Below are 48,278 nucleotides of genomic sequence, written 5' to 3'. Positions count from 1 at the left end.
AGCTCCACAGAGAGCGGAAAAACCAACAAGCAAGCGCACCTCAAAACAGTCAAGGCTAATCGTAACTGAAAGCTTGCAAATCACTTATTAGGGCGAAGGTCTAGGCTCGACGCTCCTCGACCCTCGCTGGGTGCTATAGGATTCGCCTTTAGGTTAGGTTTACAGGCTGCTAAGACTATAAGCCTCTAACCAAGGCCGCACTAATGGTCGTTGCAGAGGCTTGCCTCCTGAGCACTTCTTAAAGCTCCACAGAGAGCGGAAAAACCAACAAGCAAGCGCACCTCAAAACAGTCAAGGCTAATCGTAACTGAAAGCTTGCAAATCACTTATTAGGGCGAAGGTCTAGGCTCGACGCTCCTCGACCCTCGCCGGGTGCTATAGGATTCGACTTTAGGTTAAGTTTACAGGCTGCTAAGACTAAAAAGCCTCTAACCAAACTTTAAGTTGACTAGAGGCATTAGGATCCCTTCAAACTTATGAGGAGGCAATAAAATTCAGGCAGAAAATGTAAATACGTTAAACATCAGATATTGCACACAAAAAGTGCATTGCAGGTTAAATTAAAAAATTTTTTTTAAATTATTTATTTTTTTTAATTTTTCTCTGGATCAGTTTAAACCGTTGATTTGGGCGGTTAAGCGATCAGAGATTTGCAGGCCAGCTGCGTCATCTTTTGCTGAGTTAATACGAAGGCCTGATGCTAAGCGCTGATAATTAGTATTCAGACTATTGGTTGCGTTCGTTAACTTTCTCTGCGCATTAATGGAGCTGACGTTGGTGTTTACATATAAAGCCATGGTAATCCTCTCTCTTATTTCTTGTTTTGCCACAAGCAAGTAAGCATGTAAGTACCAGCTAAAAAGCTGTATTCTTTCTTTTATAAACTTATGGTAAGCAATATATGAGCCACTTTACGATAAAAATAGTTTTTATCTTGTAAAGGTGATGCTTAAAGAGGTTTGCATGCTATCTGACATAGAATAAAGGCTAAATTGGCAACTTGCTTTAGTATTTAACTATGTCAGATATATGCCTTGTTTTTAACAGGAAGAGCCAAGCTATTTATGCAACTGCGCAGGAAAGCAGGAAGTTTGCTTACAGGATTAAAGCTTACATGCCATCAAAGGTTCACACACTTTTTGCTTAAACTCTGATACAGCCTCTATCACACGCTTGTGGTATTCTATTTTTGTGATCTTGTTTTTGGAATTATAGTCAACATAATTTTGATTGGTAATACTGTTTGAATAATCTTGATCACTATTATATACAATGTAGTTTTTCAAGCTTACATCATTAAGAGACCATTCGCTTGCAAACTGTTCAATAGCTGTGTCCAACTGATTATTTACCCGACCTTCAATTTCTGCTGAAGCACTCTTGCCCACAAAATGCTTAGGATTTTGTTTGAGATCATCTATTAATGACATAATGATTTGAATGGCTTGATTATTAGTACCACCAAACTCACTGACCATTTGTCCCAAACTTCTAAACATATCATCACTCATAGAGACAAACTCTTGAGAATGGTCATTAGGAATTTGGGACTGAATTAAATCAATAATGTAAGATAAATTTACTTCTATCTTTCTTAAAGATACTAATTCGTAATCAATCTCAAGCTCAAGTTCCTCTTGCTCACCTTCAAGAGATGCAATTTGCTTGATACGTTCAATAATATTGGAATACGGCCCAAGATAGCTCTTAAACTCATCAATAGTAATATCAAAGTCTGTACCTAATTGTTCGGCATTAAACTCATCATAGACCTGAATCACATCCAAAGCCCTATCTAATTTTTGGTATGCTTTGGCAATAGTCTTTAACTCCTCAATATCATTGGAGTTTACAAAAGAAGACATATTATCAGGGTCTTTAATTAATGATTTAAAAGTAGCAATAGCATCATTGAGCTTTTGAGAAGACTCTTCATATGTAGGAGCACTAACATCACTAAGACCGCCCTTTGAATACAAACACAAGGCCTCATCGATCTTTTCGGCATAAAGATCTGGCGACTGCATGGTAACAATATGACCGTAGCTCTTTTCTCTATTAAAAATACGGTTAGTACGAGAAAAAGCCTGAATTAAATGCTGAGGCTTCATAGGAGCTCTATCAATAAAGATAGTTGATAAGCACGGAGCATCAAATCCAGTAAGTAATCTATCGACAACAATGACCAAATCTAACTGCTCACTGCGCTCTTTATATGCGCTATATTTGCGCGCGAGACGATTATTAAGATCCCTATTGTAAGCATCTATATTGGCCAATGAATAGTTGGTGTTAAACATACTATTGTAATCAGCAATAGATTCTTGCATAGCCTCTTGATTAGCTAAGGCACCATCCTCATTTTCACCAACAGTATAGGTAATGGCAAACCTTGGAAAGTCAGGAGCTAACTTTTTAACCTGCTCACTAATACGGCCATCATTGATAAACTTCTTAATCAGCTTATAGTAATCTTGAGCATCCTGAATGGATTCTACTGTAAGCAAAGCACAAAAATACTCTCCAGGATTTGCTCTTAAATTAAAGAGCGAGATGCTCTGGTTAAGTATGCTCTCAATGACATTGTTTTTGTGCTTAATATCGCTATAAAGACTCTTATTACACTTTTTGCTATAAGCCTTAGCTACCACCTGCTCTAGGGCGCTAGTTGGCATGTTTTGCATGCTGTCTTCATCAACAACGTTTAAACCTATAGCAATTTCTTCTAGAGTGTCACGTATTACGCCTTTGCCATGAATCATAAATCCAAGTACTGAATTATCTTTCATGGCATCTTTAATGGTATAGCAATGCAAGCAGCTATTGTCAGTATTGTCCTTTCCACAAAACAATTCGGCAGTAGTCTGTGCTAAATTACCCTTTTGAGCTCGCTTGTTCTCTTGAAAAATAGGAGTACCTGTAAAACCATACCATAAGGTATGTTTAAATAAGCTTTCCAGATCCTTTTTAGTCTCTGGAGTTACTGTTCTATGGCACTCATCAACAACAAAAGCGACACGCTTATTAGAGATTAACTCATAATCATCCTGGCTAAGACGATAACAATAGTTGCCTGTACTGTTTAAACCACTATCCAAATCATCCTCTGGCATTAGTTCTTGAATGCTTGGGTCTTTGGTACAACCAGCAAATGATCTGATAACAGCTTGTAGCTTTTGAATACTGGTAATAATTACCTTCTTATCATGACTTTTGAGCTTTTTAAGCAGTTCACCAGTATTTTTCGTACCATCAACAACAATATCCGCACTTTTTGAGTAAGAATCAAAGGCAATTGAGGTTTGCTGATTTAGGTCTTTTCTATCAACTAAGAAAATGGTTTTGTCTATGTTAGGCAAATCATCCAGCACTTTTGTCACCACAAAGGAGGTAATAGTTTTACCAGAACCAGTGGTATGCCAAACATATCCAGAGCGGCCCTCTTGTGAAGCTTTTTCTATAGCTTCGATGGCATGAATTTGATAAGCACGCAGAATGATATAAGTGTTACTGTTTTGGTCCAGCAGACTATATTTGCTAATAAGCTGATGAGCCATCTGAGAGTTAAGAGCTTCTTTGGCAAAGTCAAAAATATTCTCTACAGGATTATTGTCCTTATCTAACCAACGAGTTAAGAACTTGTCATTCATTCTTGGACAATTGCCATCAATATTGGCAGCAAAATATCTGGTATTAGAGCCATTAGAAACTACAAACATCTGTACAAATTTAAAGAGACCTTTAAATTTACCCTCTGTAGCGTATTTAATAATTTGACGATAGGCATCTAAAAAAGGTTTGTTTGCCTGCTTTAACTCGATATGTATTAACGGTAAGCCATTAATAAGCAAGCTTACATCAAAGCGACGCAAGCGATCGTAGATATTAAGCTCATCCTTATCTACGCTAAATTGATTGATTACTTCATAGCTTACGTTCTTACTTAAATCACGTGAGTCAATTACTGTTAAGAACACTTCACCTAAAGACAAATCATCACAATTAATCTTTATGCTGAACTCACCATGCTCACCTAACAGCTTATTTGCAGCCTGACAAGTAGAGTTAACATTATCCAAAATGAAAGACTTAACCTGAGCAAACTCATTATCAGATAAAGGCTTATTATTAAGCTTTTTACCATTAAGCTGATTAAGCTTATCTCTCAAGTTAGCCCAGAGCTGTTCTTCATTCTTAATATCATCTCTATAAGTCCAATTACACTCTGAACTACAAAGAATTTTTATGAGTTGCTTCTCAATTAGTAACTCATTAGTAAAAGTTTGGCTTTGATTCATAATCAGCTCCTTGAGATAAGACCGTAGCTTGATCTGGAAGGAAATATAATTGGCCTAAAACCTTTTAATAGGCAAGACCATTGGCTTTCGCCACTATCTTTGCAACTTGATTAGGTTAATCTTGATATGCTGTCATCACAGGTACTTACCATTGATATTAAGCATAGAATGTTTTTCTGTTTGTTTGGCTGTAAAAAAATCTCCTAAGAGCCAAAGCTATAAATAACTTATCCTCTTAGGAGATTTTAACAGAAATACTATAAAATTGTTACTATTGATTTTTAAGAATTTTAGAACTCTGCTGGGTTTAATAGCACCACACGGCCAGAGCGCTCTGAGAGAGCTTGTTGTAAGATTTCTTGGTTAATCTCGGGACGCTTAAAGAATTCTTCTTGCTCTTTAGTAAATTGAAATGGCAAGTTTTTATCCAAGGTCTCAAACTCTTCTTCATTCATAGAAAGAGGTTGGTGTACTTCAATATAGAGATTGCCATCAGCATCTTCTGCGGTCTTAATTGGCTCATTAATAAATTGAACTCTAGTACCTACAGGGACAGTGTTATAAAGATACTCAATATCCTCATTACGTAGGCGCACGCAGCCATGGCTTACACGTAAGCCAATACCAAAGTCAGCATTGGTACCATGAATAGCGTAAAGACGGCCAATATAAATAGCAAAAAGACCCATTGGATTATCAGGGCCTGCTGGCCATACCTTTGGCAAGAACTCACCACGAGCACGATACTCTTCGTGCATCTTAGCAGTAGGAGTCCAAGTTGGGTTAGCACGTTTACGCTCTACCTTAGTAGTCCAATTAAGAGGAGTATCAGTACCTAATTGGCCAATACCGATAGGCAAGATATCTACTTGATCATCATGGTAATAATAAAGGCGCATCTCAGGGCTATTTACAATAATGCCCTCATGCTTAGTATTAGGCAGCAAGGCCTTTTGAGGAATAATTAAATTAGTACCATTAACAGGCACAATTGGATCAACGCCTGGGTTTGCCTCAATAAGATTGGATAGGCCTAATTGATATTTAGCAGCAACAAACTCTAAAGTTGTAGTGCCATCTCTTTCAATAGAGTAAGTTGTATCATCACCTACCACTACAGTAGTGCTATCGTAAGGATAGGTTGCAGCCTGAGCGGTTGACTGGTAGGCGCTAGCAGTTAAAGCAAGAGCAGCACAAGAAAGAGCTAAAGTTCTAGTTGCCTTTTCAGACAAAATGGGACTAAGAGCATTAAACATGAAACCATCCTACCAATAAATACAGCAGACAAAATAATTCGCTAATAAAAACAGTCTTACCTAAAATATAACAAAATTTAGCATCAAGACCTGATTGTTACAAGCATTTATTACTAAGCTTGCGCACCAGATAAGAGCAACTAGAATATTATGCACCAATATTGGGAACTATCTATTTATCTATCAATAGTTACTAAAGTTGCAATTTATCAGCTTTATTTAGCATCATGATACTAAGATGCTAACTATTATGGCCACTATGATAGCTATTATTAACAGGTATTCCCCCTATCAAAGGGCTTTATAAGTTAAATAAAGTTACGCCTTTTTGCTAAATTTTCTTTACCTTTTGCGACTAATTAGTGCGCTTTTTGTATTGCCATCTTAAATCTTAATAATAAACGTGGCAAAATAGAGCACTTGTATAGTACTAAGGTTTAAATTGAAGCCTAAGCTTAGTTGTCTATACTAAGGCACTTATTAACTTAAGAGCTAACATTCTTTTAGTCTAGACAAGTCAGCTTAGCGCAACCTTAGAGTTAGGTGGAATTTATTGTTCTACCGTGATGATTAATTTTGATTACTTTGGGAGCAAGTTTTTATGGCAACCACTAATGTTGCATACAACCCACAAGAGCTCGAGTCTGAGGTACAAAAGTACTGGGATGAGCACAAAACATTCCAAGTTAAAGCCGATCCAAACAAAGAGAAGTTTTACTGTCTCGTAATGTGGCCATACCCATCAGGTCGACTTCATATGGGCCACGTACGTAACTACACCATTGGTGATGTGATTGCCCGTTACCAAAGACTTAATGGCAAGAACGTAATTAACCCAATGGGTTGGGACGCTTTCGGTCTACCTGCTGAGAATGCTGCTATTCAGCACAACACCCACCCTGCTAAGTGGACTTATGCCAACATTGATTACATGAAGCATCAATTAGAGGCATTAGGTCTTTCTTACGACTGGGCACGTGAAATTCCATCTTGTGCTCCAGAGTACTACAAGTGGGAACAAAAGTTCTTTACTGAGCTTTACAAGAAGGGCTTAGCTTATAAGAAAGTTTCCAACGTTAACTGGTGTCCACACGACAAGACCGTACTTGCTAACGAGCAGGTAGAAGATGGCTGCTGCTGGCGTTGCGGTACTGCTGTTGAGTTACGTGAAATTCCACAGTGGTACTTAAAGATTACCGCCTACGCTCAAGAGTTATTAGACGATATTGAGAAGCTTGAGGGCTGGCCAGAGCGTGTACGCACCATGCAGCGCAACTGGATTGGTCGTTCTGAGGGTTTATCCATCACCTTTAAGATCGAAAACTCTGATGAGACTGTTGAGGTTTACACCACTCGTCCAGATACCTTCATGGGTGTTACCTACATGGCAGTTTCTGCCAACCACCCTGTAGCCAAGCGTGCTGCTGCTAATAACAGCGAGCTTGCTGCTTTCTGCCAAGAGTGCTTAACTCACAAGTTTGCAGAGGCAGATATTGCTACTATGGAAAAGAAGGGCATGCCAACTGGCATTAATGCCATTCACCCACTTACTGGTGATTTAGTACCAATTGTAGTAGCTAACTTCGTAATTATGGATTACGGTACTGGTGCTGTTATGGCCGTACCAGCTCACGACGAGCGTGATCACGAGTTTGCTACCAAGTACAACTTACCAATTAAGCAGGTTATTGCTCCATTAGATGGCTCTGAGATTGATGTAGTTAAAGAGGCCTACGTAGAGCACGGTAAGACTGTAAACTCTGGTGAGTTTGATGGTCTTGAGTTTAAGGATGCCTGGGAAGCTATTGCTAAGAAGCTTGAGGGCATGGGCATTGCCAAGCGCACTGTAAACTTCCGTTTACGTGATTGGTGTATTTCTCGTCAACGTTACTGGGGTGCTCCAATCCCAATGTTAACTGTTGAGGAGACTGGTGAGTTAGTTCCTGAGCTTGAGGAAAACTTACCTGTTGTGTTACCAGAGAACGTAAAGATTGATGGTGTAAACAACCCTCTAACTACTGATCCAAGCTGGTACAACACCACCTACCAAGGCAAGGCAGCACGTCGTGAGACTGATACCTTCGATACCTTTATGGAGTCTTCTTGGTACTATGCTCGTTACTGCTCTGCACACTGCACCACTGGCATGGTAGATGATGAGGTTAACTACTGGTTACCTGTAGACCAATACATTGGTGGTATTGAGCACGCTGTAATGCACTTACTCTACTCACGTTTCTTCCACAAGTTGATGCGTGATGCTGGCTTAGTTAAGGGCGATGAGCCATTTAAGCGCTTATTATGCCAAGGCATGGTGCTAGCTGATGCCTTCTACTATGTTAAGGATGGTACTAAGGTTTGGGTAAGCCCATTAAAGGCTAAGGTTACCCGCGATGAGAAGGGCAATATTGTTGATGCCGTAGATGATGAGGGTAATAAGCTTACCCATGCTGGCATGATCAAGATGTCTAAGTCTAAGAACAATGGTATCGACCCTGAGGATATGGTTAAGCTCTATGGTGCTGACACTGTACGCTTATTCATGATGTTTGCCTCCCCAGCTGAATTAACCTTAGAGTGGAGACAGTCTGGTGTTGAGGGTGCCAAGCGCTTTATCTTAAAGCTTTGGAACCAAGTTCACGACTTAGTAGCCTCTGGCCCATTTGTCGCTTTAGACAAGAGCAAGCTTGATGCTAAGGGCCGCAAGTTACGTCACGACTTACACGTAACCATTGAGAAGGTAACCGATGATATTGGCCGTCGTCAGACCTTCAATACTGCTATTGCAGCTATCATGGAGTTATTAAACGAAGTTGCCAAGTATGATGGTAATGATGAAACTGCACGTGCTTTACGCTACGAAATTTACAATACTGTAGTAGTAATGCTCTATCCAATCATTCCTCATATGTGCTTCAAGCTCTATGAAATGTTAGGCAATACCGATGAGTTAGATGAGACCGCAACTTGGCCAGTTGCCGATCCAGAGGCTTTAAAGGCTGAGGATTTACTCATCGTAGTTCAAGTTAACGGTAAGGTTCGTGCCAAGATTACTGTTGATGCTAACCTTAGCGATGACGAAATCAAGGCTGCTGCTTTAGCTGATGAGGCTGTAGTTAAGAACCTCGACGGCAAGGAGCCTAAGAAGGTTATCTACGTTAAGGGCCGCTTAGTAAGCATTGTAGTTTAATGCTTTAGCTCTAGCTTTAAGCTACTAAAAAACGCTCGTTTGTTTTACCTTTAATTAGGTATTACGAACGGGCGTTTTTAATTTTGGTTGCTTTGTTTTAAAATACTGTAGTTTGCACCACTGCTAAGAGCAAAAGCTGCATATTATCAAGGAGCGGTAATGTCTATTTTCAATAAACTCAAGCCTAATAAAAGCTTAAAGCGTCAGTTTTTAAGTGCTGGCATCTTATGCTCAGCCCTAATTCTTAGTGCTTGTGGTTTTCACTTACCTAACCAAGCCAAGCTTGATAAGACTATTCCTGAAATTAACGTCATTGGCGACTACCATAGTGATTTTTATAAAATGGTAGTTACCCGTCTTAAGGCCAATGGTGTTACTGTTAATGCCCAAAGTTCTGATTTTTACCCTAAGGTCAATCAAGAGATCACCACTTTAATGATCCCTGAGCCTACTATTACTGACAATGTAGTTTCAGTAAACTCTCGAGCTCAAAGTATTGAAAGTGCCATTGTAGTATCAGTAGCAGCCACTTTATCTGTTCCTAACCACCGCCCTATTGTGATGCGCAACTCTACTACTCGCTCGGTGTTAAATAAACCTGGCCACTCATTAGCCTCCGATGTAGAAAAAGAGTTTGTTGTTAAAGAAACTCAAGGACAATTAGCTGATGCCTTAGTGTTACGTTTAGGCTATTTAGGACGCTCCTCAGACCCTGATGCCGTAGCTCCACAACCTGGTGAATTGGTGTTAACCGATGAGGAGAACATTCAATTAACCAATCAAAGAGCTGGTATGACCTTATTAGAGGCGCTACAAGCCCAAGATAGCTATGAAAGTGCCACTGCCCCAAGCGTTACCCTTGATGAGCTTAATAATGGTACTCAGATCTTAGATAAAGAATACCAGTTGCCAAAAGTTAAAGTTGAGCGCCTGCATAAGGCCCCAAATATTAGATATTAGTAATCTAATTTTTGTTTTTGGTTTTTAGGCCTCCTTCATTAAGGAGGCTTCAATTATTATAAACACCAATCATGGCTGCTTAAGATCATGGTTGCTTTAGAGCAGCAGGGCAGCGTTGCTTGATTAGCGTTTTTATTTCTCCTTTATTTTTTAAGTGATAGGTTATTTTTATGGCTCCTTCTAACAATAATGCCGCCACTAGCGATGTATACATTATTTGTTCTGATGATCCTATGCTTAAACTGGAGCGTTCTAGCGCTTTAATTAATCAGGCACGCAATCAACTCCCTACGGCTGAGTTTTTACTTTATACCTTTAGTGAATTACAAGGTAATGGTGGCAGCCCTAATCTTAAAGATATTGAAGGCCAGATGAGCGATCCTGGCTTATTTGGCGGCGATCGTATTATTAAAGTTATTTTAAAAGACTTTGATGAGTTGGCTATTGAGCTGTTTAAACTAATTGCTTGTAGCTATCGCCCTGGACTATTTATTATTGTTGAAATGCCACGCATTGCAAACACTTATGGCAAAGTTGAAGCTAAAAGCAATGCTGACCTTAAAATGTTCTCCAGCTTCTTACCAGGCTCAGATGGTGAAGCTGCCTTATTAGCTCAAGAGAGTAAAACCACTAAAAAGGGCACCAAAAGCAAGGCTAAAACAGTTAAAAAGCCCAAAAGAGCCACAGGCTTAGAGGCCAGACGTAAAGAGTCTTTTAGTTATTTAAAGGGTATTGGAGCTCATATTGAGTTTATCTACACTCCAGAGGGTAGATATTTACAAGAGTGGATCTTAACGCAAGCACGCTCTTTTGGGCTAAGCGTAACTCCCGAGGCCTTGGACTTTATTATTTCCTCTTGTGATAACAACTTACTAGTGATGTACCAATCTTTGCAAATGATGCAATTGGTGCGCTCTGGCAATAATGCTCCTTTAACCTTAGAGGATGTCGAGAACTACTTTACCCAAGATGCCCGTTATACAGGTTTTGAAATTTCTGAAGCCATCTTAATGGCTAACCATAATAAAGCCTTAAATATCATTAATTCATTTTGCTCAGGGCAAAATCAAGGCTTATCACAAGCTATTGGCTTTTTAATTAGCCGTCTCGATGAAAGCCTTAATATTGTTTATAAAGGCAAACAAGCTAAGATAGCATCAGCCCCTATCAACGAGCGTACTGCCTTCTTTATGCAAAATAAGATTAAAGTTAGATCGGCTCAAGAGGCTCACTTAAAGGCTATTCGTGATATGCCTGAGCATATGTTGGTGTATTTAACCAAGAACTTAGCTCAAGCTAGCCGTGCCTACTCTCATTATGATAATGATCAAGCCCTACTAGCCTTGCAGCGTATGGCTTGTGTTAAGTATCCTCTTAGTTATGGATTAACCGATATTAGCGAAGATTATTGCTAAATTTTGACAAAGGTAATTAAAGTGAAGAAAGTAGCTTATTTTGGTGGCTCTTTTAGCCCTGTACATCTTGGACATTTAAAAACAGCTAACTTTCTAGTAGACAAACTATCTTTAGATGAACTCTACTTTATGCCTAATGCCACCCCACCGCATAAAGATAGGGTAAGTTTACCTTTTGCAACTCGCTGCCAATTATTAGAGCAAGCTATCAAGGATTTTGGCCAAGAGCGTTTTAAGGTCTCATATTTTGAGCAGGACGATAGTATCACTCATTATACTTATGAGACTTTAAGCATACTCCATGAACAGCACCAAGGTGATGAGCTCTTTTTTATTATGGGCATGGATTCTTTAATTCACCTTAATACCTGGAAAAACTGGGATCACTTAATTGATAAAGCTAATTTAGTGGTATTAGCTCGCCCTAACTATGACCTTAAGGATTTACCTCAAGATATTTACCTCCATGTCTTAAGCGTACAACAAAGTTACCCTCACCAGCGCCCTTATAACTTTTACTTAGAAAACAATCCTGTTGTTGATATTAGTTCCACTGCCTTGCGCCAAGCTCTAGCTACAAGCACTAAAAGCCCACAAGATGAACAGTTTTTAAAGACCCATCTTACCTTGGGTACCCTAGCACTTATCCAGGAGCACAAGCTTTTTACTAAAGCTTAAAGTCATTAATTATGGCCAATGGCTTCAATCCTTGATTAAACTTACTCTGTGCTATCATATAGCAAGTTTTTTTATTGGAGCATAACTATGGAGACTACATTGAACAGCACCACTGAGTCAGCAGCTTTAAATGACAACATTAACCTGAGCGCCAATGATTTTGATAAACAGCTCCTTAATTTTGTTAAAGATTTCTGCACCCCATATGAGAGAATGCGTGAGAGCTTAGGTCATGTTCGTGTAGCAGCTACTGTTGAAAAAGCCACCCAAGGTAAAGACCTACCTTTATGGCCAGTAGATACTAACTATGTCAGCATGGATGGTATCTTATCTTTATATAATCTTATGTATGGCCAGGCTAACAGAGCACAGGGTCAAGCTCCTGTTAATGAAGATGACCTGCTAATGGAGATGATTTTTAACCCATCTATCCTTTGTGGTTGCTTTGCTTGGGAAAAGGTTCGTAATATTGTTCATGTTAACAATAAGCAATTAGATAGCTCACTTTTAGACTGCTCTTGTGCTAGCTTAGCTAAATTACCTCAATGGGCTATTTGCTTTAACACTGTTGAGCAAAACCTTTTATGGAATGAGCGCCCTGTTGCTGGTGTAATTTTCTATCGCTACTTCCTATCTAAGCAGCCATCAGCTATTACAGGTACCCCATTTAACACCAATAATGGCCTTGATGGTGAGCCAGATGCTACCATTAACAATTTATCTACTATTGTTATTTACCACAATGGTGAGATGGATATTGGCCCTTATATTGAGCTTAATGCACCAGGCTCTATAAATAGCTATTTAGATAATATGGCCAATCGTCTTCAAGCTAGCTCTGATGTCATTGAGATGAGCGCAGATCACTCTAATGAAGAACTACAAAAGATGGCTATGGACTCTACCCAGCGCTCACGTGAAATCTTTACTCTCCTAGCTTACTTGTTTAAAAACCTTGATCAGCTTAAAAATGCCAAAGGCGATAAAGTAAGCTTTGCTCCTAACCCAGAGCCAGTTAAAACCAAGAATGGCTATCGCTTATTTGGTGGTGATAACAGCCGCTCTTACTATCTTGATTAGCTTCAAGCTCAAAGCCTAACTACCTTATTAGGCCCTACTATTAGCCTCCTGCCTAAAAAATAGGCAGGAGTCTTAATAAGATAATGAAACACGCCACCAGCTTAAGAGCTGTATTTAAAGCTTAAGTTTCACTAACTTAAGCTTTTTAAGCAGCATATATTATTGTGGCTGTAAGATAATCCACGTAAACAAGATAAGGCCCCATTTCTTAACTGTTTGTTGTGTGATTACTCTTTAATTTAGCTAACGTTCCAACCAAAGTCTTTTTATTAGAGCAAAATTATTGGAGACTAAATTGAGCGGCATCCAAAAGTCATCAGCTTTAAATAATGAACCTACCCTGAGCGCAAGTGATTTTGATAAACAACTTTTTAAGTTTGTTAAAGACTATTGCTCTCCTTTTGAAAAGATGCGTCAAGGCTTAGCTGATGTGCGTATAGCTGCTACTGTTGAAAAAGATACTAAAGGTAAAGACATACCTTTATGGCCTTTCGATAGCTGCTATGTTCACATGCAATACTTAATGCATTTATATCAGCTCACTTATATAGACTCTAAATTGCCACAAGATCAATATCAGTTAAAATATGAACCCTCAATAATAGATTTGATTGACAAACCAACTATCCTAGGTGGTTGCTTTGCTTGGGATAAGGTTCGTAATATTATTCATGTTAACAATAAGCAATTTGACAACTCACTTTTAGACTGTCCTTGTGCTAGCTTAGCCAAACTACCGCAATGGGCAATATGCTTTAATACTTTAAAGAACGACATATTCTGGAATGATCGCCCTGTTGCTGGTGTAATTTTTTTTCATACTTTTTCCCCAACGCACCCAACAGAAATCTTAGGCCTCCCTTTTATCGAAGATAATGGTCTTGAGGGGGATCCATTAGCTACTTTCAACAAGTTAAACTCTCTTGTGATTTACCATGATGGTAATATTGATCTTGGTTCTCATATTGATCTTTGCGATTATAGTTTAGTAAAGAACTCTTTAGAAAATAATAGCAAAGGTATCCAAGAGTTAGCTCAATTAGCTCAATTGAATCAACAGCAACTTAGTGAAGATCCTATACATATGGCCAATGGCTATATTAAAGAGTCCTATGCCATCTTTAATCTCTTAGTATATTTTTTAGAAAACCTTGATAAGCTCAAAGATGAAAAAGGTGAAAAGGTAAGCTTTGCCCCTAATCCAGAGCCTGTTAAAACCAAGAAGGGTTATCGCCTATTTGGTAGTGATAGAATTAGCTCTTACTATCTTGACTAGTAGTTTGTCCCTCTTAAGGGCTACTAAAAACTTGTAACTTAGAGACTTTGCTCCTGTAAAAAGGAGCTTAAAACTTTCGACAACTTTCTCTAGTGAAAGTTTCCAAAAGTTCGTTTACACCTATGAGCTACCCTAGGAATAACATTATCCTTATTAATTTTTGATTGTGCTGTCAACGAACTGTCAAAAACTCTCACTAACCTAAAGCTTAAAGCCTAACTGCCTTTTTTAGTACTCAACTTGAAGAGGCTCTACTTTCATAATCAATGCGAGAAAATTTAATGAAAAAGGGTCACAATCCTCTAATTATCTTACTAGCTATAATAATAGCTGTTTTATACTATTGCGTGCTATTTTTTGTAAGATTATTTTCTCGGAGAAAAATTGAAGAGGATGAATCGAGCATTAGCCAAAACTCAGAAGCTTTAAATGATGAACCTACACTAAGTGCAAGTGATTTTGATAAACAGCTCATTAATTTTGTTAAAGACTATTGCTATCCTTTTGAAGGAATGAGCCAGGAGCTTACTGATCTTCGTATAGGTGCTTCTTTTGCAGCTAATATTAACAAGGTCAATAAAAGTAAAGACTTACCTTTATGGCCATTAGATACTTGCTATGTTAGCCTAAATACTGTATCAGCTTTATTCCAATTCATACCCACAGACTCATATCAATATAATGATCAAACAGAAAGACTAAATCATACTCTTATACCAGCTATCCTAAGTGGTATTTTTGCTTGGGACAAGGTACGCAACATTGTTCATGTTAACAATAAGCAATTAGACAGATCTCTTTTAGATTGCCCTTGTACTAGCTTTGCTAAACTACCTCAATGGGCTATATGCTTTAACACCGTTGAGCAAAACCTATTATGGTACAATCGTCCAGTTGCGGGTGTAATTTTTTATCGCAATTTCATGGCTTGTGATGACAACACCGACACTCCATCTAACCATATTAATGGTCTTGATGGAGAGCCAGAAGCTACTCTTAACCATTTATCTACTATTATTATTTCCCATGATGGGCAGATTGACTTAGGCCCTTATATTGATCTTAACTCATCAGGCACAGTAAATAGCTATTTAGATGATATTGTTAATAGTATTCAATCTAAGTCTAATGTATATATTAAGAGCAAAAAGTACTCTAACGCTGAGCTAAAAAATATGGCTTTAGAATCGGCTAAGCGTGCTCATGAAATCTTTGTTCTCTTAGCATATTTTCTTGAAAATCTTGATAAGCTTAAAAACGAAAAGGGTAAAAAGGTTCGCATTGCCCCTAATCCAAAGCTTATTGAAACCAATCAAGGCTATCGCTTATTTGGTAATAATAGCATTCGTTCTTACTATCTTGATTAACCTAAAGCTTAAAGCCTAAATACCTTAGGCCCTACCATTAGCCTCCTGCCTAAAATAGCCAAAGGAGGCTTGGTAGGATAAAGAAACACATACCCAGCTTAAGAGCTGTATTTCAAGCTTAAGTTTCATTAACTTAAGCTTTTTAAGCGGTTTTAAGTTTTTGGTTATTGTAAGATAGTCCATGTAAACAAGATAAGGCCACGTTTCTTAACAGTTTGTTGCGTGGTTACTCTTCACTTTAGCTAAGGTACCGACCAAAGTATTTTATTTGAGCGTAATTATTGGAGATTAAATTGAGCGGCATCCAAAAGTCATCAGCTTTAAATAATGAACCTACCATGAACGCAAGTGATTTTGATAAACAACTTCTTCGCTTTGTTAAAGATTTCTGCGCACCTTATGATGAGATGCGCAAAGGCTTAGAGAAAGCTCGTGTATCCGTTGTAGATAAAAACAATCATTATGGTAAAGATTTGCCAGCATGGCCATTAGATACTGTCTATGTTAGTGTGGATGGCTTCATGAATTTATATTCTATTTTGTATGACATACCCAACATGACTGATGATCTTGATCAATTAGTTGAGGATGAAGTAATAGAAAAAGCAGCTGATGTAATCATTACTACAACAATACTATGTGGTTGTCTTTCTTGGGATAAGGTTCGTAATATTGTTCATATTAACAATAAACAATTAGACGACTCACTTTTAGACTGTCCTTGTGCTAGCTTAGCTAAATTACCTCAGTGGGCTATTTGCTTTAACACTGTTGAGCAAAACCTTTTATGGAATGAGCGCCCTGTTGCTGGTGTTATTTTCTATCGTTCTTTTATTTCTAACGATCTAAAAGAAGCGCTCCAAGTCTCATCAAATACAGCTAATAATGTTTTAGATGGTGAACCAGAAGCAACTATTAACAATTTATCTACTCTTATTATTTACAATGATGGTGAGATCATTATTGGACCTTATATTGAGCTTTGCAGTTCAGGTTCAATAAATAGCTATTTCAATAATATGTCTAATCCTCTGTTAAATAACTATGATGAAATAGCTAAGGCCGCTGACCAGTTCTCACGTAAAATCTTTAAACTCTTGGCCTACTTTTTAGAAAATCTTGATAATCTTAAAAATGCCAAAGGTGAAAAGGTAAGCTTTGCCCCTAATCCAGAGCCTTTTAAAACCAAGAAGGGTTATCGCCTATTTGGTAGCGATAGAATTAGCTCTTACTATCTTGATTAGCCTCAAGTGTAAAGCCTAAATACCTTAGGCTCTACCATTAGCCTCCTGCCTAAAATAGCCAAAGGAGGCTTGGTAGGATAAAGAAACACATACCCAGCTTAAGAGCTTTATTGAAAGCTTAAGTTTCACTGACTTAAGCTTTTACGCAGCGTATATGATTGTGGCGGTAAGATAATCCACGTAAACAAGATAAGGCCCCCGTTTCTTAACTGTTTGTTGCATGGTTAATCTTTACTTTAGCTAATGTACCGACCAAAGTATTTTTATTAGAGCAAAATTATTGGAGACTAAATTGAGCAGCATCCAAAAGTCATCAACTTTAAATAATGAACCTACCCTAAGCGCAAGTGAGTTTGATAAAAAACTTCTTAAGTTTGTTAAAGACTTTTGCTCTCCTTTTGAGGATATGCGCAAATGTTTAGCAGATGTTCGTATAGCTGCTACTGTTGAAAAAGAAACTAAAGGTCAAGACTTACCTTTATGGCCTTTAGATACCTGCTATGTTACCCAACAATGTGTAATTGATTTATATAATAACGCTTCTGTAGGCGCTAAGTTGGCAGGAGATCCATCTCTGTTAAATGATGAATCCCTACTATTAGACATGCTTATTGAACCAACTATCTTAGGTGGTTGCTTTGCTTGGGATAAGGTTCGTAATATTGTTCATGTTAACAATAAGCAATTAGACAACTCACTTTTAGACTGCTCGTGTGCTAGCCTCGCTAAATTACCACAATGGGCTATATGCTTTAATACTATTGAGAACAACATATTCTTGGATGATCGCCCTGTTGCTGGTGTAATTTTCTATCGTAATTTTAACCATAAACACCCATTAGAATTATTGGGCTTCACACCTTCTGAAAATAATGCTCTTGATGGTGAAACAGCAGCTCCTTTCAACCTTTTAAACTCTATTTTGATTTTCCATGATGGTAAGATTGTTCTTGGCCCTCATCTTGCGCTTAGCAATTCCTGTTCAGTAAAGATCTCTTTAGAAAATAATGGCAAAGATATCAAAGATTTCGCTGAGGTAATGGAATTGAGTAAAGTGCTAACTAATGAAGATATTATACATATGGGCAATAGCTATGCTAAAGAAGCATATAGCATCTTTACTCTTTTGGCATACTTGCTTAAAAACCTTGATAAGCTCAAAAATGAAAAAGGCGAAAAGGTAAGCTTTGCCCCTAATCCAGAGCCTATTAAAACCAAGCAGGGTTATCGCCTATTTGGTAGCGATAGAATTAGCTCTTACTATATTGATTAGCCTCAAGCTTAAAGCCTAAATACCTTAGGCCATACCATTAGACTCCTGCCTAAAATACAGGCAGGAGACTTAGTAGGATAAAGAAACACATACCCAGCTTAAGAGCTGTATTTAAAGCTTAAGTTTACTTTACTCGTGAGTTGTTCTGTATGACTTATAACTCAGACTTACCTGAACAAGAAAAATCTGAAAATATTATTAGCATTGGTGCACTCATTGAGGATGAAAATGAGTTTGATGACCGTTACCAAATAGATTCCAAGAACCACTTACAAGTTAAGATGACTAAAGCACAACAAGAGTGCTTACGCTTAGCTAAAGAATCTGGTCTTAAAACTCCATTTGGTGAAGGCGAGGTAGTTATTGAAGAACCAGTTCATAAAACTAACTGGTTTGACATGGTATTAATGCGTAATAGAGCCATTCTTGAACAACAGTTTGAGGATGAGGTCTATGGCACTAATTTAAGAAATATTGCTCAAAATCTCTATAGTGAAGAAAACCAATTCTTAGGCCCTAACCTAGGCGCAGTACTTGGAGAGCGTGACAATAAAGATTATGAAGCTGTTTATAAAAGCGAAATCGGCTCTGATAATTACCATAAAGAAGATATGGGCCGAGCTGCCTTTAGTGGTGACAGCTTTATTTACCAATATAAAAATAACTCAAGCAAGGCTCAACAAGAAAGCCAAGGCCCTAAGCTTAGCCAAGGCCTAGAGGAGAGCCACAACTCTCAATTAGGCACCACCAATCAAGAGAGTATAGGCAATACCTCCCCTTCCAATAGCAAAGCTAGCTCTAGCCAAGCTACTAATAGCTTTCAAGATCAGGGCGCTCAAGAGAGTAGTATTTCTGCCTTAAATCAGGCTAATACCCCTCAAGATGAGGTTCATAATGTTTTACCTGTTACTAGCCCTGATTTAAATAAGAGTGTTGCCACTGAATCTTATTTATCTAACTCTGTTAGTCGAGCTTTGGACGACCCTTATAATTTAGATAGTACAAAGGCTAATCAGGTAGATACTAACGACTACAGTACTTATCACAATAATTTTGCTAATGAGGATGCTAAAAGAACTTTTAATGAGCATGAAAACTACCAGTTTGCTCTAGATGAGGTTACTAAAGAAACTCAGAGCTTACAAAGTTCTCTTAATAGCGAGTCTCAAGCCCATAATAAGAAAGAGCCAGCTTTAGATACTAATTTTTTAGCGCAGCAGTATGCTATCTGTCAAAACCTACATATGCTCGCTCAAAGACGTGCTTTTTCTCGCTGCTTAATTCCAGATAAACACAGTTTTGTATTAGATAAAAACTCTATGCCTCTTATGCCTATTGAGCTTGAGGAGGCTAATATATTGCTTGAGGCTAAACTTGCCCGTCAGATTGAGCCTGATCTAATTATGCTTAATTTGGCTATAGGCGATATCTTGCCTAATATCGATAGAGTGCATAGTATTTTAGAGCATTGTTTTTTACTACCAGAGCGCCCGCACCAGCTATGGCTTTCTGTGGAGATAGAAAACTACATAGTTTTTAAATACTGGTTAGATAACCAACTTGTCTATCACGAATTAATTGATATTCCTGATGAGTTGCTCGATTATGCTGATCTGGCTTTAAAGCAATTTTATCGCGCCCCAAGCTTAGATCCTAACTTACCAAAAGGAATACTTGCAGGCATAGAGCAAGGATTGCGCACTAGCCAAATCACCGCACCTAATACCTGCGCTAACTTAAGCTCCATAGCTGCTCCTTTTGCTAATGAGTGCCTAGACTCTAGCTTAGATAAAGCTTTTAAATTAAGTAAGATGGGCTCTCATACTCCTGAGGTGAACTTAACATTGCAATATGGAGAGAGCCATAAGATAGAGCAAGAGCATAAAGGGCAAGAGAGTAGCGATAGCTTTACTCAAGATAATGTCTATATTTTACCTACTCCTAATAGCAATATGGATTATTGCAGCTCAGTTAGCAATAGCTTAAGCTTGATGGATGATTACCCACAAGATCCAAGTATCAGCTTTGCTATCACCTATAATGACGAAGAGCAGGATGAAGAACCAAATAATAGCTGTTATATAGATGAATATGAAAGCTTTGCTTTTACCATAGCTCAAAAGATTACCCGTTTACGCAAGGTTCTCCCTATTACTTATGTGGAAGTAGGAGCCCTTCAATTCGACTTTACTAAACTTTTACGCTAGCTAAGGCTCCGCTCAGCACAGCGTTTTGCAGTGCAGCTGCGCAAAGTGCGCCGCACTGTAAGGCGCAACTATTTGCCTGCCAAGCATGCCGTAGCAGGAACTATGGAGCGCTAGCGCTCGCACTATGTGCTAAAAGTGTTAAAGTTTAAGCTCAAAGGCTTTGTTTTTCTTGCAGAGGACAGATTATGTTGAAGCACGATTCTCAATTTGTTACCAGTTTAGTTGAGCACTGTAATGATCAGCTTGATCTAATCAACGAATATGATAGCTACGCCGAGGACTTTGTATCCCTCTTTGAGCAACATAGAAAGTTAACTACTAATCTTGCTCCACTTATGGAAAATCAGGCTTTACCACAGTCTGATAAGCCACAAGAGAGTCAAAGCACTGATAAAAAGGTCTTAGATGCTGACGGTAATGAGCTGACAGGGGCTGCACTAGAGGCTAATTTGGTTATCAATGCTATTTTGCAGCAGTACCAAAATAAAACCGCTAAAAAGCCAAAGAAGGCCTCAAAAAACACCTCTGCTAAAGCTAATCAGCCTTTACCAAAGCTTAGCAATGTGCAAAGCATTTATGCCGATGCCTTTAAGTTTGTTCGTCAATTTACCAAACTTGATGATATGGAGCTGTTTAGCGAGATGTTAAGCCCTGAAAGTGTGTCCCATGATGTACTTTTAGAAAATCTTATTGCTATGTCTCAGGTGCAAAGCATTGCTTTAAACCGACAAATTGTTCATGTATGCAAGAACACCAATCAGTATTGCGACTTAAATTGCTTACTTAATACTTGTGATGTTTTGGACAATTTACCAACATGGTCATTAGTTCTAGACCTTAGCAATTGCCCTGAATGTGCCCCTATTGAAGGCTTAGTAATTTCCCGTATTACCTATTTAAAGGCTAACAAGGTTGACTCTCCATTTACCAGCTCTCACAATGATGAGGATATCTTCTTAGAGGAGTTGGGTCTAAGCCTCAATATTAGAGGCAAGTGGTTTACCCTGGGCCTAGCAGCTACTTTAGATAATGATAGAACCATTAGTGACCTTGTGCGTGAGCTTAGCTATTATGCCGCAGATCAATTAGAGCAAATGGAAGTTCCACCACTTTCAGAGCGCGAGCAATTAGATGAGCCTAATTGGGATGAGGCCGAGCAAATTATCGATCCTAAATTTAATAACGATGACTTTGCCAAGGCCCTCTATCATGCCTTTAAGTATGTAACCTACACCATTACTCATTTAGAGCTCATTAAGGATGAACAAGAGCACAATGCTATTTTAAGCAATGAAAAAGACTCTGTTATCAAATCCAAGGGCAGTGATGCAATCTCAGCTTTTGCCGAGCGCTTAAACCAAGACCAATTTAAGCACTACTTTATCTAAAGAAGCTCCAGCCCCTTATACCATCCCACCCTATTAAATACATAAGGCCATGCTAAATATCTTTAGCATGGCCTCTACTAACTACTATTATTGAAGATTAACAAGCATTAATTACTTGTTTTCACTAAACAAACATTTGCTGCAACAAGCCTTTCTTAACCTGCTTCATTGCCTCAACCTGCCTCTTTACCGCCTCAATCTTCTCATCAAAAGCGCTCAAGAACTCCGCAATCTTGCGTTGCTCCTCCAAACAAGGAAATATCACAGGAAGAGCATAAAAATCTTGCTTTTTTAAGCTCATTCTATCTGACCTTGCACCATAATTAGCTACTGATTGCATATATGGAACCCATGCATCACTATTAAAATAGTGCTCTAGAAATTCAATACTATCTTTATGAGAGCTTTTTACTCTAAACACAGTATATAAAGGAGAAACAACGCCTGTTTTTACTTTTGATAACTTAATTGGACCAGCCTTAGCCAACGACGAAATTCTAGGGTTATAAATAAAATCATACTTTTCAACAATAGTATAACCATTGATATTTTTTTCATTAGTTATAGCTCTATCGAAATAATCTTGTTGCAAAACAATTCCTTGTTCTGCGGATACGGTTAGTGGCTCCAAAATATCACCAGCTGTATTTTTTAAATTAACACTTTTGGCAATATTATTTAACTCTTTGCACTCCCACTCTGGAAAGTCTTGACCACTATCGTCCTTAAAGCGAAGTTCTTGAGAAAAGATCTTTTGCATAAAGCCTTTCTTAAGGCTATTTAAAGCCTCAAGCTTCTTTTCTAGCACCTCAACCTTTTCATCAACAGTGCTTAAAAACTCAGCAATCTTGTGCTGCTCATCAAGGCATGGAATGATAACTTCGCAAGTATTAAATGAGCCTAATCGTAATGATTTAACAGTAGACCCTACAGCATACCTTATAAAATGACTATTTTTAGTTAGTAAATACTGATAAACATATTCAACAGCAATTGAATTGTGAAAATCATATAACGCATAGCATCTTTGATGTAATGCAAATTTACCAAAATAATATTTTGGCAAAAATGAACTTCCTTCACCTGCATATATGATCGCTTCCTTATCTAAAAAATAAGAATCAGCAAATTTAACAGACTCGATTCCTCTATCAAAGAATCTATAACAGCCTTTATCACTACCATCTTCAGCATTAATATTTCCATTTTTAATACTGCAAAGTTTAGTAATAAAGTTGCGACTATATTCAGGAAAGTCTTGACCGTTCTCGTCTTTAAAGCGGAGTTTTGGGGTAGGCATTAGAAGCCTCCTTGTGGATTGAGACCAAGCTCTTGGTAAAAAGAGGCAAGCTTTTGGTCAAGGGCTTGTTCGTCAGTTTGAGCTTGGGCTAGGGCTGCAAAGGCAGCATTGAGGTCGATTTGTTCCTCTGCGTCAATATTGTTCACATAGCGAGAGATATTGAGGTTGTAGTCGTTCTTTACAATTTCCTCATAGGAAGCTAAATAAGCATACTTATCGACATTAGTGCGCTCTTGATAAGCCTTAAAGATCTTGTCAATGTGCTCAGGTAAAAGGTGGTTCTTAGCACGATCTTTGTGGAAGTCTTGTGAGGCATCAATAAATAGCACATCTTTTGAGGTGTGTTTTTTCTTTAAAACAATGATACAAGTTGGAATACCAGTGTTATAGAAGATGCCAGCAGGCAAGCCTATCACTGCGTAGATATTGCCATCATCTAATAAGGCCTTTCTGATTTTACCTTCTGAGGCCCCTCTAAAAAGCACACCATGAGGTAAAACAATGGCCATAGTACCTTCATCTTTGAGATGGTATAAACCGTGAAGTAAGAAAGCATAATCAGCTTTACTCTGCGGAGGCAACTCGCCATATTTTGAAAAGCGAGGATCATCAAGTAAAGTTTTATCAGCACTATATTTTTGAGAATATGGTGGATTCATTACACAAGCATCAAATTTAGTGTTACCCTCATTTGGCCAATCTTCAGCTAAAGTATCTGCTTGGTTTAAATGCTGATGTCTACCTAAGACCTTATGCAGCATCATATTCATACGAGCTAAGTTGTAGGTTTGGTTTTTGAGCTCTTGGCCATAGTAGTCGATAGATTGTTTACAACTTGGGTCGTCAATATTGTTAATAAAGTTCTTAATTTGCAACAATAAAGAGCCAGAGCCACAGCATGGATCATAAACACTAAATCTAGGAGTTGTTTCTTTGCCAAAAGTAACAAACCGAGCCATTAATTGCGATACTGCCTGAGGAGTATAGAACTCTCCAGCTTTTTTACCAGACTCTGAGGCAAATTGTGCAATTAAGTACTCATAGCTATCGCCTAAAGCATCATCAGGATAAAGGCTAAAATCAATATTAGCTATACTATTAATTACTCCTGACAATAAGGCATTACGATCTGATGGCTCTTTACCTAAATCATTAGAGTTAACATCAAAATCAGCAAATAAACCTGCATAAGTATTTCCAGCAGAAGCCTCAATATCTTTAAAAGCTTCTTTCAAAAGCTCCAGTTTAAACTCTTTAGCGTTAACTTTTTTATAGATTGCGCCAAAAGTAAGCTCTGGTTTAATGGCACAACCTAACTTACCCAAGAGATGTTTGGTTAAATCACTACAGATATTTTGGTCAGCCATAGCTTGCTCATAGCAATGTTGGGCTTCATTAAGATCAATATGGCCATCAACATAGTCATCATTTACTAACGAATAAGCCTCGCAAATTAGCTTATCACTAAGAGCCTTATAGAAAATTAAACCTAAAAGATAGTCCTTGTACTTATCAGCAGACATGATTTTACGCATTTCATCAGCTGCACCCCATAAGGCACTCTTTAAGTCGTTAATAGTATGTTGCATAAATGTTCCAGAAAAAATATTGTTAAAACAGGATTTATTTCTTAAATGGCGGCTTGAACTGCACCATAGCAGCCATAGCCGCCATAGAAATATAGAAATATAGCTAAAGGATTAAGACTAAGAGCTATTAGTCAAAAAGCTGCTGCATTAAGGCTTGTTTTAGGTTCTTCACTAAGTCGATTTGCTTATTATTAAGCTCAATCTTTCGAGTGATTGTGCCTAAAGTTGCAACTATCTGCTGCTGCTCTTCCAAACAAGGAATATTAAGCATAGTTGAGCGTATAGCACTTGAACTTACTACTCTAAACGAGTTGCCATACGACTTTGACAACTGTTTGGTAAACTCTTGAGAGTTAAGGTAATAAGCTAAAAAGCCTTGAGCAAACTCTTGTTTTGGACGAAAGACTGAACAATACGTCTTATTGTATTGACCATCTTGAGACTCGATAACAGTAGCAAGTTTACTATCACGAGTGTAATTAGAGAATACGACATCGCCCACTTGGACATTAGCCTTATCCGAGGCTTTTACTACGGGCTCAAAGCACTCAAGAAATTGCTTTTGCTGCCAATCAATATTTGAGTTAACACTACAGCGTAATTCTTGAGAAAAAAGCTTTTGCTCTATACTGCTGGCAACTAATTTTAGCTGAGCTGCAATATTTTCTAAGTTGCGCAGCTTAGTGCTAACAGTATCTAATAAAGCAGCGATTTTTTCCTGCTCAGCTAGACAAGGCTTATCAATCACAGTAGAAGCAATTGCTTTTTTGCGTATGAAATAGCCATGACCAAAATCTTGATCAGGAGAATTAAGTTGCTGCTGATATTTGTCGGAGTTTAGGTAATAGCCCAAATATCCAGGAGCAAACTCTTGTTTAGTATGACACGCAATAGTGTTTTTACCAGCAACAAGCTCGCAACTTTCATCTAAGAGCTTCACCTCTACAGCTTTAGCTCTCTGATTTAGTGGCACAAAAGAGGCAAAAACAATATCACCATTGTTTAGACCACTATTATCATCACTTAAAAAAGTGTCAGTAGCATTGTCCTGATCATCCTGGGATATAAAGGCTACTTCCTGAGAGCTAGAGAGTATATCTTTGCACTTTAAACAGGCTACTGATGACTTAAGCTTTTTACAAGCTACCTGAGCTTCAACATTCTTATGAGGCAAAAATTCAAAACATGATGTAAAAGGTAGCTGCAACCACTTAGGAAAGTCATGACCTAAGTCATCCTTAAAGCGAAGTGTCTTACTCATTAGCGCCCCCCCTTTAAGCTGAGCTCTAACTTATTTAAATAGAAATCTAATTTTTTATCGATTTCTTTATCTTCAATTTGAGCCTGAGCTAAAGAAGAAAGAGCTGAACTTAAATCAACTTGTATTGCTGACTCAGTAGCATCAACATAGTTGCTTATATTAAGCCTGTAGTCGTTAGCTACAATTTCCTCATAAGAGGCTAAATAAGCAAACTGCTCAACATTGGCGCGCTCTTGATAGGCCTTAAAAATCTTGTCAAGGTGCTCAGGCATAAGCTCAATCGTAGCTCTCTTTTTTTGAAACTCTTGAGAGGCATCAATGAACAGCACATCTTTTGAGGTGTGGTTCTTCTTTAAGACGATGATACAAGTTGGAATTCTTGTATGATATAAGATACCTGCTGGTAAACCTATCACTGCGTAAATATTGCCCTCATCTAATAAGGCCTTTCTGATTTTACCTTCTGAGGCACCTCTAAAAAGCACACCAGGAGGTAACATAATGGCCATTGTTCCATCATCTTTAAGATGGTATAAACCGTGAAGTAAGAAAGCGTAGTCGGCTTTGCTATATGGAGGCAAAACGCCATATTTTGAAAAGCGAGGATCATCAAGTAAAGTTTTGTCAGCACTATATTGTTGAGAATATGGTGGATTCACTACACAAGCATCAAATTTAGTTTGACCTTCATTTGGCCAGTCTTGAGCTAAAGTATTACCATTATTAAGATGCCAACATGTATTAGAAACATTATTAAGCATCATATTCATACGAGCTAAGTTGTAGGTTTGGTTTTTGAGCTCTTGGCCATAGTACTCGATGGATTGTTTACAACTTGCGTCGTTACTATTGTTAATAAAGTTCTTAATTTGCAACAATAAAGAGCCAGAACCACAGCATGGATCATAAACACTAAATCCATAAAGTGTTTCTTTACCTAAAGTAACAAAACGAGCCATTAATTGCGATACTGCTTTAGGAGTATAGGACTCTCCTGCTGCTTTTCCAGACACAGAGGCATATTGAGCAATTAAGTACTCATAGCTATCGCCTAAAGCGTCATCAGGATAAAGGCTAAAATCAATATTAGCTAGACTATTAATAAATCCTGACAACAAAGCATTACGATCTGCTGGTTCTTTTCCTAATTTATTAGAGTTAACATCAAAATCAGCAAATAAACCAGCATAAGTATTTCCAGCAGAAGCCTCAATATCTTTAAAAGCTTCTCTCAAAAGCTCAAGTTTTAACTCTTTAGCTTGAACTTTTTTATAGATTGCGCCAAAAGTAAGTTCAGGCTTAATTGCACAACCTAACTTATCCAAAAGCTTTTGGGTTAAATCGCCACAAATAGCTTCATCAGCCATAGCTTGCTCATAGAAATTTTGAGCCTCATTAAGATCAATATGCTGGCCAGCAACATAGTCATGATTGACTAAAGAATAAGCCTCGCGAATAACATTATCGCTAACAGCCTTATAGAAAATTAGTCCAAGAATGTAATCTTGACTATCATCAAAAGGTAAGTAACGAAGAGAATCTTTAACTAATTGAGAAAAGATAGTCTTTAAATTTTCATTAGAGTACTGCATATGCGTCCCTGAAAATAAAAAATTGGTTTGATGCACTACAACCTGATATCAAAAGCAAATAAAGATTAATAATAGGTTGTAGCCTTATTCGGCTGGTCTTGTGGAATTTTTCCATAAGACCATACCTTTACATGTCAGACTCTCCTAGTCCCAATATTCTGGGATATCTGTAATTTCAAGTTTTAAAAGATCGTTTTTCAATTGATTAATGCGATCAAGAATGTTTTGTTGCTGCGCAAACAAATCTTCTTCTCGTTTAATTGCTTTAGGACTTAATGCAGGTACTGGTAACTCTTCAATTCTTTTTACAGGAATGCTCTTAAACCCAATTTCTGGAGTGCCATTAATAAAATAATCTTGGCAAAACTTAGAGCGTAAATATCTCAGCAAAGCAATAGGAGAAATGGGGGCATCATTGTTAAGTCTAATCACAACAAACACTTGGCTTGCTATCATAGTCTTACCATAGGTGTTAAGTACTACTCCTGCTCTTGACACCATGCCTCTATAGGTAAAGAGAATATCATTAGGCTGTAAAATTAAATTCTGCATACCCTTAGTAGTTCTACTATTATCATAGAACGCTTTTTGCTGTGACTCAGTAACGATACCTATGTCGTTAATATCGTTATTAGTAACTACAAAAAATTCCTGACCTACCCCATCTTCATTAAACTTATAAGGAAGTGGTCTAATTACTTGAGCAATGTCCTTAAGCTGATTCTTAATTTGACTCAACTTTTGCAACTCATGATAATTGCCATATAAGTTATAAAGAGATTGGTACTCTAAAAAGTTATTAGCAAGATCTTGAGTCTTAATGGATTTAATCCATTTATGTTGCACATTGCTATCTTGTTCAAATAACACTGTCCTAGCTTGAGTTAAGAGCTCCTCAGCCTCAGCTGACTGGTATGCTAAGCCCCCAGATTTATTGGCCTTATAAAAAAGCTCGTTATCCATCAAAATGCAGTTAACATTTTCTGAGCTTTCGCCTATCTTAGTGAGCTTCAAAATACAAGCCTTACTAGTCTTACTTATGCCCATATCAATTAGTGCACTAAGACGACCTGATTGTAAAATTTGCTCACTAAACAGACTATTGTTTTTGCCCTTTTGAGCTTCATCTTGTTCTGATGAAGCAATGAGACCAACAAAAACATTGCCGCTACATTTATTGATAATATCAAGGCTCTCTAAAGTAGCTTCATCTTGAGGTAAGCAGATAAAACAAGTTGCTGAGTTTGGTTCTAATTGATAATTATCAATTACTTGTAAATCAATACCCATCGCCTCAGACGCAAAGTTTAGTAATAGCTGTTGACTTTGATAGTGAGTATGAACACCAATCTTATTGTTCTTAGCAAGAGATAAAGCAAAAGCAGCAGCAAAGCGTCCTGCAAATAAAATTACCTCTTCATTTTGAGATACTAAACTGGCTAGCCATTGCTCTACATAAAAATTATGATAGCTGCCAAATACTTGATTTAAACCAAAAGTACAAGGAACGTTTTGCAAAAACTCCTTACTAAAACACTCAATGATATGAGATAACAGCTCACTTGGAGCAATTTGCATAGAGACATCGATCTCAAAGTGTAAGTAGTCTCTAAAAAAATCAAACTTGTTACTTTTGCGTTCTTGTCTATAAATCTCTGGCAAGTAAGACCAGTCAACATTAGGCGCAATGGTTTCATATGCCTGTTCTAAGGTCATATCATTAACATAAAGATGACGCTTATAAGAATAAGCAACACACAAGCATAAAGAAGAAAGCATCTCATCATAAATAGACCACTGCTTAATGCCTTTAAACTCCAAAAGCTTATTGCGATTAAAGAATAAACTCTTGCCGTAAGAGGTCTGCGCTATGAAATTAAATACTTTGCTATCCATATTTATCGAGCCTAAATTAATGTTAGAAGTGCTATTGATTCAATCATGTCAGCCTTTAGCATAGCATCCAGCTGACTAGAGATATGATTCTTACACATAATCTGAACTTAAGATAGTTAGTGCTTGGAGCTATCTAAACGATAAGCGATAAGTTTATCCCCTTGTTTCTCCAACACTACGTAGCCATTAGCCGATTCAATCATGCTTAAGGTTTTGAGCAAACCTTTTAAGGCCTCACGAGACTTTTGGCACCCTTTCTTGTTAAGAATCAGCTTATCGCCATCAGCAATGCCAAACTTAGAAACTAAATTGACAATTTTTTTTGAAATCCCACGTTGGGACATGCGCTGATGCAAATGTATAGTACTATCCATATTAATCACCCTCAAGAACCTAAAGAAGCTACCGATTTACGCCCTTCTTCATAGTGAAGCTATTTAAACGGTAAACAGTAATACCTACTTCACAAAGAGCCACCAAGACATACCCGCCAGCACTTTCAATCCTGCCTAAGGTGTTAATCATGTCTTGTAAACAGGATTTGAGCTTTTGGAATCCTTGCTTGTTCAGCAAGAACTTACCATCATCCTCAAACCCAAGGTTAGCCGCTACCTCCAAGATCTCATTACAAATATCGTCTTTAGAGAGACGCTTACTAATATTCCTAGTCTTAGACATGAGAACCTCCTACTTAACTAAGGAAATATTTATTTTAGATTATGAATGCCATTCATAATCTGTCTGTGGCTCTTATTATATTAAGAACGTAATTCATAAATCAACATAATTTTAGAAAAATTTTTTGTGAAAGTAATTCATAATGTGATTTAGTTAAAATTTTTTACTGAAAAACGGCATATATAACAGGTTTTATAAAAACAGCTCTTTAATTTGCCGCTTTTAAGTAATTTTATATGAATGCCATTCATAAAACAATAGGGAGCATATTTTACTTTAAATATTAGCTTTCCATTAATAGTGATAACTTTGAAAGAATACGATACTGCTAGCTAAAATGTTGTTAATGAAAACTAATATCAACCTTACTTTAACCATTGCTATCAATAATAGAGTCAAATTTCAAATTAACATTCAGAAGAGGAGCGGAGTTTATAAGTTTTGAAAAATTAAGAATTACATTCATAAATCATTGATGTTGCTTATTACGCAAGCTAGAAATGATTTATATAGAAAAGAGCAACTAAGTTTGCCTTATTATTTTTTTAGTAAGTCTTCTCCAAATTTATCCACCTGTACAGAAGACAAACTCACTTTTTAAGTAGTAACTCACTAAAAGTGTGTTCTGTCAGGTTATGGTTGATATATCGTGGAGAACTATGACTACGCTGCCATTAGATCTACTTCATTGTAGGCATCACAGACAGTTATTGCAGGTTACGTTAAAGTCGTCCGTTCAGGTGGAAATTTATTATGTCGCAGGCTTTATGTTAGAAATGCAAAGAAATGGCAGGGCAGTATAGAAAAGCACTTGCAAAATGAGCACTATTTTTGTATAAACTATCGATTTTAGCTTAGTTTAAGCACGACATTTTTTTTGCTAACTTTGCTATTAGTATTCATTAATTAGGAAGTTAAGTTCTTTGATTAGCTCAAAAGATTACACAACTCAAGAGCTCTTAGCTCTTGTTGAAGCCTCTTTAGATTCCTCTAAGGCAAATGACACTGTATCCATTGATGTACATGAGCACTGCTCTATTACTGATGTCATGGTAATTACTACAGGTACCTCCAATCGCCATGTTAGCGCTATGGCCGATCGTTTAGTTGAGTACTTAGCCAAGCATGATATCCATGGTGTTGCCGTTAGCGGTGAGCAAGAGGGTAAGTGGGTTATTGTTGATGTTGGCTTAGTAATGGTGCACATCATGCAAGAGAGCGAGCGTCAACGCTATCAATTAGAAAACCTTTATAAGTGTATGGCTGCAGGTCTTACCGAAGACCAGGCTTAATCTGCTATTTAATAGTTATGAAATTTATTTTGCTTGCTGTGGGCACTAAAATGCCTGCTTGGGTTACTACTGGCTTTACTGAATACCAAAAGCGTATGCCATCTCATATGCAACTGGTACTTCAAGAAATTGAGCCAGTCAAACGTCTTAGTAAGGCCACTTCTGACAAAGCCAAAGAAATTGAGGCCAAGGCTATTTTAGAGGCCTTACCTAAAAGGGCTTATATTGTTGCTTTAGATGAGCATGGCAAGCAATATACCTCTATGGAATTGGCTGATAAGATTCATGATTATCAGCAATTAGGCTCAGATGTGGTCATTATCATTGGCGGACCAGAGGGCCTAACTAAAGAGGTATTAAATAAAGCTAATGAAACTATCTCATTATCTAAGCTCACTATGCCTCATCCTTTAGTTCGTGTTGTGATTGCTGAGGCCTTATATAGAGCTTATAGTATTGATGCAAATTTACCTTATCATAGAGCTTAAATTTTAGCTTATTTTGTTTAACCGCCTGTGATCCCCTCATTGGCCCTTTGTGTAAGTTAGGTAGCCCTCGTGTTTTTTAAAAAACGCAATCGCAAAGAGCGTTCCATCTTTAGTAAGAAAATAAAGAAACGCAAGGAAAAGAGCCAAGGCGGCATTCAAGTTAAGAATGTTGAGCAAGAGCAACGCATCTTTAGATTACGTATTATCTTAGGATGCGTAGTCGTAGCTATCTGTATTTCTATCTTAACGGCTAATCTGTACTACCTCCAAGTATTATCCTATGAGGATTATCAGACCCGCTCTAACGTTAATCGTATTAGAGTTCTCCCTGTAGTACCTCAACGTGGCATTATTTACGATCGTAACCATGTAGTATTAGCCGAAAACCGTCCTGTATTCCATTTGGTAATCTTCCCAAATAAGGAAATCTCTACCCTTGATACTATCAATAGTCTTAACGAGCTCATGGATTTAGAGCTGACCGAACAAGATATTGATCATATCCTGGCGCTATCACGTACTCGTCAACGCTTTAGTGGCGTTGAAATTGCCGATTTACTAACAGAAGAGCAAATAGCCACCTTCTCTGTCAATCGCCATAAGTATCCTAATGTTCAGATTTCATCTGATTTAAAGCGCTTCTATCCTTTTGCTAGCACCACTACTCATGCTATTGGCTATGTATCTCGTATTAATGCTAATGATGTGGAAAAACTGACCGCTCAAGGCAAAATTGATAATTACGAAGGTACTACTGCTATTGGTAAGCTTGGTATTGAGCGTTTTTATGAAAATGAACTTCATGGTATAGCAGGCTCTCGTGAAGTAGAGGTTAACAGCCATGGCCAAATCTTACGTACCTTAAAGTACAATCCTCCAACCCATGGTCGTGATATTACTTTAACTTTAGACATTCGCTTGCAATATTATGCTCAAGAACTATTGGGCGATATGAAGGGCGCTATTGTTGCTGTGGAACCAGCTACAGGTGGTATCTTAGCTTTTTACTCTAACCCATCTTATGATCCTAATTTATTCGTACGTGGTATTAGAAATAAAGAATACTCTTACTTAATTAATCACCCTGGCAAACCTTTAATTAACCGTGTTACCCAAGGTGGTTATGCTCCTGCATCAACCATTAAGCCCCTCTTAACTATTATGGGACTTAATGAGGAGTTAATTACTCCTACTAGTTCTTATTTTGGAGCAGCTTACTTTAGTCTGCCAGGCTCCTCTCACCGTTTTAGAGATTGGAGATCTTGGGGCCACGGCTGGCTTGATTCTTATCGTGCCATTGAGTTGTCAGCCGATACTTACTTCTATGACTTAGCTTATAGAGCAGGTATTGAAAAGATTCATGAATATCTTGATAAATACGGCTTTGGTCGTGCCTCAGGTATTGATATTCATGAAGAGAGTTTAGGTATCAATCCATCTCCTGACTGGAAATACCGTCGCTATAAGCAAGGCTGGCATATTGGCGACACTATTCCAATTGGTATTGGTCAAGGCTATTGGACTACTACCTTAATTCAGTTGGTAAAGGCTCATTCCATGCTGGCTAACCATGGTCGCTTTGTCACCCCACATTTGTTAAAGGACATTGTTGATCCTAAGACTATGGGTATTGCTCGTATCTTTGATGATCCTCTGCTAGGAGAAAATTTAAAAGTAAAAGATAAGAGCTATTTTGATGTTGCTCGTGCAGGTATGTACTTAGTAGTAAACGGCCCAGAAGGCACTGGTAGAAAAGCTTTTACTGGCACTACTTACAAGGCTGCTGGTAAGTCAGGTACCGCTCAAATTGTATCCATTAAGCAAGGCGAAAAGTACAATGCCAATGCTCTTAAAACAGAGCATCGCGATAATGCCCTCTTTGTGGCTTTTGCACCGTATTATCGCCCACGCATTCTAGTTGGTATTATTCTAGAAAATGAAGGTGGTGGCTCATCAGTAGGAGCCCCAGTCGTACGTAAACTTATGGATCGCTACTTTGAGCTCTATCCTAATGGCTACGAGGGTGAAAAAGTATCCAAATCAATCAAATTTGGTATGGGCGGAACAGTCGAGGTTCGCTAAAACCTCCCTATGCTCTCTCCTACCAAACTAAACCCAGCTAAGCTTTGCTTAGCCTGGCTTAGGTTAGCCAAGCTTAGCTGTTAGCCACCAGATTAAAGCTACTTTTAACTGGAACCTTAGAGCAGCTGCCCATAGCCATAAGCACTACGCCCAGGCCAGCCTGGGCTAGGCCAGGCCAGGCTAAACCTAGGCCTAGGCCATGATAAAGCCAGGACAAATCCTAAGCGCAGCTTAATCCCTAGAGCTATACTGTAAGAGCTAAGCTCTTGCTGGTAATAAGCACAGCTCCTAAGACCTAACCTTATAAGGAATGGTCTTAAAAAGCTTTAAAAAGCTTGAGCTTTTTAGGTCGAGCTTAGCCTTGTTAGGAATTGCCTCCTATTGTGATGAGGTAACGTGCCTGGTGAGTGTGTGGCGCACCTGGTACGGAGCTTTGCAATATTAGTAGCAGCTAAATGGCAGTTACAGCCAGTATGGCTTTTATGAGCTGCATGGCCCTTATGGCCCTTATGGGCTTTGTGCCCAGATGTTGTTTTTTTTGTGGAACTAGCAAATTGAGCACTCATTTTTAATGAGCTAAAAAGTTCCCTTTTTTGCAGACCAACGCCCTCTTGGTTGATAGAGGGGTTGTTTTTTTAATCTTAATCGGTTTTTTAAGAACATGCCTAAGAATGATAAAAGTTCAGTTAATATGTCTGATAGCAAGCAGGTTCAGCCATTTTTAGTGCGCTGTCATATAGATCTACCTCTATTGCTTGGTTTGCTAATGACCCTGGGCATGTCATTGTTTGTCCTTTACTCTGCTTCTGGTCAACATGTTGAGATGCTGGAGCGTCAAATTATACGTACTAGCTTAGCTTTTTTGGCCATGATCTTTGTTGCCCAAATTCCACCCAAGTATTTGGCTAAAAGCGCCATTTATGCCTACATTATCTGCTTAATCTTTTTACTCCTAGTTGAGCTTGTAGGTGATATTTCCAAAGGCGCTCAACGCTGGCTAAACATTGGTTTTATGCGTCTTCAGCCTTCAGAATTTTTAAAGCTGACTATGCCTTTAACTATTGCCGCTTTCTTTGCTAAAGAAACACTGCCTCCACGTAAAATCAATTTAATCATAGCCTTTTTCTTATTAGCTATACCTACTGTTTTAATTGCGCTACAACCAGACTTAGGTACAGCTATTTTGGTGGCAACCTCTGGTTTTATTGCCATTTTCTTAGCAGGACTAAGCTTTTGGTGGATTGGTACAGGTGTACTTTTAGGAGCTACGGCACTACCTATTATGTGGAATTATGTACTCCACGATTACCAAAAACAGCGTGTATTAACCTTCTTAAACCCAGAGAGTGATCCTTTAGGTTCGGGTTATCATATTATCCAATCCAAAATTGCTATTGGCTCAGGCGGTATTTACGGTAAAGGATGGCTTCAAGGCTCGCAATCGCAATTGGACTTTTTACCAGAGCCTCATACTGACTTTATTTTTGCGGTGCTGGCAGAGGAAACAGGCCTTATTGGCTTCTTTATTCTCATGGCCATTTATCTGTTTATTTTTGCACGTTGTATTTATATCACGGTAAACGCCCGCACCAATTTTGACCGTATCTTAGCTGGTACTTATTCCTTTACCTTACCTTTCTATATCTTTATTAATATTGGTATGGTGAGCGGCATTTTACCTGTAGTAGGCGTGCCTTTACCTATGGTCAGCTATGGCGGTACGTCCATGATTATTTTAGCCATTACCTTTGGCATGATCATGTCTATCCATACGCATAAGAAGCAAACCTACTTCTCGTAGCAGCTACCACCACCTTCTTTACCAGAGGGATGACTTAATATTGGCTCTAAGTCGTCCCTCTTTAGCCATGAGGCAAGATTATTGCCCCTATTAAAACCACAACTACAACCAACACAACACAACAACAACAGCAGCAAGCAAGCAAGCACAAAGAGTTCATATTTATGGATAGTGTAGACAAGACTTTTGAGGGTAAACAGCCTTTATTATTTGAAGACAAACTTACTGATGGCTCATCTTTGATTATTAGAATGGCCAGCCTTGACGATGTTGATTCCTTGCTCACTATCTACAATTATTATGTTGAGCATACTGCCATTACTTTTGCCACTCAAAAGCCCAGCACTGAGGAATTTACCCAGTTAATTAGCTCTACTCTTAAGGACTTTCCTTTTTTAGTGGCGGTCAAAGAAGATAAACCAATAGGCTATTGCTATGCTCACCAGCTTGGTTCTCGTGGTGCTTTTTGTCATTCTGTTGAGCTGAGCATTTATCTTGATCACAAGGTGAGAGCTTTAGGCATAGGTGCAAAATTATATGAAGTAATGGAGCACCTCCTCAAGCAACAAGGCATATTAAACCTTTATGCCTGCATAGCCACTCCTGTTGATAAGCCTGATGAATACTTAACTGATGCCAGCTTACACTTTCACCACAAACAAGGTTTTACCGTAGTAGGAACCCTTAACCAATGTGGCTATAAGTTTGAGCGTTTTTACAATTTAACTTGGGCAGAAAAATTCATTGGCCCTCACCACAATCACCAGGCCCCAAAGCGCACTAAGCAAAGTTTATTACTCTAAGAACAGCAAGCCAGCAATAGCCCAGCAAACACAGCACCTCAAGCCTTTAACCAAGAAATCTATTAAACAAGCGCATAAACTAACAAAAGAGCCTAGTTGCACATAATACTAACCAAACCCTAGGCTACTACTACCAGCTTTTTTCATGAGCTCTAAGCCAAGCGCAAACAAACCACTGCTCTTACTACTCTTGGTTAATAGCATCCTTAGCAGCCAGCAAGCCTACCCTCTTACATGCTTACATGCTTGCCAACTTACATAATTGCCAGCGTACTTGCCAACTTGCTTGCCAGCTTGCTTGCCAGCTTGCTTGCCAGCTTGCTACCGAGCTTGCTGGCTTGCATGCCAGCTTGTTCTGTTATCGCCACAGCACCCCACTTTTTTGCGACACAACCTAATTAATGGTATAGCATATATGTGATAGCCTCCTTAGGTTGATATATGACTAAGTAAGACACATGCTTACTAAGCTAAATAAAAAGAACACCAAACATCATACCTTACCCCATCTTAATAGCCTGAGCTCTAAGCTTAGCTTGACTTGCTTTTACTTGCTTGATTGATTGATTGACTGGATCTGTTTTAGGACTGGTACTGAGTATTGCTAATATTTAGCGCTTTATGGGCAAACCATTGAGAACAACAAGCTTGCTTGTTTACTTATCTGTAGGGTAGAGATGGGCAATAATTGGACTTTTATAGGACTTGGTGAGGGTTTGCAAACTATGTTGGTTAGGGACTTAGCCTAATGTTTTTTAAAGATAAAAACTATATAATTATCTAGATTTTTTTAAAAAACCTTAAAGGTGCACTAAAATTCTAAAGCTTAGATTAAACTGCTTGTGGTTAAAACTAGCTTGTATTTTTGGTAAAGGGAAATCTTCCCCTCCCAAAACTAAAACCAATGAGGTCAAGGTAGCTTAGCACAGCCTTAAATTAAACTAAGCGCCACAATATTGTTCACTCATGATTAAAGGAGGGCGCATCTTTACCTAGTAATTGCCCTAGGTTTAAGCGCCAAGTTTATATGAATGTATTAATGGCACTTTCTCAAAGAGAAGTAACTGGTGCAGAAGTTTACGCTGTTACCATTGCTGATGAGCTGATCTCTAGAGGTCATAAAGTATTTGTTGTCTCCGATACTTTAACTAAACCATGTAAAGCTACCTATTTTCCAATTCCCTTTAATCAGCGCTCCTATTTGTCTCGCTTAAAGCAAGTTAGACAAGTCATTAAAATTATTAAAGACAATGATATCCAGGTAGTTCACGCCCACTCTCGTGCTTCATCTTGGATTTGCTCCATTGCTTGCAAGATTGCCAAAATTCCATTTATCAGCTCTACTCATGGCCGTCAGCCTGTTCACCTTTCTCGCAAAATTAACAAGTCTTTTGGCAGCTGTACTATTTGTGTTTGCGAAAATATTAAAGAGCAAATTGTTAACGAATTAAATGTTAATCCTGCTATTACTGAACTTTATCGCAACCCAATTAATGACCAAGATTTTTTATTTCAGCTCTCCGATAAGCAAGGTCTGGGCTTAGAGCATTTTGCTACTATCAAAGTCACTTTAGTAGGTCGTTTATCAGGCCCTAAAGGCGATGTGGCTTTTGAAGTTTTAGAGCGCATTAAAGATCACAGCAACATTCATATTAATGTTGTTGGTGGCTCTGAGCTGCCTGAAAAATTCCAGAAGTTTTTAAACTACCCTAATATCAATTTTGTAGGCTACGTTAATAATGTTCCTGATTTTATTAAAAATAGCGATGTCGTTATTGGAGCAGGACGAGCAGCTGTAGAAGGCTTATTAATGGGTCGCCCTACTATTGCTATTGGTGAGGCCCTTTATGAGGGTTTGGTAACTAAAGATAATATTGCCTCTGCTCTAGCCTCTAACTTTGGTGATATCAACAAAGTTAAGGAAACCCATTTTTATTATGAGCGCCTAATAGATGATATTTATCATGCTGTAGCCATGAGCCCAGATGAGCTTACCCATCTTTTTGAGGTCGTGCAAAAAGAGTTTAGTCTCAATAACATAGTTGATGCTATTGAGCACATTTATGCTCGTGAGTATGTTAAGACTAAGCACTATGAAATTCCTGTCATTATGTATCACCGTGTAGCATCGAGTGAACAAGAGCATGGCATTCATGGCACTTACATCGACAAAGACAAGTTCATTAACCACCTAAAGTACCTTAAGTCACGTAACTATCAGACCGTAACTTTTGAAGAACTTGCTAATAACAAGTATAAAGAGCGCTTCAACAAAGGCAATAAATGGGTCATTCTTACTTTTGATGATGGCTATGTCGACAATTACACTACTGCTTTTCCTTTATTAAAGGAATATGGCTTTAAAGCTGTAATCTTTTTACTCTCAGAGTCTAAATACAATAGCTGGGATGCTGACGATAAAGAGCGTCCTGAAAAGCGCTTTGACCTGATGAATGATGAGCAGATCAAGGAAATGATGGACTATGGTATTGAGTTTGGTATCCACACTAAGAACCATCCACGTTTGTCACAACTACCTTTATCTGAGGCTAAAGAGCAAATTTTTGAGTCCAAGGCAGCATTAGAGCAACGCTTTAATAAGAAATTTATTACCTTTGCCTATCCTTATGGCGATCTTAATGAAGATGTTAAGCGCCTAGTTAAAGAGTCAGGGGTAAGCTTTGCTGTGGCTACTGATTCTGGTGATGTAGTGTTTGATAAGGACTTATTCCAAATTAGACGTATTGGCATTTTCCCAGGTAACTCAATGTTAACCTTTATGCGCAAAGTATCAGGACGTTACAACTTTATTAAAATGCGTCGTGAGCAAAAGCAAGCTCAAAAAGCTGCTGCGAAAAAATAGCTTGAGTTTATTACTGACTCCTATCTTTAGCCTAATCTTTGGTAAGTATAATAAGGCGGGTTTTTTAGCGCTTTAACGACAAAAATCTCAAAGTGTACTATTTTCATTTAGTTCTTTGTGATATCTTTTTGTGCCTAAAACACAGCGCCTTAAAAACGCATTTCGTCTGGGTCTTTATTGAATATTGAGTGTTAATTATGAGATTTTCCAACTCGTTATCTAAAACAGCCTTAAGCCTTGGCTTAAGCTTGAGCTTAGCTTGTGCTGCTTTTAGTGGTAACGCAAGCGCAGCAACAGGCAATGAACCTGATCTTAATGAATTGGCTCGTTATGCCTCAATTGATCGTGCTTTACTAGATCAAGCTATTACTCAGGCGACTTACCAGCAAAAGATTATTGATGCCATGAATCGTCCTTATGAGGGCAAGCCTTGGCATATGTACCGCAAGCTATTCATCACTGATAAGCGTATTAATGGCGGTGTCGATTTTTACTTAAAGCATGAGCAAACCTTATTAGCAGCTCAAAGAGAATTAGGAGTAGCGCCTGAGGTTATTTGCGCCATTATTGGTGTAGAGACTTTCTATGGCCAAAATATGGGCTCATGGAAAGTTTTAGACGCTCTTTATACCTTAGGCTTCCACTATCCTAAGCGTTCGGCTTATTTTTCTAAGGAATTTGCTAACTACGTAAAATTAGCCAATCGTGAAGGTTGGGCTTTGACTGATACTCTAGGTTCTTATGCTGGTGCTATGGGTATGGGTCAATTTATGCCAAGTTCCTATTTAAACTTTGCTATCGATTTTGATAGCGATGGCCATGTTGACTTATTTAGCAACCCAGTAGACGCTATTGGCTCAGTTGCTAACTATTTTAAGGAGCATGGTTGGATTTTAGGTGCTGGAGTTACCTATCCTGCTCATTTAAAGGGAGTTAACGGTAAGCCTGTTTCAAAGGCTACTTTAGATAGCCTCATGAAAAAAGAGTGGAAACTTACTCCTAAAGAGTTAACTGCTGCTGGCATCACTACCAAAGTAGCTCTAAGTGCAGATCAAAATATACGACTTTACTCTTTTGAGCTTGCTGATGGTTCTTTTGAGTATCAAGTAGCATTAAATAACTTTAACACTATTACTCGCTACAATAAGAGCCCATTATATGCCCGTGCTGTATTTGAGCTTTCAGAGGCCATTGCTATGGGTTACCAAGAGGCTAAATTATTAAAAGGTGAGTATGTGAGCCCTAGCGGCAAAAACCCTTAATTGTTTGTGGTAATCATTATTACTTAAGCCTATTTAACCTAAGCCTACTTCGCCTAACCGCCCAGTAGGCTTTGCTATTGTATTTATCTAAGGTAGTTTTTACATATTATTGTTGTGAAATTTGTAAAGTAATGAGAGTTAATAAGTTAAAGATAAGCGGAGCCTTTTTTGCCCTGCTTTTAGGTTGTTCCACCATGATGCTTAATGGCTGCGAAAGCACCTCTGATGTAGTTACTAAGACCCATGGTTCCAAAGCAGGTGATGGTTATACCTACGGTACTGGCCCAAATAAAACACGTCCTTATCCTCAGACTGAAAAAGTCGTTATTAAGGGTGTTAGGGGTGCTACTCCTAAATATGAGCCTGTATCACGTGGTGGTAACAAAGACTATACTGTATTAGGTCAAAACTATATGGTATGGACAGGTTGCAATTCCTATCAAGAAGTTGGCACCGCCTCTTGGTATGGCCCTGGCTTTCATGGTAACAAAACCTCTAATGGTGAGGTTTATAACCAAAAAGGCTATACCGCTGCTCATAAAAACCTCCCACTACCTTCATTCGTAAAAGTTTCCAACCTTGAAAATGGCAAAACAGTAATTGTAAGAGTTAATGATCGTGGTCCTTTCCATGGTAGTCGTATTATCGATTTATCAGAAGGCGCTGCTAAAGCCATTGATATGACCAAGAAAGGCACTGCCAAGGTAAAACTTGAGCTGATTGATATTCGTGGTGGCAATATCTCTGATAAAACTCAAGGCTCTAATATTGGACAACAAATCTTTAATGGCGTAGTTGATAAGGTCATTAGCCAAAAGAACCAAGATAACTTAGAGGATATTGGCCAATATTGGTCAGAGGTTAAGAATAACGGTAAGGCCAATCCTAATACTACTGCCGCAGCTGTTGGCGCAGGACTATCTATTGCTGGCCAATTAATAAACGCTGCCCAAAAGAACAATAGTTCATCAGTAACTCGTACTGTAACCTCTACCAACTCATCTGGTCAGGTTATTGATGAGCAAATTGATACAATCAATTACCCTGCACCTCCAGAGGTAATTCCTAATAACTACACTATTGAGTACGCTAATCCTGTAGCTACCCCAACTTTCAATGCTAGCTATGTTCAGGTATTTAGCTCCTCAACAGCACAAAGAGCTGCTGCTTTGCGTGATCGCCTACAAAAGCATACTCCATTGCCTGTAGTTATCATGCCAGAGGATGGCTTATTCCGTGTGCGTGTAGGACCACTACAAGAGTCTGACCTAAATACTACCTTAGAGTATATGAAACAATTAGGTCACTCAGATGCCTTTATTAAGCGCCTATAATCGAATTTTTCTATCTTACATTTCGGAGAACATAATGGATCGCAAGCTCGATTGTAAAGTGATGAGCACTAATTTAAAGCGCTGGTGTTCAGTAGTTGCTTTATGTAGCGCCACTATCATGGCCTCTGGCGTGGTTCACGCTGAGGACATCCCTGATCCTTTTGCAGCTGTAAGGGCGCAACAGAATGCTGGCCCTAACAATGCTCCTGCCATTGCTACCGTGGATGCAGCTAATTCTCCTACCAATGCCCCTATTATTATTCCTGAGGCCCCTACTTTTAATGCTGAATCATGGGTGCTAATGGACTATGCTACTGGTCAGGTATTGTTTGAACACGATCAGCATAAGCGCATTTGGCCAGCCTCTTTAACCAAAATGATGACCTCTTACGTCATTGGTATGGAAATTAAAGCAGGCCGCTTAGATCCTGAAAGCTATGTGACTATTCCTAAGAACGCCTGGGCTGCTTTAGATAAATATGCCGATAGCTCCAAGATGTTTATTGAGGTGGGCAAAAAAGTTAAGGTCAGTGATCTTAATAAAGGCATTGTTATTCAATCAGGTAACGATGCTTGCGTAGCTTTAGCTATTGTTTTAGCTGGCTCTGAGGATGGCTTTGTGTCTGTAATGAACACCTATGCCCGTCAGCTAGGCCTTAATAACACTCACTTTGCCAATGTTCATGGTCTCTTTGATGAGCAGAACTACTCTACTGCCTATGATATGGCTTTATTAGGTCGTGCTCTTATTAGAGATTTACCAGATGAGTACAAGCTTTATAGCCAAAAGGAATTTACCTTTAACGGTATTAAGCAAACCAATCGTAATCGCCTCTTATGGGATACTACTATCAACGTAGATGGCATTAAGACTGGTCACTTATCAGCCGTAGGTTACAACTTAGTATCTTCATCAGTTCAAGGCAATATGCGCTTAATCGGCACTGTTATTGGAGCTAAGAGTGAACCTGATCGTGCCTCATTCTCTAAGCAAATGCTCAATTACGGCTTCCGCTATTTTGAGTCTTATGAGCCTTTTGCCCCAGGCAAGACCTTACTAACTCGTGAAGTTCGCATGGGCGATAGTGATATCGTTAATTTAGCAGTTAATAATCCTGTAACCTTAATGATCCCTCGTGGTGCTCAGCAAAGCATTAAGATTAGCTATGCACTTAACCAAGCTACTTTTGTCGCTCCTATTAATGCAGGAGATCAGTTAGGTGTTATTGAATTTAAGCTTAATGATAAAGTATTAGCTAAGTACCCATTAGTTGCTACCAACTCTATCGGGGAGGGCGGCTTCTTCTCCAGAATGTGGGATAAGCTATTAATGGCTATTGGCAGCTAAGAGCTTGCCATATATTTTATGGCACAACTCAAATATGCCTCTTAGTTCTTGCTAGAATTAAGGGGCTTTATTTCATAATTACAAAATATTATTTGGACAATATTTATGGCTTTACAGTATAAGTTTAAGGAACTCTTAGAGTTTCCTTGCGATCAGCATTTACGTATCATTGTTATGTCTGACGAAAGTCAACCAGAGCGCTTAATCGATAATATTAACAAGCTTATTCCAGAGTCAACTGGTATCGATGGCGTAATTGATTCACGTCAATCAGCTAACGGCAAATACACCTCTTATACTTTAAGAGTACGCTTTGATAGCGCCGAGCAAATGGAAATGCTCTACGATAAATTACCAAAATTCGATTTTGTAAAGCATCTTCTCTAAGAGCTCTTTATTAACCTTATTACTCTAGACTTGGCATCATTAAAGGATTGAACATGGCATATAAAAAAGGAAATTCAAGAGACTCAAATGGCTTTGAGCGCGAATTTGGCAACTTTTTTAGTGCCTTATGCTATTTAATAGTATTAAGCATCTTATGCTTTGCTATATTTATGGTGCTTTCCTTATTTAGGATCTCCAGCTATAGCTTTGATACCTACGATTCTTTGCATGATTTACCTTACAACGAAGTAGGACTACTTTTAGGTACCTCCTCTTTAATGTCAGATGGTAATACTAATCCTTTCTTTATGAATCGTATTAGAGCTGCTGCCTTACTTTATAATCGTGGCAAAATCGACTATATTTTAGTATCAGGAGATAATCGCCACGCCTCTTATAATGAGCCACGTCAAATGACCCTTGCTTTAATCAAGGCAGGTGTACCAAAAGATCGCATTGTAGCTGATTATGCTGGCTTTTCTACTATAGACTCAGTAGCACGTGCTTCTAAAGTTTTTATGCTCAAAGATGTCACTATCATTTCCCAAGAATTTCAAAATGAGCGTGCTCTCTTTATTGCTAAAAACGAAGGTATGAATGCTATTGGTTTTAATGCTGCCGATCCAAGCTCTAAACTTTCTCACTACATTGTTTATGTCAGAGAGTTTTTTGCCCGCATTAAGTGTATTTTTGATGTTTATTTCTTTAATACGCAGCCAACCTTTTTAGGCGATCCTATTCAAATTGGCAATAGCCCAATGCCTAAAGAGCCTAGCAACATGCCTAAAACAGCTACCTCTAAGCCAAAACAGCCAACCATGTCAGCCTTTGCCCTCAACCATGGCATTAAAGTAGCTCTCCAACCAAGCAAAGAGCAAACCGATGCCGCTGCTTTCTTAAAACAAAAACAAATTGCCAAACAGCAATTCGAGCAATTGGTTCAAAGAGACCAAGACCACTTCAAAGAAACAAGCACCAACTAACCCTACCGCCACGCCGACAGCCCAGCTGTCGCCGCTGGCACCAGCTGGCGCAGCTGCGCTGGCGCTGGCGCTGACGCAGCCCTCCTATCCTCCACACCCACCATAAGCCCTCTACAAGGCATTCCAAGGCATTCAAGTATCCTCTAAACCACTACTATCACTTAAAGTGCTCAAAGGCGCTATAAGACTCACAGAGCCCCTTAAAGGCACAATGATACCTAAAGTCATCTAAAAGCCATACAAGCCCTATAAAGGCCTCCTGAGGCCACCACGCTTTCCTTAAAGAATTAATAGCCTGCTTTAATGACTACCCAATTTATGATTAATAGAAGCTAGGAAACTACACTTTCCTTAAAGGACTCATAGGCAAATCTTTCTTGCCATAATACTCAAATTTAATACAAGCCCAATACAGGCCTCTAGAGCCCTCTAAAAGGCACAATGACAACTATGACCTATCTAAGGTCATCTAAAGGCAATAAAGCCCCTATAAATGCCTCTAAAGGGCCTCTTAAGGCAACTACTCGCTCCTTAACTAAACCTCTAGGCAAAATCTCTTTGAGGTAGCCTTATTTGAGGTCTTAGAAAAACAACTAACAGCCAAAACAAAAAACAGGCTCAAACTATAAAGTAAGAGCCTGTTTTTTCAACCCAAAAGGTTAATAGCTAAACACTATCCTATTAATTAGCCAAGCATAGAGAGAGCTAATTGTGGACGGCTGTTAGCCTGCATTAACATGGAAGTAGCAGCCTGCTGGATAATGGACTGCTGGCTTAAGGCAGCAGACTCTTCAGCAAAGTCAGCATCACGAATACGGCTGCGAGCATCAGCCTGGTTAGCTGAAACATTAGCCTGATTGCGGATAGAGGACTCTAATCTGTTCTGGAAAGCTCCTAAATCAGCACGCTTGCTGTCAACAGCAGCAATAAACTTATCAATGTTAGCTAAAGTTGTTTTAGCTGCATCAGCAGTAGAAACACTCCAACGGCTCTTGTTGTTATCAACGAACCAACCAGACTTGGTAGCACCCTCACCCTTTACACCAGCGTGAGTAGCAATGCCACTTAGTTTAAAGCCTGCAGAAAAGCCTTTTAGAACAATTTCGTCACCCTTATTAGCACCTACTTGGAAGGCAACTGAACCTGCAGCACCAATGATACCCTTACCAGCTCCTGCTAAAATTTGTTGACCACCAAATTTAGTTTGATCAGCAATACGGTTAATTTCCTCAGATAAACTTGAAACTTCTTGCTGAAGTGCCTTGCGATCCTCGGCGGTATTTGTTCCATTAGAAGCCTGAACTGCTAAAGTACGGATCTTTTGGAGCATGTTGGTGGTCTCGTCAAGAGCACCTTCCATGGTCTGAGCTAAAGCGATAGCATCGTTAGAGTTACGGTTACCTTGATTAAGACCATTGATTTGGGTGGTTAAGCGATCTGCGATTTGTAAGCCAGCTGCGTCGTCTTTAGCAGAGTTGATACGCATACCAGAAGATAGTCTCTGATAGGTAGTAGTTAACTGGTTCTGAACATTATTTAAATAGCGACGGCCATTTAATGAAGAAACGTTGGTATTTACATAAACTGCCATTTTTAGTACCTCTATATACTTTTCGTTCTTTTGTTAAAAGAACTATTCTTAATCTGTAAAGAATCCCTTAAGACCGTATATTTTGCTTAAGGGATCTTAAATTATCTGCAAATCAGATAATTGTTAATTAGCCAAGCATAGAGAGGGCTAATTGTGGACGGCTGTTAGCCTGCATTAACATGGAAGTAGCAGCCTGCTGGATAATGGACTGCTGGCTTAAAGCAGCAGACTCTTCAGCAAAGTCAGCATCACGAATACGGCTACGAGCATCAGCCTGATTAGCTGAAACATTAGCCTGATTGCGGATAGAGGACTCTAATCTGTTCTGGAAAGCACCAAGGTCAGCACGCTTGCCGTCTACAGTAGCAATGAACTTATCAATGTTCTCTAAGGTCTTCTTGGCAGACTCAGCAGTTGATACACTCCAACGAGCACCAGCATTGTTATTACCTTTTACTAATCCTGTGTCTTTAGCAGCACCAGCATCCTTTAACTCTAAGCCTGCTTTGGTAGCAATACCACTCATAGTAAAACCAGAGGTAAGAGCTTGAAGAACGATCTCATCACCTTTATTAGCGCCTACTTGGAAAGTGATTTGACCTTTAGCATCAAGCATGCCCTTACCATGGCTTAATAAGATATTTTGACCGCCAAACTTAGTTTGACCAGCAATACGGTTAATTTCATTTGATAAGCTGGTTACTTCTTGTTGAAGAGCGTCACGATCTGCTTGGGTATTGGTACCATTTGATGCTTGAACTGCTAAAGTACGGATCTTTTGGAGCATGTTGGTGGTCTCATCAAGAGCACCTTCCATGGTCTGAGCTAAAGCGATAGCATCGTTGGAATTGCGGTTTCCTTGGTTAAGTCCATTGATTTGGGTGGTCAAGCGATCTGCGATTTGTAAGCCAGCTGCGTCGTCCTTGGCTGAGTTAATTCTCATGCCTGAGCTTAAGCGCTGATAAGTAGTAGTTAACTGGTTTTGAACGTTATTTAAATAGCGACGGCCATTTAATGAAGAAACGTTGGTATTTACATAAACTGCCATTTTTAGTACCTCTATATACTTTTCGTTCTATTTGTTAACAGAACTATTCTTAATCTGTAAATAATCCCTTAAGACAGTATATTTTGCTTAAGGGATCTTAAATTATCTGCAAATCAGATAATTGTTAATTAGCCAAGCATAGAGAGGGCTAATTGTGGACGGCTGTTAGCCTGCATTAACATAGAAGTAGCAGCCTGCTGGATGATGGACTGCTGACTTAAGTTTGCAGACTCTTCAGCGAAGTCTGCATCACGAATACGGCTACGTGCATCAGATTGGTTAGCAGCAACGTTAGATTGGTTGCGGATAGAGGACTCAAGTCGATTTTGGATGGCACCTAAGCCTGAACGCTGGGAGTCAACGGCTGCAATCATCTTGTCCATAAGATCAATTACAGTTTTTGACTTCTCGGCAGTAGAAAGTAAAACACCGTTAGTTTTACTCCAACCTGCAACATTTGCTGCAGTTGCCATAATACTGAAAGTAGCATTACCTACGTCAAAGGAAACCTCATCACCCTTATTAGCGCCTACTTGGAGGGTAACCTTACCGCCCTTTGATGCTTTATCAGCTTGTGAACCATAAATGGTCTCAGCACCTGTTGCGCCATTAAGAATGGACTTGCCACCAAACTTAGTCTGCTTAGCAATACGAGAAATCTCACTCATTAAAGCGTTAGCTTCTGCCTTTAATGCCTTGCGGTCATCGGCGGTGTTGGTACCGTTGGCAGATTGTACGGCTAAGGTACGAATCTTTTGGAGCATTGATGAGGTCTCATCAAGAGCACCTTCAATGGTCTGAGCTAAAGCGATACCGTCATTGGTATTACGGTTACCTTGGTTTAAGCCGTTGATTTGGGTGGTTAAACGATCTGCGATTTGTAAGCCAGCTGCGTCATCCTTGGCTGAGTTAATTCTCATGTGATCTAGTAAAATATAATCATATAAACAATTAAGCAAGTTTTAGTTGAAATCAAAAGGAGTTAGCAATGGCTAACAATAGTAAAATTACATCGACAGATATCGAACTGTTGTATGACCTTTTAAAG

34 protein-coding genes and 1 pseudogene are annotated in these 48,278 nt (G+C 38.7%); 22 read left to right on the top strand and 13 right to left on the bottom strand.

Going from position 1 to position 48,278, the window contains the following annotated elements; translation table 11 throughout:
- Nucleotides 1-611: 611 nt before the first annotated feature.
- From MXE38_RS05895 to MXE38_RS05885, 3 genes and pseudogenes are all read right to left on the bottom strand, one after another.
- Nucleotides 612-797 (bottom strand): annotated as a pseudogene (locus MXE38_RS05895) (flagellin); the annotation flags it as partial.
- A 306-nt stretch (nt 798-1,103) separates the two neighbouring features.
- Nucleotides 1,104-4,298, bottom strand: coding sequence for a DEAD/DEAH box helicase family protein (locus tag MXE38_RS05890; protein WP_246913127.1), 3,195 nt, complete (start codon nt 4,296-4,298; stop codon nt 1,104-1,106).
- A 290-nt stretch (nt 4,299-4,588) separates the two neighbouring features.
- Nucleotides 4,589-5,554, bottom strand: coding sequence for a L,D-transpeptidase family protein (locus MXE38_RS05885; protein WP_246913124.1), 966 nt, complete (start codon nt 5,552-5,554; stop codon nt 4,589-4,591).
- Between the two features lie 601 nt (nt 5,555-6,155).
- Here MXE38_RS05885 and leuS point away from each other — a divergent pair.
- From leuS to MXE38_RS05830, 11 genes are all read left to right on the top strand, one after another.
- Nucleotides 6,156-8,744, top strand: coding sequence for a leucine--tRNA ligase (gene leuS, locus MXE38_RS05880; RefSeq protein WP_246913122.1), 2,589 nt, complete (start codon nt 6,156-6,158; stop codon nt 8,742-8,744).
- Nucleotides 8,745-8,903: 159 nt separating this feature from the next.
- The gene (locus MXE38_RS05875) at nt 8,904-9,704 is read left to right on the top strand and encodes a hypothetical protein (RefSeq protein WP_246913120.1); all 801 of its coding nucleotides are present in this window, start codon (nt 8,904-8,906) and stop codon (nt 9,702-9,704) included.
- Between the two features lie 170 nt (nt 9,705-9,874).
- Nucleotides 9,875-11,119 (top strand): hypothetical protein, encoded by a 1,245-nt coding sequence (locus tag MXE38_RS05870; RefSeq protein WP_246913119.1) that lies wholly within the window; start codon nt 9,875-9,877, stop codon nt 11,117-11,119.
- A 21-nt stretch (nt 11,120-11,140) separates the two neighbouring features.
- Nucleotides 11,141-11,797: a nicotinate (nicotinamide) nucleotide adenylyltransferase gene (gene nadD, locus MXE38_RS05865; protein ID WP_246913118.1), complete on the top strand. Its 657-nt coding sequence runs from the start codon at nt 11,141-11,143 to the stop codon at nt 11,795-11,797.
- A gap of 87 nt (nt 11,798-11,884) precedes the next feature.
- Entirely contained in the window at nt 11,885-12,877 is a 993-nt protein-coding gene (locus tag MXE38_RS05860; protein ID WP_246913117.1) for a hypothetical protein, read from the top strand.
- A 295-nt stretch (nt 12,878-13,172) separates the two neighbouring features.
- Entirely contained in the window at nt 13,173-14,153 is a 981-nt protein-coding gene (locus tag MXE38_RS05855; RefSeq protein ID WP_246913116.1) for a hypothetical protein, read from the top strand.
- Between the two features lie 347 nt (nt 14,154-14,500).
- Nucleotides 14,501-15,520: a hypothetical protein gene (locus MXE38_RS05850; protein ID WP_246913115.1), complete on the top strand. Its 1,020-nt coding sequence runs from the start codon at nt 14,501-14,503 to the stop codon at nt 15,518-15,520.
- A 293-nt stretch (nt 15,521-15,813) separates the two neighbouring features.
- Nucleotides 15,814-16,764 (top strand): hypothetical protein, encoded by a 951-nt coding sequence (locus tag MXE38_RS05845; protein WP_246913112.1) that lies wholly within the window; start codon nt 15,814-15,816, stop codon nt 16,762-16,764.
- Nucleotides 16,765-17,056: 292 nt separating this feature from the next.
- Complete coding sequence (locus MXE38_RS05840) at nt 17,057-18,037, top strand: hypothetical protein (protein WP_246913110.1); 981 nt, start codon at nt 17,057-17,059, stop codon at nt 18,035-18,037.
- A gap of 149 nt (nt 18,038-18,186) precedes the next feature.
- A complete protein-coding gene (locus tag MXE38_RS05835; RefSeq protein WP_246913108.1) occupies nt 18,187-20,244 on the top strand; it encodes a hypothetical protein in 2,058 nt (685 codons plus the stop codon).
- 185 nt (nt 20,245-20,429) lie between these two features.
- The gene (locus MXE38_RS05830) at nt 20,430-21,632 is read left to right on the top strand and encodes a hypothetical protein (RefSeq protein WP_246913105.1); all 1,203 of its coding nucleotides are present in this window, start codon (nt 20,430-20,432) and stop codon (nt 21,630-21,632) included.
- Nucleotides 21,633-21,756: 124 nt separating this feature from the next.
- Here the strand turns inward: MXE38_RS05830 and MXE38_RS05825 are convergent, their stop codons facing one another.
- The 7 genes from MXE38_RS05825 to MXE38_RS05795 form a co-directional block, all read right to left on the bottom strand.
- Nucleotides 21,757-22,932, bottom strand: a complete 1,176-nt coding sequence (locus MXE38_RS05825; RefSeq protein ID WP_246913103.1) for a restriction endonuclease subunit S — start codon at nt 22,930-22,932, stop codon at nt 21,757-21,759.
- Nucleotides 22,932-24,521 (bottom strand): type I restriction-modification system subunit M, encoded by a 1,590-nt coding sequence (locus MXE38_RS05820; RefSeq protein ID WP_246913100.1) that lies wholly within the window; start codon nt 24,519-24,521, stop codon nt 22,932-22,934. Before MXE38_RS05820 ends, MXE38_RS05825 begins: the two co-directional genes overlap by 1 nt.
- Before the next feature lie 127 nt (nt 24,522-24,648).
- A complete protein-coding gene (locus tag MXE38_RS05815; RefSeq protein ID WP_246913096.1) occupies nt 24,649-25,782 on the bottom strand; it encodes a restriction endonuclease subunit S in 1,134 nt (377 codons plus the stop codon).
- Nucleotides 25,782-27,374, bottom strand: a complete 1,593-nt coding sequence (locus MXE38_RS05810; protein ID WP_246913094.1) for a type I restriction-modification system subunit M — start codon at nt 27,372-27,374, stop codon at nt 25,782-25,784. The genes MXE38_RS05815 and MXE38_RS05810 overlap by 1 nt, the downstream gene beginning before the upstream one ends.
- A gap of 144 nt (nt 27,375-27,518) precedes the next feature.
- Nucleotides 27,519-29,270 carry a hypothetical protein gene (locus MXE38_RS05805; RefSeq protein ID WP_246913092.1) on the bottom strand — a complete coding sequence of 584 codons (1,752 nt, stop codon included), beginning with the start codon at nt 29,268-29,270 and terminating at the stop codon, nt 27,519-27,521.
- A gap of 116 nt (nt 29,271-29,386) precedes the next feature.
- Nucleotides 29,387-29,644: a hypothetical protein gene (locus tag MXE38_RS05800; RefSeq protein ID WP_246913089.1), complete on the bottom strand. Its 258-nt coding sequence runs from the start codon at nt 29,642-29,644 to the stop codon at nt 29,387-29,389.
- Between the two features lie 28 nt (nt 29,645-29,672).
- Complete coding sequence (locus MXE38_RS05795; RefSeq protein ID WP_246913087.1) at nt 29,673-29,948, bottom strand: hypothetical protein; 276 nt, start codon at nt 29,946-29,948, stop codon at nt 29,673-29,675.
- Between the two features lie 923 nt (nt 29,949-30,871).
- Here MXE38_RS05795 and rsfS point away from each other — a divergent pair.
- The 11 genes from rsfS to MXE38_RS05740 all read left to right on the top strand — a co-directional run bounded on the left by rsfS (nt 30,872) and on the right by MXE38_RS05740 (nt 44,591).
- On the top strand, nt 30,872-31,240 hold the full coding sequence (rsfS, locus tag MXE38_RS05790) for a ribosome silencing factor (protein ID WP_246913085.1): 369 nt from the start codon (nt 30,872-30,874) through the stop codon (nt 31,238-31,240).
- A 17-nt stretch (nt 31,241-31,257) separates the two neighbouring features.
- Nucleotides 31,258-31,728 (top strand): 23S rRNA (pseudouridine(1915)-N(3))-methyltransferase RlmH, encoded by a 471-nt coding sequence (gene rlmH, locus MXE38_RS05785; RefSeq protein WP_246913083.1) that lies wholly within the window; start codon nt 31,258-31,260, stop codon nt 31,726-31,728.
- Nucleotides 31,729-31,797: 69 nt separating this feature from the next.
- Nucleotides 31,798-33,810 (top strand): penicillin-binding protein 2, encoded by a 2,013-nt coding sequence (gene mrdA, locus MXE38_RS05780; RefSeq protein WP_246913081.1) that lies wholly within the window; start codon nt 31,798-31,800, stop codon nt 33,808-33,810.
- Nucleotides 33,811-34,501: 691 nt separating this feature from the next.
- A complete protein-coding gene (rodA, locus tag MXE38_RS05775; protein WP_246913079.1) occupies nt 34,502-35,611 on the top strand; it encodes a rod shape-determining protein RodA in 1,110 nt (369 codons plus the stop codon).
- A gap of 164 nt (nt 35,612-35,775) precedes the next feature.
- Nucleotides 35,776-36,414 carry a GNAT family N-acetyltransferase gene (locus tag MXE38_RS05770; protein ID WP_246913078.1) on the top strand — a complete coding sequence of 213 codons (639 nt, stop codon included), beginning with the start codon at nt 35,776-35,778 and terminating at the stop codon, nt 36,412-36,414.
- 1,039 nt (nt 36,415-37,453) lie between these two features.
- Entirely contained in the window at nt 37,454-39,277 is a 1,824-nt protein-coding gene (locus tag MXE38_RS05765) for a polysaccharide deacetylase family protein (protein WP_246913077.1), read from the top strand.
- Nucleotides 39,278-39,474: 197 nt separating this feature from the next.
- Nucleotides 39,475-40,539 carry a lytic murein transglycosylase B gene (gene mltB / locus MXE38_RS05760; protein WP_246913076.1) on the top strand — a complete coding sequence of 355 codons (1,065 nt, stop codon included), beginning with the start codon at nt 39,475-39,477 and terminating at the stop codon, nt 40,537-40,539.
- 194 nt (nt 40,540-40,733) lie between these two features.
- Nucleotides 40,734-41,873 (top strand): septal ring lytic transglycosylase RlpA family protein, encoded by a 1,140-nt coding sequence (locus tag MXE38_RS05755; RefSeq protein ID WP_246913074.1) that lies wholly within the window; start codon nt 40,734-40,736, stop codon nt 41,871-41,873.
- A 61-nt stretch (nt 41,874-41,934) separates the two neighbouring features.
- Nucleotides 41,935-43,221, top strand: a complete 1,287-nt coding sequence (locus MXE38_RS05750) for a serine hydrolase (RefSeq protein ID WP_246913072.1) — start codon at nt 41,935-41,937, stop codon at nt 43,219-43,221.
- A gap of 105 nt (nt 43,222-43,326) precedes the next feature.
- A complete protein-coding gene (locus tag MXE38_RS05745; protein WP_246913070.1) occupies nt 43,327-43,608 on the top strand; it encodes a DUF493 domain-containing protein in 282 nt (93 codons plus the stop codon).
- Nucleotides 43,609-43,661: 53 nt separating this feature from the next.
- Nucleotides 43,662-44,591: an ElyC/SanA/YdcF family protein gene (locus MXE38_RS05740; protein ID WP_246913068.1), complete on the top strand. Its 930-nt coding sequence runs from the start codon at nt 43,662-43,664 to the stop codon at nt 44,589-44,591.
- A 685-nt stretch (nt 44,592-45,276) separates the two neighbouring features.
- Here the strand turns inward: MXE38_RS05740 and MXE38_RS05735 are convergent.
- The 3 genes from MXE38_RS05735 to MXE38_RS05725 all read right to left on the bottom strand — a co-directional run bounded on the left by MXE38_RS05735 (nt 45,277) and on the right by MXE38_RS05725 (nt 48,150).
- A complete protein-coding gene (locus MXE38_RS05735; protein ID WP_246913066.1) occupies nt 45,277-46,182 on the bottom strand; it encodes a flagellin in 906 nt (301 codons plus the stop codon).
- Between the two features lie 127 nt (nt 46,183-46,309).
- Nucleotides 46,310-47,230, bottom strand: a complete 921-nt coding sequence (locus MXE38_RS05730) for a flagellin (RefSeq protein ID WP_246913064.1) — start codon at nt 47,228-47,230, stop codon at nt 46,310-46,312.
- 128 nt (nt 47,231-47,358) lie between these two features.
- Nucleotides 47,359-48,150: a flagellin gene (locus tag MXE38_RS05725; protein ID WP_246913063.1), complete on the bottom strand. Its 792-nt coding sequence runs from the start codon at nt 48,148-48,150 to the stop codon at nt 47,359-47,361.
- Nucleotides 48,151-48,278: the final 128 nt, after the last annotated feature.

It is taken from the genome of Anaerobiospirillum sp. NML120448 (assembly GCF_023050945.1).
GTDB lineage: Bacteria > Pseudomonadota > Gammaproteobacteria > Enterobacterales > Succinivibrionaceae > Anaerobiospirillum.
This window is presented reverse-complemented; position numbering and strand designations above follow the sequence as displayed.

Coding starts and splice junctions, on each gene's coding strand:
- MXE38_RS05735 (WP_246913066.1), bottom strand. CDS start 46,182: ATGGCAGTTTATGTAAATACCAACGTTTCTTCATTAAATGGCCGTCGC.
- rodA (WP_246913079.1), top strand. CDS start 34,502: ATGTCTGATAGCAAGCAGGTTCAGCCATTTTTAGTGCGCTGTCATATA.
- mltB (WP_246913076.1), top strand. CDS start 39,475: ATGAGATTTTCCAACTCGTTATCTAAAACAGCCTTAAGCCTTGGCTTA.
- MXE38_RS05795 (WP_246913087.1), bottom strand. CDS start 29,948: ATGTCTAAGACTAGGAATATTAGTAAGCGTCTCTCTAAAGACGATATT.
- MXE38_RS05815 (WP_246913096.1), bottom strand. CDS start 25,782: ATGAGTAAGACACTTCGCTTTAAGGATGACTTAGGTCATGACTTTCCT.
- MXE38_RS05765 (WP_246913077.1), top strand. CDS start 37,454: ATGGCACTTTCTCAAAGAGAAGTAACTGGTGCAGAAGTTTACGCTGTT.
- MXE38_RS05730 (WP_246913064.1), bottom strand. CDS start 47,230: ATGGCAGTTTATGTAAATACCAACGTTTCTTCATTAAATGGCCGTCGC.
- MXE38_RS05875 (WP_246913120.1), top strand. CDS start 8,904: ATGTCTATTTTCAATAAACTCAAGCCTAATAAAAGCTTAAAGCGTCAG.
- MXE38_RS05820 (WP_246913100.1), bottom strand. CDS start 24,521: ATGCAACATACTATTAACGACTTAAAGAGTGCCTTATGGGGTGCAGCT.
- MXE38_RS05750 (WP_246913072.1), top strand. CDS start 41,935: ATGAGCACTAATTTAAAGCGCTGGTGTTCAGTAGTTGCTTTATGTAGC.
- MXE38_RS05725 (WP_246913063.1), bottom strand. CDS start 48,150: ATGAGAATTAACTCAGCCAAGGATGACGCAGCTGGCTTACAAATCGCA.
- MXE38_RS05740 (WP_246913068.1), top strand. CDS start 43,662: ATGGCATATAAAAAAGGAAATTCAAGAGACTCAAATGGCTTTGAGCGC.
- MXE38_RS05890 (WP_246913127.1), bottom strand. CDS start 4,298: ATGAATCAAAGCCAAACTTTTACTAATGAGTTACTAATTGAGAAGCAA.
- MXE38_RS05805 (WP_246913092.1), bottom strand. CDS start 29,270: ATGGATAGCAAAGTATTTAATTTCATAGCGCAGACCTCTTACGGCAAG.
- MXE38_RS05885 (WP_246913124.1), bottom strand. CDS start 5,554: ATGTTTAATGCTCTTAGTCCCATTTTGTCTGAAAAGGCAACTAGAACT.
- leuS (WP_246913122.1), top strand. CDS start 6,156: ATGGCAACCACTAATGTTGCATACAACCCACAAGAGCTCGAGTCTGAG.
- MXE38_RS05835 (WP_246913108.1), top strand. CDS start 18,187: ATGACTTATAACTCAGACTTACCTGAACAAGAAAAATCTGAAAATATT.
- MXE38_RS05800 (WP_246913089.1), bottom strand. CDS start 29,644: ATGGATAGTACTATACATTTGCATCAGCGCATGTCCCAACGTGGGATT.
- MXE38_RS05770 (WP_246913078.1), top strand. CDS start 35,776: ATGGATAGTGTAGACAAGACTTTTGAGGGTAAACAGCCTTTATTATTT.
- MXE38_RS05860 (WP_246913117.1), top strand. CDS start 11,885: ATGGAGACTACATTGAACAGCACCACTGAGTCAGCAGCTTTAAATGAC.
- MXE38_RS05810 (WP_246913094.1), bottom strand. CDS start 27,374: ATGCAGTACTCTAATGAAAATTTAAAGACTATCTTTTCTCAATTAGTT.
- MXE38_RS05870 (WP_246913119.1), top strand. CDS start 9,875: ATGGCTCCTTCTAACAATAATGCCGCCACTAGCGATGTATACATTATT.
- MXE38_RS05745 (WP_246913070.1), top strand. CDS start 43,327: ATGGCTTTACAGTATAAGTTTAAGGAACTCTTAGAGTTTCCTTGCGAT.
- MXE38_RS05755 (WP_246913074.1), top strand. CDS start 40,734: ATGATGCTTAATGGCTGCGAAAGCACCTCTGATGTAGTTACTAAGACC.
- MXE38_RS05830 (WP_246913105.1), top strand. CDS start 20,430: ATGTTGAAGCACGATTCTCAATTTGTTACCAGTTTAGTTGAGCACTGT.
- rlmH (WP_246913083.1), top strand. CDS start 31,258: ATGAAATTTATTTTGCTTGCTGTGGGCACTAAAATGCCTGCTTGGGTT.
- MXE38_RS05825 (WP_246913103.1), bottom strand. CDS start 22,932: ATGCCTACCCCAAAACTCCGCTTTAAAGACGAGAACGGTCAAGACTTT.